Below are 57671 nucleotides of genomic sequence, written 5' to 3'. Positions count from 1 at the left end.
ATCCGTGGTACTCGGTAAAAGTACTTAACGTTGGCCAAAGAGACCAGTTTGTAGAGATTCTTTAAGCCATCACGATTCTGAGCAAAGATCGTCGCATGAAACGGCCGCCCATGACGATAAGCGCCATTATCCGAAATATGCTTGTTCAAATCATCTACGTACTTGGCATCGTAGCGCTTTTCAGCATCTCTTAAAAAGATGTGCAGCAAGTGTCCCGTTGCCTCGGCATCATGGTCGGCCCGGTGGTGGTGATCAAGTCCAACCTTAAACTTACGGCTCAAAGTATCCAGCGTAAACCGGTGCATTTCTGGGTGTAAAAAGCGCGCCAATGGCAAAGTATCGATCACCGGAGCTGTAATCCGTGGCAAGCCATCACGCTCATAGCCGGTATTCAAAAAGCCCATATCAAAGCTGACGTTGTGTCCAGCCAGCAGGCAGCCCGCACAAAAGTCTTGGAACATTTGAAAGACTTCGGTTTCCGACTTGGATCCCTTAACGTCTTCGTCAGTAATCTTGGTCAGTTCCTTGGTTTGTTCAGAAAGCGGGAAGCCCGGATCGATAAACTGGTTAAACGAGTCTAATACCTCACCATCACGCATCTTGACGGCCGATAATTGAATCACCTTATCATAGATCGCTGAAAGCCCCGTTGTTTCCACGTCAAAGATGACATACGTGTTGCCTAAAAGCTCATCGTGGTTTTCGTTGTAGACCAAAGGAATCCCATCGTCAACGACATTGGCTTCCACACCATATAAAATCTTGATCTTGGCATTGCCTTTTTTGTCATGGCTGGCGTTAAACGCCTCGGGGAAGGCCTGCACGCCAGCATGATCGGTTACGGCAATGGCCTTCATCCCCCATTTTTCGGCCTGTTTGATGTAGTCGGAAATTGAGTTGGTGGCATCCATCGTACTCATCGTGGTATGCAGATGCAATTCAACGCGCTTTTCACCTTCCGCGTTGTCTTTTCTGGCAGGATGGCTGACTTGTTGAATCGCATAGGCCATGATCGTCAAATCACGCATGTAAGTGTCTTCTTGAACCGGGCCGCGTGCCTTGATCCATTCGCCTTCCTTGATCGCCGCAAACTTGGCCTCGTCTTCTTTGTTGTTGGAAAATTTCTTGATTGCAAATGATGATGTGTAGTCGGTTACCTCTAAGATCAGCAGCTGGCGACCACTGCGCAGCTCACGGACTTCTTTGGAGAACACGTATCCTTCAACGACCACGTTGCGCTCTTCTTCCGTGATCTCAGCCATCCGCCGAACCGGTTCCTTGGGATTGATCGGCTTGCCAATCACCAACGGACCATCACCCAGGTCAGGCAGCGAATTATCCTGCTGCTTTTTTTCGGCCTTTTGCTGCTGCAGTCGTTCCATAGCCTTTTTTACCAGCTCTTGGTCTTGTTGCTGCTGTTTGGCCTTGAGCTCTTTGATTTTTTGTTCAGAAGCCGACTGATCGACTAAGGGATGAATTCGAAACTGTGGAAAACCGACTTTTTGATAGCCTTCTTCAATCGCACTCAGCAGATTCTTAACGAAAAAGTCCTTGATGGCTTCGTTTTCCAACAGCAGCTGAACGCGATTGCCATCGACTTCGGGGATCGTTTTTGAACAGACCTCGCGTGCCATTGGCGATTCGCCGACTTCGGCATCAACCACGTATGACCAGTAGTCAACAACTGCCTTGCCATCCAATTCATCGGTTGGCGTAACGATCCTGACTTTGGCATTAACGCCGGCCAGCTGGCTAAAGCTCATCTGCAAAGCCGAGATGAACTGCCGGAATAATGCATAAGGCATGACCTTGCGCAATACAATGTCAAATTCCCAGCATTTGGACTTGCGGTGAACGATTACCTGCTTGATCTTGCCATCCTTAAAGGCCGGATCATTTTTATCCATCTTTAGTTGATCCAACAGATGCTCAAACAGCTCGTGTCGTGATAACTCCACTCCAATGCTCCTCTCTCATTCATTAAAAAAAGCGGCTAAAAGCAGAATCTATTCTACCTTCAAACCACTTTTTGTAAAGTCTGTCGCTCAAAATTTATTCAGCGGCGGTTTCAGTATTTGGCATCAATTGCTTGAGCAAAATGCCAACCGTGTTTTCGACTTCTTCTTGCTTGATTTCGATCGTTTCGCCAGTCTTACGGATCTTGACTTCAACGATGCCTTCGCTGGCCTTCTTGCCGACCGTGATCCGCAGCGGCAGACCAATCAGATCGGCATCGGCAAACTTGACGCCGACCCGTTCCTTACGATCGTCGAGCAGCACTTCATAGCCGGCTGCTTCCAAAGTTTTGGTGATGCTTTCGGCCATCTGCATCTGTTCATCGTTTTTGGCATTGACTGGGATCACATGCACGTCAAATGGTGCGATGCTGTCTGGCCAGGCCAAACCGTGTTCATCGGCCGTTTGTTCAGCAACTGCTGACAGCAGCCGGGAAACTCCGATCCCGTAGCAGCCCATTACCATGTCGGTTTGACGACCATTTTGATCCAGCACTTGAGCACCAAGAATCTTGGAGTAGTGCGTCCCCAGCTTGAAGATGTGACCCAATTCGATCCCACGCGTAAACTTGATTGGCTGACCGTCTGGTGCAATTTCGCCTTCTTGAACGTTACGGAAATCGCCAAACTCATCAACACGGAAGTCGCGATCGAGGTTGGCATTGACGTAGTGGAAGCCATCGTCATTGGCACCGCAAGCCATGTTGACCAATACCTTGACGTAGTTGTCGGCTAAGATCTTCACTTCTTCACCAACACCAACTGGCCCCAGTGAACCAGGGTGAGCACCCAAGTATTTTTCAGCATCTTCTTCAGTGGCCAGACTGAGTTCTTCACAGTCCAACGCGTTTTCGACTTTGGTTTCGTTAACTTCGTCATTGCCGCGCATCAATACCAGCACTGGTACCGTTTCTTCTTCATCCATCTTAGCCATGTACAGCATGGACTTGATGATCTGGCTGCTTTCCATCCTCAGGCTTTCAGCCGCCTCGTCAACACTGTGAGCACCTGGCGTTGGCTGCTTGGTAAGTTCAGCCGGCGCATCGGTCTGTTGAACGCCAGCAAACTTGCTCGTCGCCTTTTCCAAGTTGGCTGCGTAGGTACCATCCGTGTAAGCAATCGTGTCTTCACCCACTTCAGCTGGTGCGGAGAATTCTTGTGAGTTCTTGCCGCCCATCGTACCAGAGTCGGCTAAGATTACCTTGTAGTCCAGCCCAATGCGATCAAAGATGTTGCGATAAGCCTGTGCCTGCAGATTGTAGGCTTCATCCAGACCGGCTTGATCAGCTGAGAATGAATAGCCGTCCAGCATCTCAAATTCCTTGCCCCGTAAGATACCATAGCGTGGCCGATCTTCATCACGGAATTTGTCTTGCAATTGGTAAACAACCAATGGCAGCTTCTTGTATGATTGGACACTGTCACGCAGAATGCTGGTAACCGTTTCTTCATGCGTAGGTCCCAGGATAAATTCACGATCGCGGCGGTCCTTGAGCTTAAACAGGTTATCCCCATAGCTTTCGTAACGGCCCGACTTTTTCCACAGGTCGGCTGGCAAAAGTGCTGGCATCATCATTTCAACCGCACCGGCTTTGTCCATTTCTTCGCGAATGATGTTTTCCACCTTGCGAATCACGCGGTAGGCCATTGGCAGATATGCCCAGACCCCGGCCGAGACTTGATAGATGTAGCCGGCGCGCACCATCATCTTATGGCTGAGCGCTTCAGCATCAGCTGGTGCTTCTTTTTTGGTAGGAATCAAAATCTTTGATTGCTTCATAATTTAAAAAAATACTCCTTTGAACGGCTTCATGAAACGGAGCCAGAAATTTTAATGAATAAAGTAGCGTTGAATATCGTTCCAAGTAACCAGAATCATCAACAGCATCAAGAAGGCAAAGCCAATGATCGTAACGATGCCTTCTGCTTTTTCGGGAATCGGCCGTCTGATAATCGCCTCGATGATGTTTAATAACAGCTTACCACCATCTAATGCAGGAATCGGCAGTAAATTGACGATCCCCAGGTTAATCGATAACAAGGCCAAGAAGTTGAGCACCCCGTTGATCCCAAGTGCCGTGGCCTGCGACGTGCCGGCATAAATGGCAACCGGCCCGCCCAAGTCATTAAGGCTAAAGCCATGCGTAAACATGTGCCCCAACACACTGAAAATCAGAGTACCGGCCTGAACGAACCGTTGCCAGCCAAACGTGATCCGCGACTTGGCATCGGTCTTTTGCTCTTCAACAATACCGACTTGACCAACCGTCTCATTGCCCTGCTTGACTTTTTTAGGCGTCATCGTCGTGGTATACGTATGACCATTGCGCTGGTATTCAACGGTCAGCTTTTTGCCTGGATTGCCCGAGATTCTAGTTGCCAAAGCCGTCCAGTTCTTGGTTCGGTGACCATTGATCTCAGTAATCCGATCGCCTGCCTTCAAGCCTGCTTTGGCTGCTACGGAATCAGTCTGCACCTGACCAAGCCGATTGCTGTTGGTTGGAATGCCGCTGAGCGTAAAGCCCAAAATGATAAAGACAACCAATGAAAGCAAAAAGTTGTTAAATGGTCCGGCAAAGTTGGTCAGCATCCGATTGCCCAGGCTGGCCGAACGGAACTGAACATCTTTGGGAGCAATTTGAACGACGGTGCCATCATTTTCGATAATCGTGGCATCATGATCGACACTATAGGTCTTAACCGTACTTTCATCACCATTGACGTAGCCTTTGATCCACAAGCCTTCGTTTAGGTCATGATCGATCAGCTGCAGCGGAATCCCTTGAAACAGTGTGTTTTTGTCACTGGTATTGATGCTGGTAACTTTTTGCTGGTCGTTAAGCTGAATGGAAACCGGCGTTCCGGGACGCAGCGACTCCTCATCTTCTTCATCGGCACCTGCCAGTCGAACGTACCCGCCCAATGGCAGAATTCGGATCGTATAAGTCGTGCCATTTTTGCGATGCCACCAGATCTTGGGACCCATGCCAATCGAAAATTCACGAACCAGAATGCCGGCCCGCTTGGCAAAATAGTAGTGGCCATATTCGTGAACCAAAACCAGCAGCCCAAAGACAATAATAAAGGTAATAATCGTTAATATCACAGAATCGCCTACCTTTCGGCCAGCTTAGATAATCCCCAGCAGGTACAGGGCCGGCATGACCAGCAGCATGCTGTCAAACCGGTCCAAAATACCACCATGGCCAGGCAGGATCTTACCGGAGTCCTTAACGCCGTAGAATCGCTTGAGTGCTGATTCAACCAGATCACCAAACTGACCCAAAATCGAAAGCAGCAGCGTCAAGAAGACCATCAAGCCCCAGTTATGATAGCCAACTGGGAAGAAGTAGAGGTAAACGGCTAAGACCACCGTGGCCAAAAGCGTACCGCAGATCGAGCCTTCCCAGGTTTTATTCGGACTGACGCGCGGTGCCAGCTTGTGTTTGCCCAGCTTGCGGCCAAACAGATAGGCGCCACTGTCAGTCAGCCAGACGATCAGCATGGCGTACAGAAGCGTCGTAAAGCTGACGGCCCGTGCTGCCAAGAAGTTGTTAAAGCCAATGCCGACATACAGCATCCCCAACGCCAAGACCCCGGCATCGTCAAAACTAAAGCGCTGCTTATGCACAACCGTATGCAGCAATAAAAGCAGCACCATTACGTACATGGCAAACAGCCGCGTAATATGACTCGGCAAAAAGTCCAGCCAGCTGTTGGGCAGGACCATGATTGCCACGCCAATATAGCTGATGATCGCTGGAAAAGACGTCAGAAACATCTTTTTCATGCTGAGGATTTCACCGATTGCAATCATCCCTAAGACGACTGCCGCAATCGTTAATGGCCAGCTGCCATAGACAATCAGTGGAATAAAGATTGCCAAGGCAACGACTGCCGTAATAATCCGTGTTTTCACTAATCTTCACCCGTTTCTATTTATTTACCAAACCGCCAAAACGACGGTGCCGCCCTTGAAATTCAATCAGGCAGCGTTTAAGCGTCTCGCCATCAAAGTCTGGCCAGTGTTCTGGTACGAACAGCAGCTCACTGTAGGCAATCTGCCAAAGCATAAAGTTTGAGATCCGCTCTTCGCCGCTGGTCCGAATCAAAAGATCAGGATCGGCAAACTCGCCCAGCTGAGCTGACATCAGATGGCTGCTGATCGTGTCTTCAGTGATGGAAGCAGGATCAAGTTCGCCGGCTGCCGCCTGTTGAGCAATTGTCTGCACGGCCCGCTTGATTTCATCACGCGCCCCATAGTTGAGCGCAAAGTTTAGAATCATGCCGTCACAGTCTTTGGTATCAGCCATGGCATCATTAACGACTTTTTGCGTTTTTTCTGGCAGTCTGGTGATATCACCCATAACCGTTACCCTAACATTATGCTTAACCAGGTCTGGCACGAACGTATTAAAGAAGCGAATCGGCAAGTCCATCAGGTAGCTGACTTCGCTCTCTGGCCGCTTCCAGTTTTCCGTTGAAAAAGCATACAGCGAAAGCACTTTTACGCCAAGATCGCTGGCAGCAATCGTAACTTTTTTTACCGTCTGCATGCCTTGTTTGTGACCCGCCACGCGAGGCAGGTGTCGCGCCTGCGCCCAGCGGCCATTGCCATCCATGATAATGGCAACATGAGCTGGGATGCGGGACATATCCAATTGCGGCTCATCTGCCGCCTGGTGATTCTTGTTAAACAAGAACAACCCTCCATTTCCGCATTGTTTTTTAATTGCAACACTTTTCATTTTACCAGAAATCTAGGCCTGGCTCTACATTTGTCGCCAACTATGCATAATATTAAGCTAGATTTTAGTATGGCTGGCACGGTCCTCAGTAAAAAATAAAAAGAAACCAACGCCACGCACGTTGATTTCTCTTTTGAGTTAGAATATAGAACTTAGCCTTCCAGCAGTTCTTTTTCTTTTTCGTCGGCAATCTTTTCCAGGTTCTTGATTCCTTCATCGGTTTCTTTTTGAACCTTGTCTTCCAGCTTGTGGAATTCATCATCGTTAAAGTCGCCGTTCTTGTTGCCCTTCTTCAGGTCATCCATGGCTTCCCGCCGTACGTTGCGGACCGCAACCTTGGCCTTTTCCAGTTCAGCCTTAACCTGCTTAACCAGTTCCTTACGCCGTTCTTCAGTCAGTTGTGGGATCACCAGCCGAATTGCGGAACCATCGTTTTGAGGCGTCAAGCCCAGGTTAGAAGCGTAGATAGCCTTTTCAATCTCATCCAGCAGACTTTCGTCATATGGTGAGATCAGCAGTTGCCGTGCCTCTGGAATCGTAATCGAGGCTACTTGGTTCAAAGGCGTTGGCACGCCATAGTATTCAACCTTAACCGAGTTTAACAGACTAGCATTGGCACGACCAGCCCGAATGTCAGCCAAAGACCGGCGCAGTGCGTCACCGGACTTATTCATCTTTTCTTTAGCTTCTGCTAGGATTTGTTTACCATCAGCCATTATTTATTCCCCCTCAATCGTCGTCCCAATCTCTTCGCCTTTAACGACACGGACAATGTTGCCAGGCGTGTTCAGATTGAAGACTACCAATGGAATGTGATTGTCCATTGACAGCGAGCTGGCAGTGGAGTCCATCACTTGCAGGTGTTTGTCTAAAATGTCCATATGCGTCAGATGATCGAACTTAATGGCATCCTTGACCTTGTTTGGATCAGCAGAGTAGACGCCATCGACCCCGTTTTTGGCCATCAGAATGGCATCAGCGTCCATTTCAGCAGCCCGCAAAGCAGCCGTCGTGTCGGTAGAGAAGTATGGTGAACCCGTACCGGCAGAGAAGATAACAACGCGGCCCTTTTCGAGGTGGCGAATAGCCTTGCGACGAATGTATGGTTCAGCAATCTGGCGCATTTCGATGGCCGTTTGAACCCGCGTTGGCACACCAACTGATTCCAAGGCATCCTGCAACGACAGACCGTTCATGATCGTACCCAGCATCCCAATGTAGTCAGCCTGGGCACGTTCCATCCCCATCTGTTCGCCGGTAATACCGCGCCACATGTTACCACCACCGCAGACGATGCAGACTTGAACGCCCAAATCGCAGACCTGCTTGATTTCTTCAGCGATCTTCTTGATTACCGGTGGATTGATGCCGAAGCCTTTTTCACCAGCCAAAGCCTCACCACTAAGCTTCAAGACGATCCGGTTGTATTTTACTTTAGACATTTGAAATTCCTTCCTGCTATGCACGATTTTGCAAAAAAAGCGCACCGATGTCATCGACCAGTGCGCATTTCGTCAATTAACGAATTACTTCAGTTGTTCCTTGACTTCAGCAGCCAGGTCGCTTTGCTTCTTTTCGATACCTTCACCGACTTCGTAGCGAATGAAGCTCTTCAGCTTGCCACCCTTGGATTCAACGTATTCAGCAACCGTTACGTCTGGGTCCTTGACAAAGTCTTGGTCTGCCAGGCAGATTTGGGACAGGAACTTGTTAAGACGGCCTTCAACAATCTTGTCAACGATCTTTTCAGGCTTGCCTTCGTTCAGCGTTTCTTCCTTGAAGACTTCGCGTTCGTGAGCCAGGCGATCAGCTGGAACATCTTCACGAGTCATGAATTCTGGGTTAACGGCAGCAACGTGCATAGCAACGTCCTTAGCCGTTTCTTCGTCAGCACCTTCCAGAACGACCAGTGCAGCAATTCGGCCACCTTGGTGCAGGTAAACACCAAAGTTGTCGCCGTCTTCCTTGTTAACGAAGGCAAAGCGGCGCAGAGAAACCTTTTCACCAGTCTTTTGCGTCGTGGAGATCAGGTCATCGTTCAGCGTACCGTTGGCCGTCTTGGAAGCCAGGGCAGCGTCCAGGTCAGCTGGCTTGTTTTCCAGCAGTACCTTGGTAACGTCAGCCAGTGATTCCTTGAATGGGTCAGAAGCAGCCACGAAGTCCGTTTCTGAGTTCAATTCAACGATAACGGCCGTGTTGCCGTCAACGGCGATGTTGGTCAGACCTTCAGCAGCGATCCGGTCGCTCTTCTTGGCAGCCTTGGCAATCCCCTTTTCACGCAGCCAGTCCATTGCCTTGTCCATGTCACCATCGCTGGCAACCAGGGCCTTTTTGGCATCCATGATACCGGCACCGGACTTCTTCCGCAGTTCCATTACTTGCTTAGCTTTGATTTCAGCCATGAGTACGTCTCTCCTTAAAATTAGATGTTTTAATAAAAAAGGCTGTTTTGCGCTTAGGCCAAAATGGTCCAAACTGCAAAACAGCCCAAGCGTTAACTAATTTGGTTAGTTGTTGCCTTCAACGCTGTTCTTCAGATTTTGCAGATCGTCTGAAGAAACTTCCTTTGGTTCGTCAGCAGCTTCAACGGCTACTTCAGCTTGCTTGGCATCGTCTTGGCCTTGCTTGCCTTCGATGACAGCATCTGCCATCTTAGCCGTGATCAGACGAACGGCACGAATAGCATCATCGTTGGATGGGATGATAACATCAACATCATCAGGGTCAGTGTTGGTGTCAACCATGGCAACGATTGGAATGTGCAGCTTTTGAGCTTCCTTAACAGCGATTTGTTCCTTGTGTGGGTCCACAATGTACAAAACGTCTGGGATGCGTGGCATGTCTTCGATACCGCCCGGGAAACGTTCCAGCTTTTCGCGTTGCTTAGTCAGCACGGAAACTTTCTTCTTTGGCAGTACATCGAACGTACCGTCTTCGCTCATCTTCTTCAATTCCTTCAGGCGAGCAATCCGGGATTGGATCGTCTTCCAGTTGGTCAGGGTGCCACCCAGCCAACGGTGGTTGACGTAGTATTGACCTGCACGCACAGCTTCTTCTTCGATTGAGTCTTGTGCTTGCTTCTTCGTACCAACGAACAGAACAACGCCGCCCTTAGCAGCAACGTCCTTCATGTAGTCGTAGGCCGTGTCGATCATCTTGACCGTCTTTTGCAGATCGATAATGTAGATGCCGTTGCGTTCCGTAAAGATGAATGGCTTCATCTTAGGGTTCCAGCGACGAGTTTGGTGACCAAAGTGGACACCGGCTTCAAGCAATTGCTTCATGCTAACAACAGACATGAATCATACCTCCAAATAGTTTTTCCTCCCTGTCGTTCAACTGTCAGGGGCACCGATTGGCACTTCCTCTAACATCCCGCCAGGTGTGAATTGGGCATTTAGCACCGACTGATAGTATACAAAAAAAGGCCTGTTGTCGCAAGCCTTTTTTCTTCAGTATTTTAATTAGTCGAATTTAACCAGCTTGTCGGAGGTGCCGGTTTCGATCAGATCCTTGTTGGCTGACAGACTGTACTTAACCATGTTTTGTACCGCCACGTTGGTGTAAAAGGCCGTATGTGGCGAGATCAGGACGTTTTCACGCGAGTTGAGGTTCCAGAATTCTGGGTAGGTCATGTTCTTGCCCGTCATGTCGTGGTTGAAGACTTTGGTTTCATCTTCCAAAACGTCCAAGGCAGCCCCGGCAACCTTGCCAGAATCAAGCGCATCAATCAGTGCCTGTTCATCGATCAGCGGACCACGTGAAGCATTGACGATAAAGACGCCATCACGCATTTTATCAAAGGCTTCTTGGTTCAGCATGTGCTCAGTTGATGGGAACAACGGAATGTGCAGCGTTACAACCGTTGCCTTGGCATACAATTCATCCAAGGTATCGACGTAGAGGCCTTCTTTTTCCAGTTCAGGATTGTGGTAGACATCATAGGCAATTACCTTGGCGCCAAAGCCCTTGTAAATGTCGATGGCAACGCGGCCAATGTGCCCCGTACCGATCACGCCGACCGTCTGCTGGTTCAGTTCTTGAGAAATCTGTGGTGCCCAGCGGAAGTCATTGCGTTCAAACTTATGGAAGTATTCCTTGGTCCGCCGCAACAGATTCATCAATTGCGTAACGGAAAATTCAGCGATGGCGGCTGGTGAATATACTGGCACGTTGGTAACCTTAAACCCATACTTCTTAACCGTAGCCGGGTTCATGTTGTCAACTCCAACATTACGCAGTGAAACATTATGAATGCCATAAGCGTCCAGCTTTTTAAAAACCGCATCGGTATATGGCTTTTGCTGGTAGACAACTACCCCGTCAAATCCTTTTGCCATTACGACCGTTTCTTCATCCAGCAGCTTGTCGGTAATTTCAACTTCAACTTCTGGGTTTTCTTGTTCCCATTCCTTAACGAAAGGCTTTTCATCTTCACGAATACCATAAGCTAAGATCTTCATTGATTTCATACCTCCGATTGGCTTAGTTATTTTTCATCGTTATTTCCAGTATAACCCAAAAGTTCATAATTTAACAATTTTAGCTATTTTTGTTTATGAAAGCTCTTTAAAAGAAACCAGCATGGCGCGAAAACGCTTCTAAAAATCTAGCTTTGCTGCTCAAAAAAACACGATGTCCGCAAAACATCGTGTCAGAATTACTATCCTAGTTTAACCATTTTGTCGCTGGCGCCCGTCAAGATCAGTTCACGACTGGCATCCAGACTCTGTTCGACCATATTGCGCACGGCTTCATCCGTATAGAATGCCGTATGCGGTGTAATCAAAACGTTCTCGCGTGATTCAAGATTATCAAACGCTGGATAATTGGACGGCTGGTTGGCCATATTCTTGTTAAAGATCTTGGTCTCATCCTCTAAAACATCCAAGGCCGCCCCGCCAACCTGGCCGCTGTCGAGCGCTTCAATCAGATCCTGCTCATCGATTAAAGAACCGCGCGACATATTAATAATCAAAACACCCTTTTGCATTTTGGCAAAAGAATCCCGGTTGAGCATGTGGTAAGTTGATTTGACAGCTGGCACATGCAATGAAATTACCGTAGATTCTTTGTACAGCTCATCCAAAGAATCAGTAAATACGCCAGCCTTAACCAGATCTGGCTTGGGACGGTGATTGTAGACCATGACGCGCGCGCCAAACCCTCGACAGATATGCGCCATCACGCGGCCGATGTGCCCAGCCCCGACAATGCCAACCGTCTGCTGATTGAGTTCCTTGCCAATATTTGGCGCCCAGCGATAATCCCGTTTGGCAAACTTATTCTGAAATTCCTTAGTTCGCCGCAACAAGTTCAGCAGCTGCGTGACGCCAAATTCGGCAATCGCCGCTGGTGAATAGACTGGTACGTTGGTAATCTTAAAACCATATTTAACCGCCGCCTTAGTGTCAACGTTATCAATACCAACGTTGCGCAATGAAAGGTTGTGAATATTCATTTCATGCAGCCGCTTTAAAAGGTCAGCCGAGTAGTTTTTCTGTTGGTAGGCAACTACGCCATCGCAGCCCTTGGCCAATTCAGCTGATTCAACATCTAGCAGCTTGTCGGTCCAGACCAGTTCCACATCTGGATTGGCCCATTGCCAGTTTTTAACATAGGGGCGTTCGTCTTCACGAATTCCGTACGCAATAATCTTCATATCTCAAATTCCTCCACTACATAAACAAATCTTTATCTCCAAAAATCGATTATACAGACAGATTTGCTTGAATGGAAGATTTTTTAATCATATTTTAATATTGTGGGCACGCAGGTAGGCAATCTTCTTAGCGCGCGGCTGATGCTTAAAGTGCCATTCCGCACTCAGCGCGTCATGCTGATTATCAAATTCTTCGTAATACAAAAGCTTGAGCGGGCGGCGTTTCTGCGGTCTGGTATACTTGGCTCCCCTGCCAGATTGATGCATCTTAAAACGACGCCAGACATCCGTGGAGTAGCCGCCATACAGTGTATGGTCTGCGCAATAGAGCACGTAAAAATAATAATGTCGCTCAGACGTTTTGACCATTAAGCATCGCCTGCACTTCCGGTCCATACTCGCCATCTTCACCCGCCACAATCAATGGCGGCATAATGCGCGTTCCATTTGGCTTGCCGTCTTTAATCGCCTCGATCAGCACCATATTGGCTTCCATCCCCGGTTTGGGATAGATAAACTTGATTCTTTTCGGCGCCAAGCGATGGGCCGTCATCGTAGCTAGGATTTCCGGCAGCCGATCTGGCCGATGTACCAGATAGCCGCGCCCATTCATTTTCAAAAGGCCGCTCATGCGATCACAGACCATTGCCAGATCAATCGTTAATTCATGCCGGGCAATTGCCAGATAGCGATTAGGATTTTTCTGACTCGCTGGCGCGTTCTTAAAATACGGCGGGTTGCAGACAACCACATCCGCATGATCTTTAGCCACGTACTGGTAAACATTGGCAACATCGTCATTGACCACGTCATAGCGGGCCGTCAGATCATTTAAGGCCACTGATCGCTGAGCCATATCAGCCAGCCGTTCCTGCAGCTCGATCTCATAAAAATGCCCGCCCAGCTTATGATGCAAAAACAGACCGATTGCACCATTCCCAGCACACAGATCCACGATTTTGGTTTTTTGACGCCGATTTGGCCGCACAAAATCAGCCAGCAGCACGGCATCTAATGAAAAAGCAAAAACTTCACTGGATTGAATAATTTGTACTCCTTGCGCACTGAGCTGATCAATGCGCTCGTTTGGTTTCAGCTGAACGGTTGTCATATTTTCCCTCACTTGGTTGCTAATAATTTGCTGTAGCGTATATGTTTGCTTGCATGTTTGAGTATGGTTCGTCATACTAAATATATAAAATTACTTTAAAAATTGGGAGTTGTTTAAATGCTCTATGATTTCTTGGTTCATCTGGTCAATCCGCTGTTAACGCTGTTCAATGGCCGACCCCAGATTGAACATAAAGATCGCCTTCCTGAGGGCAACTATATTATCGTCGCACCGCACCGTACCTGGATGGATCCGGTTCTATTGGCTCTGGCCGTTTATCCTAAAAAATTTACGTTCATGGCCAAAGAAGAGCTGTTCAAAGGACGCTTTGCCAGCTGGTTTCTGCGCAAGCTGGGTGCCTTTCCCGTCAACCGCAAAAATCCCGGTCCCTCTGCCATCAAAACTCCGGTCAGGCTACTGAAAAACAGTGATCGCTCAACCATCATCTTCCCGACTGGCTCGCGCTATTCCAGCAAGATCAAAGGCGGCGCGCTGATCATTGCCAAAATGGCCAACGTGCCGCTGGTGCCCGCCGTCTACCAAGGGCCATTGAAGCTAAGCAGCATCTTCAAACGGCAAAAGCGCAAGATCAGTTTTGGCGAGCCAATCTATATTGACCGTAAAATGCGGCTGACCGATGAGAATCAACAGGAATTGGAACGCCAGATGCAATTGGCATTCGATCAACTGGACGACGAGCTTGATCCCAATTACCACTACTATATGCCAGAAAAGCCCAAAAACGATGACTTTTAATCAAGCTTAAAGTCCTGACCTTAGCCTGGCAGCTGGCCAACCATAATCGGTCAGACTGGTCAGGATTGGCACCAATACTAATCAAAAAGGATCGATGCAGTGCACCGGTCCTTTTTGATTACTATTTGCCTGCTTTACGCGCTTGGGCCTTCATCGCTTGCATCATTTGGTGCAGTTTGCGATCTGAAGGTTTTTGGCCCATCTGCATCATCATCGTCCGCAGCATATCTTCAGAAATCGGCGGATTGTTACGCAGGTAGTTTTCCATGTATTTCCGAGCACCAAAGAAGCCAACCAAAAGGCCAACCAGCAGTGCCAGGATGATCAACATGATACTAAGCCCAGTACTCATGGATTTTTCCCCCTTATTTTAGATAACGATACTAATGTTACACGATATCGGCGTCAAATAAAAGGCGCATTCGATGAATTAGTCATCACGCAGCCCTTTTTTACGTTGAATCTGCCGAACTTTTTCCGGAGTGACCTCTTTGCCATCCTTATCAAAGATCCGCATCATTTCAATATTTGAGCGAAAAGCTTCCCGGAAATTCTTCAGATATTGATCACGCAGCTGTTTGCGTTCAGCTTTTTCGGCCGCAGTCAGTCCTTCTGTTTTGTTTTTATGCGCCAGCTCATTGATTCGTTTGAGCAGCTTTTCTTGTGCTTTTGAATCAGCCATAATTTTCTTCCCCTCTGCCTTAAACAGCGATTTTTACGTTACTTAGTGTAGCGAACGCCGCATTATTTAGCAAGCAATCCGCGCCGTTAAGTTTCAACGAACGTATGTTTGAAAACATTTGGCAAGTGTGATATAATTACTCCAAATCTGAAAATGAGGTGGCAACATGGTAAAAACAGCAGCCAGCAAGCAAATGGCCGTTCTCAGCTACATTCATCAACAGGTCGCCACTCACGGCTATCCGCCAACCGTTCGCGAAATCTGTAAAGCTGTCGGCCTTTCATCTACATCTACCGTTCACGGGCATATCAATCGGCTTATCAAGAAGGGGTACCTGCAAAAGGATCCTTCCAAGCCGCGTGCCCTAGAGATTACGCCCGCCGGCATGGATGTCTTGGGAATTGCGCCAAAGCAGGAAAAAATTCCATTGTTAGGAATCGTTGCTGCCGGTGAGCCGATTCTCGCGGTCGAAGATGCAACCGATTATTTCCCGATACCGCCTTCGATTCCGGATCATAACGATCTGTTTATGCTGCAGATTCAAGGTAATTCCATGGTCAACATGGGGATCTTAAACGGCGACAAGGTTATCGTTCGTAAACAGGATGCCGCTAAAAACGGCGATATCGTAATTGCCATGAATGATGACAATGAGGCTACCTGCAAGCGTTTCTTCAAGGAAAACGGTCATTATCGCCTGCAGCCGGAAAATGACACAATGGCCCCGATCATCCTGGACCGGGTAACTATTTTAGGCAAAGTCGTCGGGCTTTTCCGCGACAGCATCTACTAAAAAAGAGATGGGGCAATTCCCACCTCTTTTTTTGTTTTGCTAATCTATCGGCTCTTTTGCATCAGCTTTTTGACTGCTGGAACTGACCGCATCGGGAACGTCTACTTGATGCCCAAACTCCTTTAAGATCTGTTGGTCGTTTTCATTAGGATTTTTCACCTTGCAGGCAACCTCATCCAGATCAACGCGCCAGACATGAACCTGCTTTACCATGTCCTCCGTTAGCGGATGCGGCATTCGTGCCACGTAATGGTGCATCATTACAGTCAGTGCGTGTACTTTGTCTTCAGCTGCCGTCAATTCTTTAACCGTTCCCTTGCCAATTACGCTATGGAAACTGGCACTGAAAAGGCAGTCCCGCACTGCCGGAAGCAGTTGATAGTCGCTTTCCATCTCAACACCAATATGCGGATTAGCCTGCATCAAACGAGCGCGCTGACCGGCCGCATTCCCATGAAAGTAAAGATGAAAATGTTGCTGCTCATCCAATTCATAGCCAAAGTGGACCGGAACGACATACACCGATTCGTCATCCTGTACGCCGAGCCGCGCAATATCGCAATGCGCCATCACCCATTCAACCGTCATCGGATCAAAATAGATATCATTTCTCATCAAAAAGCGCCTCTTTTATAATCGTTTTTTAATAAATTACTGAAACTTGAAAGCCTAGAATCACGGCTAATCACCGTGACTCTAGGCTTTCTCGCGTAAAAAATAGAAAACGCAAGAACTCTCACGTTATACTTAAGTCATACCAAACTAAGTAGAAAAGAGTCTTGCGCGATGAAAAGTATAACCCAAATTCAAGCAAAAAACGACACTAAGCGCCTAATTTCCTCCTTTCTCCACCTGATTGGTCTAGGTCAGCTTAGTAAGCAGGTTAATTTTAAACGGCACTCCGCAATTTCTTTGACCATGATTGTCGCTTGGCTATTCGAGGCCCGTTTTAGTCGGCGCTCGCTTTACCGGGCGCAATCCAGTCCTAACTTTAGTCCCCGGACGGCCCGCAATGTCCTCAATGATGGGCGAATCAACTGGCAAAAATTATTGTGCTTAGTGGCGGTGAAGCTGATCGGTACCTTGCGACCGGTGGTCGACCAACGGCGGCGATTAGCGCTAATCGTCGATACCTTAATTTCCCGTCCATATTCAGTCAAAACGGAATTACTAGCGCGGACGTTTGATCATGACCACCACCAGTATTTGACCGGCTATCGGAACCTAACAATTGGCTGGAGTGATGGTAATACCTTTTTGCCCGTTAATTTCGCCTTAATGTCAACGCGAAAGAAGCAGAATCTGGTTGGAGCTTCAGCTCAGGTAGTTGACCAACGAACAATTGCCGGTCAACGGCGGGCGCAAGCCCAACGGAAGATGAATGAAGTGGTCATCGAATTAATTCGCCAGGCTCGCAACCTGGGGGTGGTGGCGAAATACGTGCTCTTTGATAGCTGGTACAGTTCGCCGCAAATGTTTTGGCGCCTTAAACAGCTAGGATTAGATAGTGTCGCCATGCTTAAGCGGAGCTCTAAGGTTTACTACCGCTATCGCGGTCGGGCCTATAGCGTTAAGGCCCTTTATCCGCGTCTCCTTAATTCCCGGCGTCCTCAAATGAAGGCCTATCAATACAGCTGTATTGTGGAAGCCGACTACCAAGGACATCGTTTTCCGGTAAAACTGGTCTTCGTGGCCAAAAAAGGCTTTAAGAACCAGTACCTGGTCCTCGCTTCTACAAGTACCCAACTAACTCCCCAGGAAATTATTCAACTGTATAGCCGCCGGTGGTCCATCGAGACTTACTTTAAGACCGCTAAACAGTACCTGCGCTTAAATACATCCCAAATCCAAAGCTATGACGGGCAAGTCGCCCAGATTACCATCACTGCCTTAACCTACCTGTTTCTAGCTTGGCAAGAACGTCAGGCCAAAGACGACCGCACCTTGGGAGACCTCTTTTACCTAATGAATGCGGCCCTACCCGAAATTAAATTTATCGAGGCATTGGTCTACCTGTTAAAGTCTCTTCAAACCCAAGTAACCGATTTTCTCAACCACACCATCGACCAATTCATTGGCTATTTACCCCAAAACATCCAACGGGTACTTGGAGTGGCCGTCTGAAACTAATTTAGGACCAATAAAACCAGAGCTGGCGGGGGCTCTGGTTCTTTGAGGTGCTTTCAAGTTTCAGATAAATTATAAAAAAGGCAATGACGAATTGCAATCTCAGTCAGCTTGAAAATTTTACAGCTGCTGCTTATCAACGTATTGGCGCTGATGATTCTTTTGACCGGCTAAGACGAAACGAGCCGGATCCGCACTGATGTCGTACTCAACGTCTTCCTTATTCATTCCCAGCTGGTCATTAAACTGCTGCTCATAGGCTGCGATCGAAATCAGCTGGCGTTCACTGAGGTCGCCTGCAACGTTGCTTAGTCGTTCTTGATATCCCGGCTGCAGAATTCCACTGTAAAACTCGCCTTCCGCGCCCGATCCATAGCTGAACAGGCCAATACGCTGACCAGGCTTTAGCTCAGAATCATTTTGCAAAAGCGACATCAGACCTAGATAAAGCGACCCGGTATAGAGATTGCCGACCCGGCGGCTGTAGTTTTGGCTAGCCAATAGTGCCTTGCGCAGACGCCAGGCCGTTTGGTCATCACGTTCGCCCAAAACGGCCTCCAAGGCTTTCTTACCCATTTTGGTAAATGGCAGATGAAAAGCAATTGCCGCGAAATCATCCAGCTTGCGATCCGTTAACTTCTCGTAGCGATTCAGCGTGTGCTTGAAAAAATTAATATAGACGTTGGTCGAATACTTGCCATCGACCATCGCCTCGGTAGCATAAAGCGGCCGCCAAAAATCCATCACGTCTTGCGAATAGGCAACGCTGGTTCGTTCAATCGCCAAGATCCGTGGAGCAGCCGTAATCAGCATGGCAACCGCTCCAGCGCCCTGCGTTACCTCGCCAGCAGTCTTTAAGCCATAACGCGCTACATCAGCTGCAATTACCAAAACCGCTTTTTCTGGTTCCAATGCCACCTGACCTCTGGCAAACTGAATCGCTGCCGTTGCAGAATAACAAGCCTCCTTGACTTCCACAGTCCGGACATAGTCATCCAGATTCAACAGTCGCTTGACATAGATCGCACTGGCCTTGGAGTTGTCGATTCCCGATTCTGTAGCAACGATAACCGTGGTGATTCGTTCACGATCATCTTCATCCAACAGCTTATCAGCCGCGGCAGCTCCCAGCGTCACGATATCCTGGGTGGGGGGCAAAACCGCCTGCTCGCTTTGGCCAATCCCAATCAGATATTTGTTGGGATCAACACCGCGTACCTTCGCCAATTCCGCCAGATCAATATATTCTGACGTTGTCGCAAACGCCATTTTATCAATTCCAATCTTCATCCGTGCTCACCTAGTCGACATCGGCAATTGGATTCTCTTTAGTTAGGTAGTGCGGTTCGCTTGGGGTCTGACCAAAGTAGTGTTCAATCAATTGCTTGAGCTCGTCCATGGCCTCATGTGTCCGCTGAATCTGCTCTTCATTAATGGCTTCCATAACGATGACCACGTTTTTAGAATCGCTGGTCAGCATCGTGCGTTGGGCATCACGCCAGTTCAGACTGCGGCAGACGGCACCGGCATCGTCATAATAGAGGATCTCGCCTTCCCGGGCTGGATCATCCTTGTCAGCACCGACCGGCTGGAAGCTTTCGCCACCCTTGGCCTTGCCTAGATGCATATCGCCGGCAATCTTATCACGGTCTTCAATGCCAACGGGAACGCCATAACGCAGCGAGATGCTGTTGTAGACGTCAACCAGCGGCTCAATTGGTTCAAAGACATGTCCCTGGCTGGCCCGCTTCAGCAGCGCCTCAACTGAAGCCCGAGCACCTTTACGCTTAGGAAACTTGGCATAAGCTTCGCGCCACTGAGCAACGACTGGATTGTCACGGAAGGTTTCTTCTTTGGTGAACTTAGCTGATTCAGCAGTTGCCCGTTTTAATAATTCAGCCCGTTCTGCCTTGTTCTCATCCGTATCATGATTGTCAATTCCATCAACGTACATAATTGCAATCTCTGCCTCTGGAAAAACATCCCAAAAACTTTCATCGACTACGACTCGCTTCATAATAAAACTCCTTTATCCATTTAATATGTCTTTATTATATCTAATATCATCAATAATTTCTTTGACCACCTGCTTTAACAAAATCCCAGTCTTTTTCCAGATTTTGGCGCATCCGCTGCAGATAGTCATGAGCCTGCTTAGCTTCCTGGGGCGAAAAGCCTTGTAAAGCGACCTCATTTGAATGTTCATTTTCACGAATAATAAACGGATATAGTTCCGCTCCTTTTTTCGTTACATACATTCGCTTGATCCGATGATTGGCCGGATCAGAACGCCGCACGATTAAGCCGTTTTTTTCCAATTTGGCAACCGCTCTGGCAATCGTCGTCTTATCCATCAAAATTAATTTGGCCAAATCCCGCGCAATAATGCCAGGATGCTCATAGATTCGAACCAAATATACGAACTGTCCCCGTGCCAGCTCTATTTTTTTAAATTCCGCGTTGGCCATGGCATCCAAGGCTCGCGATGCCATTCCCATCTCGCGTAATACATCAATCACCGTCCCGCCTCCTTTCATGATCAATATTATATCGACTGTCGGTTGTAATTGCAACTTTAAACTGAAACGTGAAAAATATTCACGTTTTTTCTTATAAAATTTCAATTTGGGGTTTTCTTTTTCGATCCAGTATAGTAATATGATTAATCGTAAGGAGTGCCGACATTCACTTCTTTCTTGACTACCAGCTATTTGGTGCGATTCCGTTTCTTTAAACTGCGGGGGATCGTCATCTGATAGCTTTTTTATTTATGACGAATTAAAAAGCTCGTTTGATTCGCAGTCAGCGAAATCAAGCGAGTTTTCTATTTTATTGATACCTAGGCTTTGAAATCATTCATCGTTTTATTCAGTAGCTGGTCGACCGTAACGTTACCATGACTGTCGGCATGTCCCTTGGTCCACTTAAAGCGCAGCTGTTTGAATTTAGGCAGCAGCACGCTCACCTCGGCCCAAAGCTCTTGATTGGCAACCGGCTTGCCGCCAGCAGTCTTCCAGCCGCGCCGTACCCAGCCATACAGCCATCCTTTGTTGATCGCATTTAAAACGTATTGCGAGTCAAGAATGCCTTCAATCGGTTCGTTTTGCAGATTTAATTCAAGCAGGCGCTGCAGACACTTTAAAAGCCCCATAACCTCCATCCGATTGTTGGTCGCACCAAGCTCACCAGCTGTGTCAGTGATTTTTAAGCCATCCTCAAACCGAATCAGATAGGCCCAAGCCGCCCGATCGTCCTGGTGAACGTGATCGCCCCGTCGATTGCCATGATTGCGTGAACCGCCATCCGTATAAAAAACAATTGTCGGAATAAAACGGGGGCTTTGTTCCTCACCGAATAGATCCAGGCTGGTCTGCGTGGCATGCTTAACGGCCCGTGACTTGCTTTTTTCCGGCTGCTGCAGCCATGTCAAAGCCTCTTCTCTGGTCATAAAGCCCTTGAAGCGCGCGTTGGCAAAGCCAGCAACCTGTTTTTGACATTCAGGCCAGCTGGTGTAGATGCCGGGCTTTTTACCACGGCGCACGGCATAAAACTTTTTTGAAGCCAAATCAATTCCCCCTGCTATTGTTCTAATGAAACGCCAGAAATCGCGTCCTGCGTCTTATCCGATGTCTGGCTGTCGGCAAGTTGCTCATCTTTTGCAAACGATTAGCATGAAGTGAGACTGCCGATACGCTATCAATTATTTTACCATCTACGATCACATGTTCAAAATCATGGGTTTCGCCAAGCCCACAGATTCGCTCAACGTCTTCGATAATCTGTAAGACTTTCAAGCATTGAGATTGCACATCCCAAATTACATAATATGGCGAATAATTGAATCCCGCGCAAAATCGTTCCTAATTTATCTTAAAGGTAACCGTTCCAAATCACAAAGAATGCTAAAATAAAATTAAAAATAAAGCAGAAAGGGATGATTGGATGCGCAGACATCATCAACAATCAGCAACCGCTAAAGATGAGCAGATTGAGCACTTCAACGCTGCACCTGATACTGGCCTGAGCAAGGATCAGGTGGCGCATCGCACCCAGGCCGGCTTGACCAACACCGCCATCAATACGACCTTCAAAACCACGCGGCAGATCATCTACAGCAACACGTTTACCTTTTTTAATTTAATTTTCGTTGTTTTGGCAGTCTTGCTGGTGCTGGTTCGTTCATATAAGGATATGACCTTTTTGCCCGTTATTATTGCCAACACCGTAATTGGCATTATCCAAGAATTACGCTCTAAAAGGGTGCTGGAAAAGCTGACGGTACTAAATGCAGCTAAAGCAACGGTAATTCGTGATGGCAAAACGTTTCAGCTGCCAACTGATCAGCTGGTGCTGGATGATATCATCGAGTTGAAAACCGGGCAGCAGATTCCAGCCGATGCGCAGCTTTTAACCGGTTCGCTCAACGTCAATGAGTCGCTGCTGACGGGGGAAGCCGATGAGATCGCCAAACATCCCGGCGACAATCTGATGTCAGGCAGCTTTGTCGTTTCCGGTTCGGCACGGGTTCGCTTGACGCATGTCGGTGCTGATTCATATGCCGCCAAGCTGACGGCTAAAGCACAGAAAATGGATACTACCGAAGAATCGGCCATGATCAAATCGCTCAATCGGCTGATCAAATTCGTCGGCATCATTATTATTCCAATTGGTGCCGCGCTATTTTATGAATCATACGTGCATAATGGCAACCCGCTTAAACAAAGCATCGTTTCCATGGAAGCAGCCTTGATCGGCATGATTCCTGAAGGGCTCTACCTTTTGGCAACCGTCGCGCTGGCTTTGAGTGCCATGCGCTTGGCACAGCAGCGGGTTTTGCTGCACAGTATGAAAAGCATTGAGACACTAGCCCGCGTTACGGTGTTGTGCGTTGATAAAACCGGGACGATCACCGAAAATCAAATGCAGGTTCAGCGTTTCTTTACTGCCCAGCAGGCTCAGATCGACGACCATCAGCTGCGCAGCCTGATCAGTGATTTTTGTGCGGCCATGCCTGGCGACAACTCAACGATGAAAGCCATGAAAGAATACTTTACGCAAGGCAGCGGTCGCCAAGCTGATCAGATCGTGCCGTTCAGTTCAGCCTGGAAGTACTCGGGCGTGGGCTTTGGCAATGAAAGCTACGTCTTAGGTGCCCCAGAAATGGTACTAAGAGACAGTGTCACCATGTTTAGCAATGAATTTGAGCCATATGCCAAGCAAGGCTATCGGGTCCTGGTATTTGGGCAGTATCAAGGTCAGTTGAGCAAAGCTAGTCTTAACGCCCCAGTTATCCCGCTAGGATTCGTTTTGCTGAGAAATCCCGTCCGCAAGACTGCTCCCGCCACCTTCCGCTATTTTGCCGAACAAGGCGTCAAGATCAAGGTTATCTCGGGTGACGATCCATTAACGGTTGCCAGCGTAGCCAAACAGGCACAGATCGAAGGCGCGCAAAACTGCGTCAGTGCAGCTGCTTTAACCGATGATGAATACGAAAGTGCTCTGCAGCGCTACACCGTTTTTGGTCGGGTCACGCCAGATCAAAAGCAAAAATTCGTCACCGCGCTGCAAAAACAAGGTGAAGTCGTTGCCATGACTGGAGATGGCGTCAATGACATTTTAGCCATGAAACGAGCGGATACCAGTATTGCCATGGCTTCAGGCAATGAGGCCACCATGAATGCCGCTCAGATGGTGCTGCTTGATTCTGACTTTGCCAAAATGCCACAGGTCGTAGCCCAGGGACGGCAGGTTGTCAATAACATCGAACGATCAGCCAGTCTGTTTTTGGTCAAGAACATCTTCTCACTGCTCTTGTCCATCTTTACGCTGATCTTTGCCTTCAACTACCCGCTCGATCCTTCCCACATCACGCTGATCAGTCTGTTTACGATTGGGACGCCTTCATTCCTGCTGGCGTTGGAAACCAATCATCAGCGCATTCATGGCAAATTTCTGCCCAACGTTATGCGGCGTGCCTTGCCTGGTGGGATTACCGATATGTTTACCGTTGGCGTCATCGTAGTCTGTGGAGCTCTGTTTGGCCTCAGCCGCCAAGACATCTCAACGGCCTCAACCATGATTCTGGCCGCAGTTGGCTTCATGGTGCTCTACCAGATCTGTCATCCGCTCAATAAGTTCCGCAGTGTCATCTTTTATGGCTGCATCATGGGGCTTTTGGTCTGCGCATCGCTGTTTGGCAGTCTGTTTGGCATCGACCACGTCTCGGCAGTTGCCCTGGGTTTTGCCTTCGTGCTCTCTTTGACGGGCGATTCAAGTCTGACACATCTGACGCGTTGGACGGACTTGATTTACGAACACTTTTTCGCCAATCTTGGTCAAAAGCCTAAACACGCCATGCAAAAACAAGCCTAGCAGCGTTTCCAACAGTTCAGCCAACCATTTTCACGGCTGTTCTTAAACGTCAGCAAACAATTAAAGACGGGTCCCGCATAACGCGTGATCCGTCTTTTTGATAACTTAGAATCCTTGTGTGGAACGGTTGTAATAGATCAGATGCTGCTCAAGCGTGGTGGGTTCAACAATCAGTTTAGTAACGCTGCAGTTTTCTGGTTCCAGAATCGTCAAGCCTGGCGCATGCGTGGCACTGGCCGCAAACGAGCGGACCGTAAAGCCATGCGTAACGACTACGACTCGCTCGTCTGGATACTGAGCCGTAACGTCTTTAATAAAGTCCTGGACCCGTTTTTCAACATGTGTAAACGTCTCGCCATGGGCAACGGCAGCATATTCAGGACGCACATCTTTAACAAACGTCGAAAACAATTCTGGATATTGATTCATCAGCTCATCATTGGGCTGGCCATCCCAGTCGCCATAAGAAATCTCCAGCAACCGCCCGTCTTCGATGACTGGCAGCTGTGCCTCCTCATTTAGAATTGCCGCGGTCTGCTTGGTGCGTTCCAAAGGCGAAACATAAAGCGCGTCAAAATCACGCAAATCAAAATTCTGGGCCAAAAGCTGCGCCTGCGCCCGTCCCTCATCAGTGAGATAGGTCTGCGGCGTATTAATGATTCCCTGCTTAAGCCCGGCCGCATTGGCAAAGGTGCGACCATGGCGAACGATATAAAATTCGGTCATATTCTTTTCCTTTCTACTTTGGTTTTTGGTCATTATACCAGAATCAAATTTATTATTGACGTTTTTTTGTAATCAGATTATAATTTTGTTAACGATAAATAATAATTTGATGAGGAGGGGACTGAACATGCTGTTAAATGATTTTGAATTTGCATTGATGGTTTCCTCATCATGGTCTTCCTTGATTTAGAAGGCCATATTTTGCGTTGGCCTTCGCGATAAGTGAGGTCAATTCAAATCCGGAACTGAATTTGAACGGCACTCACTTAATCAAGTGGGTGCTTTTTTTAGTTTAAGATTTGGAGGAATGACAATGACTGTCTATAATTTTGCTGCTGGTCCCGCTGTGCTGCCCAAAGAAGTCTTGAAAAAAGTCCAGGCTGAATTATTAGATTTCAACAATTCTGGCATGAGCATTATGGAAATCTCGCACCGTTCCAAGCTGTTCGTCGACGTTTATGAGGATGCCAAAGCACGCATCTACAAATTAATGAACCTGGATGATCAGGAATATGACGTTTTGTTCATGCAGGGCGGCGGTACCACGCAGTTTACGGCCGTACCATTGAATCTTGCCTATCAGCATCATCGCGCCGCCTATATCGATACTGGTCACTGGTCGGAACGCGCCGTTGAGGAAGCATGCTTGATCAAAGGCGTTCAGGCTGACGTTTTGGCCTCTTCTAAAGATCAGCACTACACCACGCTGCCAGAAGTACCAGCCATTCCCCAAGATACCTATGACTACGTACACATCACGACCAACAACACCATCATGGGTACGGCTTGGCAAAAACTGCCAGAAACTGACGGTACGCCGTTGGTTGGCGACCTTTCTTCCAACTTCTTAGGCCAAGACTACCCGTTTGAAAAATTCGATCTGATGTATGCCGGGGCGCAAAAGAATCTGGCTCCCGCTGGCGTCACGATCGTAATCTTGAAAAAATCGCTGCTGGGTCATGTCAAGGGACTGCCAAGCATGCTCGACTACACCAAGCAGGCCGCTAAAAAGTCCGCGCTCAACACGCCGCCTGTCTTCCAAATCTATGTTGCCGGGCTGGTTTTGAAATGGATCGATGAACAAGGTGGCGTTAAGGCCATGGACGCTCGCAACCGCAAGAAGGCCCAATTGCTGTACGACTGCCTGGATAACTCCAAGCTGTTCAAAAGCAATGTCGATCCTCGCTATCGTTCGCTCATGAACGTGCCATTCGTAACTGGTGACGCACAGCTGGATGCTAAATTCGTCAAAGAGGCCCAGGAACACGGTCTATTGAATCTAAAAGGTCACCGACTCGTTGGTGGCATGCGGGCAAGTATCTATAACGCCATGCCATATGATGGTGTTGTTGCTTTGTGTGACTTTGTACAGCAATTCGAAAAAGAAAATCGCTAGGAGGAATCTTTCATGTACCAGATCAAAACCTATAACGCTATTGCTCAAGCCGGACTTGATGAATTTACGGCTGACTACCAGATCAACAATCCCGAGGCTCAACCGGATGCCTACATGATTCGCAGCGTGGATCTGCATGATCATGAGTTTCCCAAGAGTCTGAAAGTCATCGCGCGCTGTGGGGCCGGTTTTAACAACATTCCCTTGGACAAGGCGCTGGCAAATGGTACGGTCGTCTTCAACACGCCTGGCGGCAATTCCAACGCCGTCAAGGAACTGGTCGTCGCCTCGATGATCATGGCCAGCCGGAACATCATCGCTGCCGTTCAATGGAGTGCCAATGCCAAGCCTGGTGCCGATATTACGCTGCGAACCGAAAAGCAGAAGACCAGCTTCAACGGGACTGAGCTCTTGGGCAAGCGCATCGCCGTCATTGGCATGGGGCACGTGGGCTCGCTGGTTGCCAATGCCGCCGTTGATCTGGGCATGGACGTCATCGGCTATGACCCTTATCTTTCCGTTGAATCGGCTTGGCAGCTGGAAAGTCAGGTCAAACGCGCGCAGACAATTGCCGATGCTATCAAAGGCGCCGATTTCGTAACAGTTCACGTTCCCAAAAATGAAGAAACCACTGGACTAATCGGCACGGAAGAATTAAAGCATTTCAAGCACGGCGCCGTTTTGCTCAACTACTCGCGACTGGGAATCGTTGACAATGCCGCCGCGGTCAAGGCCCTGGCTGATGGCACGCTAAAAAAGTATTACACTGACTTCAGCGAGGCTCAGATCCTGAATAATCCTGATATCGTCATCATGCCACATATCGGTGGCTCAACGGTCGAAGCTGAGGTCAAGTGTGCGCAGATCGCAGCTCACGAAATCATGACCTATCTGGAAACCGGCAACATTAAAAACTCGGTCAATCTGCCAGATGTGGCTGCCCCCTTTGCCAGTCCTGATCGTTTCACGCTGATTCACAAAAACATCCCGAACATGCTGGGGCAGATTTCGACGTTTATGGCCGATGAAGGCATCAACATTGAAAACCTGGTCAACCGTTCGCGCGGCAATTATGCCTATACGATGCTAGACGTTTCGAACCTCACGCCGGCAACCGCGCAAAAAGTGATTGACCGTTTAAGCCAAGTCGATGCCATCACCCGCGTCCGCTTGATTCATCACGACTAGTCCGCCCAATCAGCAGCCATAAGTTTAACCACTTATCTTAATTTATTTGCTCAATATCAAAAGACCACCCGCAAATTGGCGCTGGTGGTCTTTTTACATAATCTGATCTTTTAAATTGTTTTAATTATTCAAGCAGATGCTGCTCTTTGAGAATTTCTTCAATCCAAGTTCCCTTCAGCTTGCGCAGCGCGGTCTTGGCAGCCAGCTTTGGTACCGGCAGATCCATCTCCGGCAATGTCTTCTTGTCACTCAAGTAGTACAGGGCCCGCAGTTCTTGGCGGATGTCAAAGACGGAATCAAAGACTTCAGGAACGCCGCGATCAACGTTAAAGAGCGTGTAAACGGCTTCCATCGCGGTCCGAACCGAGTATTCCGTGGTAAAGACCGTGTCGCGAGTTGGTGATTCGGCAAAGTTGCCCAAGAAGGCCAGGTTTTGCGATCCCTTTGGCACGACTGCCGGCCGATCGCCTTTTTTGCGCAGCTGGAAGTAGCTGGTAACGTAAGGCATGTAGACAGGTACGGTATTGACGTCATTTTCGGCATAGCCTTCAATGTCATCAACCGGAACGCCCAGGTGGTAGAGCAATTCTTCAGTAATCTCTTTGCCTGAGCAGTCCACGACCCGTTTCTTGATGTAGTTGCCTTCCGTGTCGGAATAAAGCGCGTAGATCCAGACAACCGTTTCATCCGGATTTTGATCCTTAAAGTGCGGTTGTCTGTGAATCGTAAAGCTCAGCATCCAGTTCGAGTCGGTAACCGTGATGATCCCACCGGTGTTGACCTTGCCATCATAAAGACTGCGCTTGGTCAGCCGTTCAAAGTATGGCGCCAGCTTGCGATTCTTGAGCGTTGCCGTAGCTGAGATGAACCAGGCACGGTCAGGCACGTTCTTACAAAAGACATCGGGATGACCAAAATCGGCATCCTGATAGGAAAGATTCTCCCACAGCTTCCAACTTGGCCCTAAGCTGTGCGTGATCGGTGCCGGCGTGTTCTGATCGCCATAAGTTGAACTCTCAGTAATCGAGCCATTGGTAACAAAGACATAATCGTTGTCGGTCAAGACGATTTCTTCATCCTTGCCATCCTTAGTCAGCAGAATCTTTTTGGCAATCTTCTTGTCATTGCTGGTATCAACCAAAACATTGTTGACCACGATGTCGTATTGAATGTCGACATTGTGATCCTGTAGATATGCCAAGACCGGCTTAGTCATTGACTCATATTGGTTGTATTTGTTGAATTTCAAGGCACTCAGCGTTGGCAGCCCATCGATATGGTGAATGTAGCGCATGCAGTAGCGCCGCATTTCAATCAAAGAGTGCCACTTTTCAAAGGCAAACATAGTAGACCAGTACAGCCAGAAATTGGTGTCAAAGAACTCATCTGGGAACCAATCGCCAATCGTCTTGCCCTCTAACTCATCTTCTGAAGTCAAAACCAGCTTAACGATATATTTTGAAAACTTCTCGACGCCATACTTGCCATCGCTAGGTACCCGATCGCCGCGATTGTGAATCAAGCGGCAGTTTGACGAGTTGGGATCATCCTTGTCCAGCCAGTAATATTCATCCAGATAGGAAGCGCCTGGAATCTCAAGTGAAGGAATTGAGCGGTACATATCCCAAAGACATTCAAAGTGGTTTTCCATTTCACGACCGCCCCGAATGACATACCCAACGCCAGGACGTTTTTCGCCATCCAGTGAGCCACCCGCAACCGGCAGCTCTTCTAAGATGTGAATGTTTTCGCCAGGCATCTGAGCATCACGAATCATGAAGACGGCCGCTGCCAAGCCGGCCAGCCCCCCACCAATAATATAGGCGTGTTTTTGTTCGATTCCCTCAGGTTTGCGAGGACGTGCAAATGCTTCATAATTACCGTTGGAATAATACATAAAAACCCCTCCAGTGTAAAATAAACCTTGCGAAAGCGATAACATCAGTTCATACGTTTAGTATAGCGCTTACATAATATAGCGACAAGTTCAGATTACCAATCTGTCTATTGATGAATCAAATTAACTAAAATGTGTAAAAAAGTCGTCTAGAAAAGGATCTCAACCTTGCATTATCGCTGATGGACAACTGCATTTTTCTGTTTTTAGAGCAAGAAAGCACAGAACGAAGGTAAAATCCCACAGTTCTGTGCTTTCAAGTTTCAGCTTTTAAACTTACTAATAAATAATTTCTGCAAGGCCTCTACATAATTTATTGCATATCTTGAAGTTCTTCAGCATGGTCAGCAACTTTTTGATCTAAGTCATTATGCTCATCTATGAAATCATCGTAGCTTCCATGAATGTTAGTAGCATGATCTGAAAAATGTTTCATATCTAGATAAGCATCATGAATAGTTTCTTTATCACTTTCGGACGCATAACTATTTTTTTGAATTTTTTGGTCAGTTTTATGTAAGCTCTCCGTAGTTAGTACAATATTTTTAATATCTTCAGAGTGCTTATCTTCTATGCTCTCTATGGTTGCATCAACATCAAAATCATCATCAGAATTTTCAATGGCATCATTCCACTCATCTCCCTCTCTAGAAGATAAGTCTTCGACAGCTGCACCAAGACTGCTATAAAGGCCGATAAATCTTTCCTTTAAGAAAGTATAATCATTCTTAGGTGATGTTTTGACTATCGTGTAGTCAGAATCAGTATTTCCATTCTTTGATACTTTTACTGTTACCTTACCAGGATCTTCTATTTTAAAACTAAAGTATCCATCTTTATCTGTCTTTTGTGAATCAATTCGATACCCATCTTGATATGCATAAACTTTGGTATTTGGAGTTGCTACCCCCGAAACATAGGCATATTTTTTCCCCAATTTGACCGAATAATTGTCAGTGACAATATGAGCCGTATTATTCATAGCATAGTTACCTACACTAACAGCGATCAAACCCAGAATGGCTACAAAAACACCCAAACTATTTTTAACAGATAGTTTCCATACTTTCTTACTCTTCCAAAATACAGTAGTCAATATCCAAATTATGCCAATAATAATATATTCAATATATGGATATGAATAAGAACTGACTTCACCAACTCCACAAATAATCATAACAATACCAATTGCCCAGTCAGAAATATGCTTTTCTGCAATAACAGTTTTTTTAATTCCAATCAGTGCAATAATTAGCGATACGATTAAGGAAAGAATCCCTACTTCTCCAACATATATTGAGTCATTATCAGTTGCCAAGCCTATAACGAACATAACAACGGAAAGCACAACATTATACCAATTGTTATTAATAGCGTGCTTAAATTTGTCATTCTTCCCCCACTTACTAAGGCTCCAAATTATTAACTGTGTTAACAATAAGGCAGCGGCAAAAGCAACAAGGTTTTCACCTGAATAACGTAAATTAATCATAAGATTTCTTAAATCCTCCCAAATTTATCAATCTATACAAGATTACCATGTTTTTTTATTATTTTCTACAATCCAAGAAACATTAAGTTCACTTATTCCCCTGGTTATTTATAATTAACAATATCCTCTTTTTTAATATACTGACTGCTTTAATGATTCAGTCGAAAAATTAAATAGCAGTCGTGGTGTCTTACATAATTTTGAAAATTTGAGCGGTGTATCAACCAGTTTCGTAGTAAAAAATTCCCCACTTCATTTTTGAAGCAGGGAATTGAACTTCACCAATCCGATTTGACAAAGGCCCAAAATTGTCAAGTGTCTAGGTGTCCCAACTTTCCAATTTATGGTGATTACTAAAAACCCCAAAACCTATTAAATCAAGGCTTTGGGGTTTTAGTCAGTTTTAGATGTCTCTGAAAAAGGAGAGTACAGGATTTGAACCTGCGCGCCCGCTCAACACGGGTTCGCCGGATTTCGAGTCCGGTGCATTACCACTCTGCCAACTCTCCATAAGTCAACGCTAATCAGTATAGCGAATTTTTACAGATTTGACAAGAGTGATAAGTAATTATTTTTGAATTTCAGCCAGCCAATTCATAAAGCGCTCTTTTTGCGAGTTGGCAATCAGCCACCAGCAAAGTGCCAGCAACAAACCAGCCCAGACGTCACTAGCGTAGTGAACGTGTAGATAAACGCGTGAGTACATAATCAAAAAGATCCAGCCAGCTCCAATGATACCAATCAGTATCTTGACCCATCTCGATTTAAGCCGTGGCCATACCAATGCGAGCAGCGTTAAAACAAAAATTGCCGTGGCAAAGGTATGACCGCTAGGAAAACTATAGCCGCCAATCTTTTCTAACTGATGCGCCGGCCGCGACCGCATCACACTGCTCTTAAATGCAATCACCAACAAATAGCCCACAAACTGCATGGCACCATACCACATGCTGTCGCCTAGGCGCTTTTTCCACCATAAAATCAGCATCATTATCAGCGTTACCGGTCCTAGAAACTGTGGCGAGCCGAATGCGGTGATCAAAAGCATGACGCGAGTTTTCATAGCCGTGATTGGCATCGTTAAAGCAAAGCCAGCCTGGTCCATGGTTTTGATCTGGGAGTCATGACGCAAAACGGCAAACATGAAAGCCAGAAAAAACAAACCACAGACAACGCCAAAATCAATCCAACGCGACTTTTTCATAATCAAAATCCTCTCAAAACTATGCATCTAAATTAGTATTTTACTATTTTTCCATTCCTTTACCAATGTTTATTCTCGACCAGTCATTACTTCAGATTGCTTCTTTTGAGCCAAGCTGCTCAGACACGCCGGCAACGCTAATTTAACAGCCAATCATTGATCTTAGAAACATCCTGACTCGTCAAAAGAGCTTTGGCTGTTTTAAGATCAGTCTTTTCTATGCCTTTTCAATCAGACAGGCCACGCCCATGCCGCCACCGATGCACAGGCTGGCAATCCCAGTCTGTGCATCGAGATCATGCATTTCATGAATCAGCGTCACCAGAATTCGAGCTCCGGAACAGCCCACCGGATGCCCCAGCGCCAACGCACCGCCACGAGGGTTGACACGCTGTTCGTCCAGCTTGAGCCGTCGCAGACAGGCAACTGATTGTGAGGCAAAGGCTTCGTTGATTTCATACAGGTCAATATCATCACGGCTGATACCATTGTCCTTAAACAATTTTTCAATTGCGTAGGCTGGCCCTAATCCCATATAGGCCGGGTCAATACCAACCAGGGTCGCGGCTTGCCACTCGGCTAAAGGCTGCAGTCCATATTGTTTTACTGCCGATTCAGAAGCCAGCATCACGACTGCTGCCCCATCGTTAAGTCCCGAGGCATTCCCCGCCGTAACCGTTCCTTGACTGGTAAATGACGGCTTTAGCTTCTGCAGCGCTTCAAGTGAGGTATCCGCGCGCGGGGCCTCATCTTCTTTAACAATCACCGTGCCTTTGCGGGTTGGAACCTCGACTGGGACAATTTCACGATCAAACGCATGACTGGCTTGTGCCGCAACTGCTTTTTGATGACTGCGCAGGGCAAATTCATCTTGCGCTTGACGACTGATTTGATCAAGCTCAGCAACGTTTTCAGCGGTAATTCCCATTGGATAGTTGTTTTCAACGTCAATCAAGGCATCTTTTTGTAAAGCATCGATTAGTTGTCCATCCCCAAATCGATAGCCGCCACGAGCCTGATTTAAGATATAAGGCGCCCGCGACATGCTTTCCATCCCACCGGCGATCACAATCCGCGCTTGATTTGATTGAATCAGACTAGCTGCCAGATTAACGCTTGACAATCCAGAGCCGCAGACGTCATTAATCGTAATTGCGGGCGTGGCATAGTCCAACCCGGCTTTAACTGCGGCTTGACGAGCTGGATTCTGGCCAGCGCCAGCTTGAATTACGTTGCCCATTAAAACTTGATCAATCGCCTCTTTGGTCACGCCGCTGTCTTTGACGACGGCTTCGATTGCAACTGCGCCAAGCTCCACGGCAGAAACGGCCGCTAAAGACTTGCCAAATTTACCAATTGGCGTTCGCCGGGCAGCAACAATATATGTTTTTTCCATTAAGCTTCCCCCACCATATGAAATCTTGCAAACGTAACCTAGTTTATCGATTTTCGTTGTCCAGTGCAATTAATTGCCCCATTAATTAATGACCACCTTTTGCGCTGCGGTTTATCAATCGTAAATCATCAAAAAGGTGATTAATGATTGTCAATACCTGCTGAATATATGGTAAAGTTTTTACGAATATACGTGAGGTGATTAATATGTTTTGGATAATCGCAACCGGCTGTGTGCTGCTGGCCGTTTTAATGCCGATCTACTGGAAACGCCATCCAGAAATCAAGACCACGCCTAAGGGACTGCTGATCTTTAAATTGGCTGCCTGGGGCCTGGCTGCTATCATGATTGTCTGCGCACTTTTATTTGAGCAAAAATAATCAAACTGACATCCCGTTATCGGCAGCTTTCAGTAATATGAAAACAGTGCCATTGCAAGCTTAATCATCAGCCTGCCGTGGCACTGTTTTGGTTTTATCTTAGTTGCGTTTACGCAGTTCGGCCCGAATATTGGCCACGTCACTGGCTTTACCGGTAAAAATCAAGTGATCGCCCGGCTCGATCACCGTTGTCCCCCTTGGAATCAGCCACTGACTGCCACGACGAATCCGGCTGACCGTTATCTTGTCAATAAACGGCAATGCCTGCAACTGCTGGCCGGTATAGCGACGATTGCGAACCACGACTTCATAAAGGCCGGCTTCGGTACTGTTAAGCATCGTCATGATTGATGGCGATTCAATCAGCGCTCTTAAAACGCTCGTTTGGACGTTATAGACGTTAAAGATCTCAACGCCCAGTTTTTGCAGTTTGTTGCGCTGATCCTCATCCAGATTGCGCTGATTCTGACCGGCAATCACGCGGCTGACATGGTGTGCCTTAGCCAGTTTGGCCAGTCGGAAGTTTTTGGCATCGTCCAGATAGTCAATCGCCATGATGTCACAGTTAAAAAGCTTTTCTTTTTCCAGCGCTGCTTCACTTAGTTCCGGCAAATAGGTCAGGTTCTTGACTTCACTGTCGTAGGTCTTGTAGTTATCTTTACTGTCAGTTACCATGCGCACCTCATACCAGTTGCGTGACAGCTGTTGAGCCACTGGAACACTGAAAACGTTGGTCCCCAAAAAGACAACGCGCTGCTTGACTTTGTCTTCTGGAGCCAGTCGATAAACCGAGTTGAAAACGATTGGTGCAATAATGCAGACGATTACAGCCGCCAGCACAAAAGCATCTGACTGGGTACTGGTGATGGCATGCAGATTACGGGCAACTTGCAGCGTTGGTAAAACCAGCGTAATTGTCGTTACCAGCAAAAAACCGCCCGCAAAGGCATTACGACCATTAAAACGTTGTCTGAACACCAACATTGGGGTCAACTTTGCCAAAACAAAGCAGATTACCAGTACCGGAATCAGCGCCAGAGCATGCGGATTGACCAACAGCGTACGCAGATTCAATTTAACACCGGTCATCAAAAAGAAGATCGGAATAAAGAAGCCATAGCCGATTGACGTCAGCTTATCTTGCGTCGTCTCGCTTGGTTCCAGCAGCTTCATAACCATCCCGGCTAAAAAGGCTCCCAGGATATTTTCGGCCCCCACCGTTTCGGCCAGCGTTACCAGCGTAAAGATCAAGAAAAAGGCCAAACGAATATCCAGCTGCGTAGTCGCTTTGGTTACTTTGTTAAACCAGATAAAGGGCTGCTTGAACCGATTCAAGAGTACGATGGCTGCCAAAAACAGCAAAACGATCATCCACAATCGCCCAGCATTGCCACCATTGATCGAGGCATAGACCGTTAGCGAAAGCATCGGAATTACCTCACCCAAAACCGCTGTTAGTAAAATTGTCTGTCCCATGGGGCGGCTGAGAATCTCTTTTTCTTTCAGCGTTGCAATTACTACACCTAGCGCCACTGTTGAAAAGATAATCGTCGCCAGCAAAACGTCGCTGAACATCCCTGTCATCTTAAGGATCATTGCCAGTACAAACGCCGTCAGCATGATACCGGCAAACGATTCAATCGCCAAATTAACCGGTGACTGATGATCTCTTTTAACCCCCGGTTGTTTTTTGAACAGACTGAAATTAATTTCCATCCCGGACAAAAACATCAAGACAATCACACCCAGACTCGATAAAAAAGTCAGGTCACGGGTCTGCACCACTAGATTAAGGCCGCTCTTGCCCAAAATAATCCCAACGATGATTTCGGCGACTGCAGTTGGTACGCTGGCAACCTTAAAACGTGCCATCAATATTGGAATCAGCAAGGCTGAAAACATAATAATAAACATTGAAAGCTGTTCCATTATTTAATTTCCTCCACTTTTTGTTTAATTTTATTGATTACTTGGTTTAAAATAAATACATAAAGTTACAAAATCAAAATAAGGGGACCTGAATATGTCACAAAAACTCTCGGCATGTACCAGTATCTTGATTGGTAAAAAAGCCAGCCGCGATGGTTCGATCATGATCGGCCGCAATGAAGATGCCAAGGCAGCCTGGCCAAAGCGTCTGGTCGTCCATGCTCGTGGCGAGATGCCATCACAATTCATTTCCAAGGACACCAAGCTTGAGCTTACACTGCCCAAAATCAGCGCCCGCTATACGGCTACCCCAGAATGGACCGATAAATATGGCCTGTTTGAAGAAGCCGGCATCAATGAATACGGCGTAGCGATGAGTGCAACTGAAAGTGCCTATTCCAACGACCTGGTTTTAGGATACGATCCACTCGTTAAAGAAGGTTTGAACGAAGAAGCTATGGTTACCGTTGTTTTGCCATACGTCAAGACTGCGCGTGAAGGGGTTCAGCGTTTGGGTCAACTGGTGGCCAAATACGGCACCGGTGAAACCAATGGTATTTTGTTTGCCGATGATGACGAGGCTTGGTATCTGGAAACCGGGGCTGGTCACTACTGGGTTGCTCAGCGCATTCCCGATGACTGCTATGCCGTAGTTGCCAACCAACTGGCAATTCAAGAAATCGACTTTAACGACCCAGACAACTTTATGTACCATCCCGGTATTCAGGAATTCGTTGAAAAGAATCATCTGAATCCACACCCTGGCACCTTCAACTTCCGTCAGATCTTTGGTACGGCTGACCGCTCTGATGCCGTCTACAGCGAACCGCGCGTCTGGTATGGGCACCAAATGTTCAGTCCCAAAGTTGCTCAAAACGAACAGCCAGAAGACACCGAGCTGCCGTTTTTGATGAAGCCCGAACGTCAGCTTTCAATCTTTGATGCTCAGGCCTACCTTGGCTCACATTATGAGGGTACGCCATTTGATCCAATCGGTACTGGTTCTGAAGAAGAAAAGCACCGCTACCGTCCAATCAGTCTGGCCAAGACTCAAGAAGCCCACATTCTGCAGACGTCGCGGGCCTCTAAGAACAGCATTCACTGGATTGCCATGGGGGTTGCCAATGAATCAACGTTTGTGCCGTTCTTTAGCAACATCAATGACACGCCAGCTCCGTATAAGCGTGGCAAGCTGCCAGCTCAGCTCAATTCAGCATACTGGATCTTTAAGCATGCCAGCGTCTTGGTTGACAGTCATCTGCATGATTTTCTACCAATGCTCAGAGACGTGCAAAAAGACTGCAATGCCAAGGCAATTGCGATGATTCAAGCAACTGACGAAAAAGCAGCCAGTCTGGCAGGTGCCAAATTGACCAATTATTTGACGCGGCAGTCTGAAAACTTTGCTACCGACGTTTTGAATGCCTATCGTCAATTAAGTCTTGAATTGATCACCAAGATGACCGATTACTGTCCTTTGAATTTTAACACAGATGAAAATCTATAATCACTAATTCACTTAATCAATTGGTCAACCGCGATCTGCTCGCCGGTTGACCTTTTCTGATGTTTGAATGACGGCCAGATTACCAAGCTGGGACAATTCACCCGGGTATAGCAATTACTTTTTTATCAAGTCTAAATAGGCTAAAATAATTAAGTATGTTTAAAGGTGCTTTGCTGAATCCGTTTGGCTCGGCGCAACAATTTAAAGTGAGGTTTTTAACATGATCGGAATCTGGGCCAATGTTGGTGCAGTAGTCGTTGGGACGGCAATCGGCTGTTTTTTCAAGCAGTTTCTGCAAGAAAAATATATCGAGACCCTCTGGATTGCCCTGGGTTTTGCAGCTTTAGGCGTGGGACTGCAGTCGGTGATCAGCAATATGCCAAAGAGTCATTATCCTGTTTTGTTCATCATCAGTCTGGCAGTAGGCATTCCTTTAGGGACATACTGGCAATTAGATGACCGCTCTAACCACTGGCTCAGCACGCGCTTTACCTCCAAGCTTGGTGAAGGCGTGGCCACGGCAAGTTTTTTGGACTGCATTGGTGCTTTGGGAATCCTGGGGCCTGTCGTTGCCGCAACCAATGGCAATCAGACCATGCTTTATACCAACGCCATGCTGACGCTAGTATGCGGTATTATTTTTGGGACCGGCTTTGGCTGGGGCATGCTTTTGGAAACGCCAATTGTATTGATTTGGTTCGGTGGTATCTATTTGATCGCTAAATTTTTATCTGCCAGTTTCTTTTCGAATGCTTTTGTTGTGGAAGAATCGATCGTCGGCGGCTTTTTGATTGCGGCATCTGGTTTTTCACTCTTAAAGATCAAAGAGTTTAAAACCTTGGATATGTTGCCGTCCTTATTAGGTCCCTTGTTGTTCTTTTTATTTAAAAATATCTTGTAAAACATAAATAACGCTGTATTAAGCTTTCATCGAGCTTGACACAGCGTTATTTGTTACTTTTGATAGTTGTTTAGCAGAATGAGAACCAACCACAATGTGCGTAGTAAACGCGAGCTGTTCGGTGCATTGAAAATACTGGGTAGCAGCTGTAGCGGTAGTTGTAGCAGCTAAAGTAGTGAACTCGAACGACAACAATTACAACCACATTGGTGCAAGTTAGCACGGTTGGTGCAGTTGAGGCAGTAGCCGCTGTGGCAGCCGTAGCGGCGGTTGGCGCAGTAGCGGCAATGGCTGCCGTAGCCGCCGTCGCTGCCCGCGTACCGTCTCCTGGAATGCCAGGAATAATCGTCCAGCCATCGCCTGAAACCGAGTCGCCTTGAGCCTTAGTTGCCATCTTAGCAGTTGATGCGGTCGTCCCTTTTTGTGCGGTCTGGCCAAATGAAGCCGTTGAGCTGACCGCAGCCGGTGTCAGCGTGTCGGCAATCGCCTTACCGATAACGGTTTGCGATAAAATTAAAATGGCGGCTGGAATAACTGCATATTTGCAAAGCTTTGAGATCTTCATTACTTTCTTCCTTTCTTAATTCAGTTCCTGACGCAAAACGTTCACGATTCGCTCGGCAGCATGGCCGTCACCATAAGGATTTTGAGCTTTGGCCATCTGATCATAGCGTGCCGGATCATTCAAAAATGTATTAAGCCATTTTGAAATCTCTTTGGCATCCGTACCGACCAATTTGAGCGTACCGGCTGCAACGCCTTCTGGACGTTCAGTAGTATCACGCAAAACCAAGACCAGCTTCCCCAGAGAAGGTGCTTCTTCTTGAATGCCGCCGGAATCCGTCATGATCAGCCAGCTGCGAGCCGCTAAATTGTGAAAGTCGATAACGTTCAAAGGTGCAATCAGATGAACGCGATTATTATCATCAAACGCTTGATGAGCTGCCTTTTGAACATTGGGACTTAAATGAACCGGAAAAACAACTTCAACTTCAGGGTGGCTTAAAACAAAATCATTGATGGCATCAAAAGCTTCCTGCATCGGGGCTCCTTGATTCTCACGACGATGCATCGTTAAAAGAATCAACTTGGCATCCGGCTGAATCTGATCAAGAATCGGCATTTGCCATTGATCTTTGATGGTGTGAGCCAGCACGTCAATGGCGGTAGTGCCCGTTATGTATATCTGCTGGTCATTATGATGCTCTTTCAGCAGATTTTGCCGGCTCCGTTCGGTTGGTGCAAAATACCACTGTGCGATGGTATCAGTCAGCTGACGATTGATCTCTTCAGGAAAAGGATCATATTTTTCCCAGGTTCGCAGCCCTGCCTCAACGTGACCAACCGGAATCTGTTGATAAAAAGCCGCCAAGCTGGCAGCCAATGTCGTGGTCGTATCACCATGAACCAAAACGGCATCCGGCTTGATCTTTTGGAACAGCTGCTCCATTTGCAACAAGACGCTAACCGTAATTTTGGTTAACGTCTGCTGATCACTCATTAAATCTAAATCAAAAGCCGGCACAACATTAAAGGCCACGAGTACTTGATCCAGCATTTCACGGTACTGGGCAGTCACGACGACGATCGGTTCAAGATCCCTTGCTAGCTCTAGTGCTTTAATTACCGGAACCATTTTGATTGCTTCGGGACGGGTCCCCAAAATCACCATGATTCGTTTCTTACTCATAAAAATCATTCCTAATTCATCTTTCAATTGAAAAGCTTTTTAACCTAAATAAACTTTCATTAATTTAATTTTATTTTAATATATGCGAATAATCTATCTCATTAGATGAATATATACACACAGTTGCCATTAAATAAGTTCAATTTAGCAACACCACAAATCAGAAATTAAATAACTCATTTTGCTTAAATAAGTCCTTAAACCACGAATCTTTAAACATAAAATAAAAAAAGCACCTGGAAAATCCAGATGCTTAATTAAATATTTCGTTTAGTATAATAAGTGTTTCTTAATTCTTAGTGTCACGGCAGAGTACTGATCGTCTGCTTTTTTGCATGCAATGAAGTCAATTGCAATGAGCTGCTGGTTGTCTGCGCAATCGCGGACTGATCCGACTGGACGGTCCATGTTCGATCGGCACTGCGAACATAGCTTTCTCCTGATGGCATGTCTTCTAGATCCATCTGTAAGCGATGGTGGCGAACCACATAATGGGATCCATTTTGCTCAAAGGCTGCTTGATAGGCATTACGATGGTTCAATATCTTGAGCAGCTGTTTTCGATTATCGACTCTGATGTACTCACCACGATAACGACCAGTGCCAAAAACGACGTACCGATAGTCATCCGGTGTGCTGGTCAGTTTTTCTTGATCCGCCGCCGTTTGATATCGATAGACGCGGTTGACCAATGGATGAAACTGCAAAAAGCGATAGTGGCGATACCCCCAAAATGACATTACCAAAACCACCAGCAGCAACGTTACGATTTCGACAAAATGCTTTTGCCTTTGCATTTTTATCCCCCTGTTTAAAAAGTGCCCGACTTAATGCAAGCCGTCTGCACGTATATCTACGATAACCTTTGGCAAAGCAAATTTGCAAATATTATTTTACTGATTTTGTAATGACGAGTCGTGACTGGTCTTTTTAGCTTTCGGATTGATTGCGTTTTGCTGATCACTATCCAAAAGATATTCCTCAATCAGGCGAATGATCTGGCGATTTTGTGGTAAAGACGAGTGCTGAGCCTTACTGCCGGTCACCGTCATTTCAGTATAGTGCTTAACCTGCTTTTGATAAATATAGCGACCAGCCCGCACACTGCCCAGTTTTACGATCCCATCTTCAGTATAGGTATCGGCACCCGAAACCGAGTAGACATCCAGACTTGATGGCAGCTTGTTTTTATGCTTCAAAAAATAAGTATACATCTGCGTTGGATTCTTAGTTGAGCTTTCATTAAGGTTAAATGGCGATCCCACCGTCATCAAGCGTTTGATCTTTACGTAGTCGGAATACTGTGAATAGTATTTTTCCAGCCACAGTGTCCAAATCAGGCCGCCGTTGGAATGGCCAAATGCTTTAAAGTTATTGAACTTATATTGATCAATCAGTTCGCTAAAGGCCGCATCAAACATCTTGGCCTGCTTTTTGATGTTGTCATAGCCATCATGATTGTTTTGAAAACCAACCACGATGATTGGTTCATTGTCACCTTGGCTGATCTTACCCGTATAGGTGATCTTACCATCGTTATAGACCTCCATTTTCAACAGGCTATGCTTATGACTGGTGTCTTTATTGAGCAGCGTGACCATCTGATCAAAACGATTCTTGGTCGCTGAGCTGCCAGGAATCATAATAACGGGCGACATCCGAGCCTTGCTGCGCTGTGCCAGGTAGTGGTTGGTATCTTTCATCCAAAAATAAGCCGGAAACGCCAGCATGATCAGCAGGATTGTGACGACTGCCAATAAGCGTACGCTGCGGCGGCGCTCCTTATCATTGATAATCAGCATGATGCCACCGCCTTTTCTCGCTGAGTTTTTAATTCTACATCCAAGGCCAAACGTACGAACGGAATATATAACCAGACGTCAAAGACTAAGAGAACCAATGAAAACAGCAGAATCTCCCAATCACCATTGGAACCGATAAACGCCGCTAATGGACCTGGTGTCCCCATTGGCAATGGATATGGCGTTACCGGAATTAAATGCAGTAAGATTGCCAAAGCTCCCAGTAACAGGTTGGCAATTGGCAGCAATAGATATGGCAGCAAAAAGATTGGATTCAAGATTACCGGCAGACCAATCATCAAGCCATAGCTGCTGTTAAACAAAACCGGCACTAGATTCCAACGGGCCAGTCGCTGCACCTCGGGCTGATGACCAACGATGATCAAGGCAATTACCAGCGCCAGAATTACGCCATCACCGCCAAAGTTGGCAAATGAACTGTAGAGCGTGGATGCCAGATACTTATAAGGAACGTTCCAACCCGAACCGTGCTGCAATGCATAGTTTAGATTAGCTGCAGCAGCTCCGGTAAGTCCCTGCGCTGCCGTATTAATGCTTGGTCCGCCGATACCAAACCAACTCAGCAAAAGCGAGACGATGATCAATGGAATCGCTACCCACAGTGACTGGTTGCCCTGACCAAAGTTTTCCAGCCAGGTATAGACCAGGTTCAGCCAGGTACTTAGCGTCATCCAATTAAACAAGGCTCCCACGATGGCACCAATCGTCAGACAGAAAAACAATGGCTTCAGCGCATTCAAGACCCGCTGCTGCATTTTTTCAAGCGTTTCAATCGTCTGTTCGCCTGGTTCACCGCTCTTACCCAGCCAGCGATAAACCTGACCCACGCCATAGCCGACAATCAAGGCAAATAAAACACTGCGGACACTCAAGAGATTCCAGTCAAACGAGATTATGCTATCATTAGTGGCACGAACATAGCGAAAAGCCACCAACAGCATGGTTACAAACCCAGTCATCCCGGCCATCGGTGCATCACAATGATAAAGCTTGGCAGTATAACGGGCCGCGGCATAGGCTGCCATAACGCCAAACATTCCAAACGTCACCTTAACCAGTCCATATGTAAAAGCGGTCGCACCATTCCAAAGCCAGTCCGGCATCAGGTCACCTAGATTGGCAATGTTATAAAAAAAACTGTCCGTTGCAAAAAATGCTTTTTTCAGCATAACTGCCAGTGCCCCAACATACGCAATTGGAAACAACAGCATCAACGTCTGCCGCGTAATTTTGATAAATGAGCGCTGATTAAATCGGACCACCCATTTGATTAATCTATTTGGCATTTGCTTCACTTCACTTCTTAAGGATTATCTGAGTTCAGTATACTGCTACCGTTGTTTTAAAACATGTTCTAACCAAAAAAGATCCATGGTCGAGTGATCTCAAACCATGGATCTTTAATTTTGGCTACCAGCTGGCTTTTTTGACACCTGGCAGCTGACCTTTATGAGCCAGTTCACGGAAATTCAGTCGTGACAAGCCAAACTTACGCATGTAGGCATGGGGCCGACCATCCAGACGATCACGATGATGCAGACGAACCGGTGCTGAGTTGCGTGGCAGCTTTGACAAACCGATATAGTCGCCAGCTGCCTTCAGTTCGGCACGCTTGGCTGCATACTTTTCAACCAGCGCTTCTTGATGCTTAAGCTTGGCAATCTTGGATTTCTTTGCCATTTTCTTCCCTCCAATTGATCATAAATTTTGTTTTAGAAAATAAGATTTTTACATTTGCATAGTCATTCGTTTGCTATTATGCCAAGCTGAATTATTAAACGCAAATTTTTCGCCTTACTTTTTGTAATTAAATTCAGATCAATCGTATTTTTGATTCAAGCATTGTTACCCCAAGCTACCGGTATCTATTAGAAGCGCTGCTTGTTAACGCGATCGGCATAGGCTTGATATTCAGCCAGATAGTCCCATTTATGATTGATCTGATCCAGCAATTCCTGGTCATGCGTATTAACACGGCCAGTTTCTAAAGTCCGCTTATAAAGTTCCAGATAAGGAATGTCAGCTTCAACGGCCAACTCATATTCGGATTCGCGATCATAAGCCACATGCCGATAGTCCAGCTCAGCAATCCCATCATCGTCAACTTCCAAAATCAAATAATGAGCACGCGTGTCATGCTGCAGCGGCCACCAGCCATTAAACGGCTCACCAACCGATCCAGGATTTAGGATCAAGCGCTCGTCACTGGCATAGCGCATCAAGCTGTGGTGCACGTGAGCATAAATGGCAACGTCTTGATTGTTAAAGCCGTCAAACAGCTTATCAAAATGTTCAACGGGATTGGTTGGAAACAACGCCTGCCCCATATTGAGAGTTGGCAGATTATGCGAGATGCCAAACGTCAGCTTGCCCGCCTGCTTTTGAACGTGCAGTGGCCAGCCGGCAATTTCGTCAATTACACCAGCAGATACGTGCTCGCCAACGTATTGTGCCAACCGGGCAAAATAGATGCGCGATGGTTTTTCCAGATCCATTTGTCCTCTCACGCCCTTAACCGTCAGATCATCCCAGTTGCCACGCACCATTACGGTTGGCTGCATCTGTTTGATCAAGCGCCAGATCTCCATTACGCCTGGACCAGGCATCAATAGATCACCAATGAACCAATATTCATCAACATTATGACGCAGGCTGTCAGCATACATTGCCTGCAAGGCGTGCAAATTGCCGTGCACGTCGGAAAAGACCGCGATTCGGTTGCTCATGATGTCACCTCGTTATTTATTCATAAAATCAATCATATCAAAACTCACCGGCTGCTGCCCAATAAAAATTGAAAAACCGACTTTCTGGGCTTGTTTTGTAGGGCGCTTACAATGCTAGACTAGATAAGTATGAATTTATATTCTTTGTCTACTTTATAATGCTTTATTTTTAGGAAAGGAAGTCTTTTATGTCCGCAAGCACTGTCGATGCGCGCACTCGTCGCAGCGTTACGATCATTCTTCTGGTCGCCAGCTTCATTAGTCTGGCCAGCCAAACAATGATGGTTACCGCGCTGCCGGTTATCAAAAATGATCTGCACGTTTCATTAAATGCCGTTCAATGGCTCACAACCGGCTATACGCTTTTGATCGGGGTTATTACGCCACTGTCATCCAATATTTATGAACGCTTCACCAACCGAGGCGTCTTCTTGTCAACGGTTGGTACTTTCATTATCGGAACGCTGCTTGGCTGTTTTGCCAATAACTTTTGGTTGCTGCTGTTGGCACGGTTGGTTCAGGCTTGTGCCGGTGGGATCTTGATGACGTTTCAGATGACGACGATGATCACCATCTATCCCCCCGAAAAACGCGGCTCCGTCTTGGGCATGTCAGGCCTGGTTATCGCTTCTGGACCGGCTTTGGGGCCTTCATTGTCCGGGTTGATTTTGGAATACTTCTCATGGCGCTACATTTTCATCTTTGTACTGCCTTTGATGCTTTTGGTCTGGATAGGTGCCTTCTTTAAGATGCCTAATTTTTCCAAGCCACGACCAATCAAGATCGATCTGGTATCGGTTTTGATCTCTTTAATCGGCTCATCACTGATTCTGGGCAGTCTGACGGTCTTTGAGATCAATCTGCTGGCTGGTTTGGCCATGCTGATTGTTGGTTTGATCATTATGTGGTACTTTGTCAAGCGCCAGCTGCACATGGCCGATCCGATGCTAAAGGTTCAAATCGTTCGTTACCCATCATTTCGGATGATGACGGCTGTCGGCTGCTGTGCGTTCATGATTTTGCTGGGAACCGAGCAGCTGTTGCCAATCTTTACACAAAATGTTATGCATGTTGGCAGCTTTAAGTCCGGATTGATTCTGCTGCCAGGCGCGCTTTGCAATGCGCTGGTGGCACCAATTGCCGGTCGGCTGTACGATCAATATGGACCAAAATGGCTGATTACGACCGGTGGTATCCTGACGCTTTTGGCTTCGATTCCGCTGGTCAACGTCAATGCTCACATGCCAATCTGGGTACTGACGGTTGCCTATATGACCCGTTTGATCGGTAACGCCTTTTTGTTTAACCCAGCTCTTTCTGAAGCCTTTTCACAATTGGCTCCTAATGAAAACAGTCACGGAACCGCACTTAACAACACATTGCGGCAAGCTTGCGGGGCTACTTCGGTTACGCTTTTGGTCGTTATCTCAGGACTGCCGGCTTCTTTGACAACCGGAGTACGAGCTGCTATGTGGGTAACCGTTGGCCTGGCTATTTTGATGCTGGTAATCTTTTATCGTTATCTGGGTTGGAAAAAGCGCCAACAAGGATAATCCGTCTTAAATCTAATTGGGGGTGATTTTTTGCAAGACTCAGATATCGGTACTCATCACGAGCTGCCCAGCAAATGGCATCAGACTTTTTATACGCTGTGGTTTGGCTGTTTTATTACCGGAATGGGATATTCGATGACCATGCCGTTTATCTCGCTTTTTATTGATGAACTGGGCCATTTTTCGCGCTTTCAGCTTAATATATATTCTGGCTTGGCTTTTGCGGCAACCTTTATTTCCCAGGCAATTGTCTCACCATACTGGGGCAGTCTGGCTGATCGCAAGGGCCGTAAATTAATGTGCATGCGAGCATCTGGCGTAATGGCCTGTACGATTTTTTTGACGGGGCTTTCGGTCAACGTCTGGATGATTATTGGTCTGCGTTTTTTACAAGGTGCCTTTTCTGGCTACATTAACAATTCGATTGCACTGATGGCTGGTGAGACGCCACACAGCAAATCCGGCTGGGTCATGTCGGCGATGACAACCGCCGGCGTAACCGGTAATCTGATCGGACCGCTGTTGGGTGGTACTCTGTCAGGTGCCTGGGGATATCGCGTCCCATTTTTTATTACTGGCGGATTGATGCTGGGCGTTTTTATCGCCACCTCGCTGCTGGTCAAAGAAAAGTTTACCCCAATCAAAAAGGAAAACATGAAACCGATGCGGGAATTGCTGGGCCAGATCGACAACGTCCAATTAATTGTGGTCATGTTCATAACTACCATGCTGGTACAATCATCAGTCATGTCAATCAACCCTATCGTCTCACTTTACGTTAGGGAAATGATGCATGATTCTGGCAACATTGCATTTGTTGCAGGGATCGTCGCCGCCACGCCTGGTCTGGGCAATCTGGCAGCGGCTTCTAAGGTTGGTCATACCATGGATCGCATTGGACCTAAGATAGTCTTGATGACTGGTCTGATCGCTGCTGCTTTATTGTTTATTCCGATGACTTTGACCAATTCACCATGGATGCTGGCATTTTGGCGCTTTTTGCTTGGTTTTGCCAATGCAGCTCTAATGCCGGCGGCGCAGACAATTCTAACGCTAGAAGTACCAACAGAGGCTTTTGGTCGCGTCTTTAGCTATAATCAATCCTTCCAAGCTGCTGGGTCAGTGCTGGGGGCCTTGCTTGGCTCCACGATCTCTGGGCTTTTCAGTTATTCGGCCGTCTTTGCCATTACCGGCTGCACACTGCTTTTGGATTTCTTATTAGTCTATCTGACACAGCATCGCAAAATTAACTAAAAACTGAAAATCGCATCGGGCTGCTCCTCCGATGCGATTTTTTGATTTTGGTTGACTTTTTCTATTAATTAAAATAAAAGAGTAGCCAGAAAGCCTTTATATCAAGGTCTTCTCTGGCCACTCTCGGAATTAGGAAAATTTGAAGTGTGCCAGCGCTTGCCGACGCTGACAACTGATTAGAAATCCTTCGCTGATAGATTTCTAATCTATACATAACATTATACGGATAAAACCACCGCTTATCATTAGGCACCACAACCAAGATTTTCCATTTTACTTGTTTGATTCGTTTAATTCATCGGCGTCTTCATTGCCGCGCAACAGCCGGTGAACCCCCAATGCTTGATAGAGTTCAAATGATTCTGGCATTACGCCGGGAACAAAGCCAAATCGGTTACTGATCTTGTTGAGACGATACTTGATCGTATTCCGGTGAACATAGAGAAAGTTACCGGCCTGCTCGATATTTTGCGGTGTATCGAGCAAAAAGGTCAGCAAGGTCTCGACCAGGTTATGCTGCATGGCATCCAGCCGCTTTTGCCAACGAATAACCTCGGTGCCTTCTTCCTGCAGTTCTCTTTGACATCCCCTGGCAAACTCAAGGTCAGCTTGATTGAAAAACGACCGGTGCGGCAGGATCGTCTGCGCTGCTGACATGTATTGACTGACCAATTGATACAGTCTTTGAATACCGCCAAAGCCATCCACCATCGTTGCCGAAACAACGACGCATTGAGCAGTCAATTGCTGATCGTCTTTTTTAAATCCACTCTCCCAGCTCTGCCATTCTTGATAGGATGGCGATTTTTCCAGCAAAACGATCAATTGATCATTGTACCAGTCACTAATCATGTGGCCAGCAATCCGTAACGTTAACTGATCGACCCATTTTTTCAGCTTGGACTTGTTGACATTGTTTGGACAGCTGATCACCAGCGCTGCCTGCGTGTCTTTCAGATCGAAGCGGTACTGACGCCCCAATTGGGCTGCTCGTACGACCTGACCTTGAATAATTGCCCGAATCAAATTTTCATCATCTTGGCTTTGATTGCCCCAAAGATTCAAAGCCGTCTGTAAGGTTTCGGCAACGCGCTCACAGGTCAGGTTGGTTACCGTTTGTCGGCTGATGATCAGCACCGTGTATGGACTGTTTGGTAACTGCCAGTGCGTGATCTTCATACCATCAGTCGTCGTCACCGGCAGCTCACCATTAATATTGATCTGTTCGATTACGTTTAAGAGGTTTTCCCAATTAACGGCTGTGCCTTTAGGCCAGGTCTCACGATACAGAATCCCGCCTTGATTATCAATAATTGCTAGTGATGCATCAATTTCTGCGGCCAGCAGCTTTAAAACCTCACCAACGCTGCGCCGATATTCGGGCATTGCCGAAATTCGGCCGATGATTGTTGGCGCAAAACTGGGATGACGCATGCGATCTTGAAAAATCGCAAACATAATCTCCGAGATCACGGCACTGTAAGACAGATTCTTTTGTGTTTCCTGAGCAAAAATTATCAAGAAATTCAGCTGATCAGCTGTTTCCTTGATCTTAGGCGGCAGTGTAGGTACCTTGTCACCGACATAGTAGACAACCACGCCAACACAGCCGTTTTTAGCCAGCTGTTCGATCTGACGACAATCAGTCACTACATCATAGTTATGATCGATCGAGGTCAAAAGCAGCTGCTCATTAGCCGAATTTTCCGGCTGATAGAGTTCTCGTTGGGCAACCGACGTCGCTGTAAAGTCGATTACCGATACTGTTGAAACCACTCGATCCAGCCCTACTTCACCTGCGACGACATGCGATCGCGACATGGTTGGCAGTTTCAATAGGTCGCGAACCCGGACACTCATATTTCCCACTTCCAATTCAAGATTAAAAAAATATTAAAATAATGATAACATATTCTAAATAAAACCGCAATTTCTCATTTAATAATAAAAAAAAGACCGTGGTTTGTCAATTCAAACAGGCAAACACGATCTATATCATTAATTCTTAAAACTATGAACTGGTGCCGGAATTGTACCACCGCGACTGATCATGGCTGCTGAAGAGGCATGGCTGACATCCATAATTGGTGCATAGCCAAGCAAGCCACCAAACTCAACCGTGTCACCAACTTTTTTCCCAGGAACCGGAATCACCCGTACTGCCGTTGTCTTGGCGTTGATCATCCCAATCGCCGCCTCATCGGCAATCATACCACTGATGGTTGAGGTCTCAATGTCGCCAGGTACGGCAATCATGTCCAGCCCAACCGAGCAGACTGCCGTCATGGCTTCCAGCTTGGAAACGTTCAAATAGCCGGCATTAACGGCCTTGATCATCCCAGCATCCTCCGAAACCGGAATAAAGGCACCAGAAAGCCCACCAACGTGACTGCAGGCCATGATACCACCTTTTTTAACCGCATCGTTAAGCATGGCAAGTGCCGCCGTAGTACCATGCGCACCAACACTTGACAGCCCGATTTCTTCAAGAATCTCGGCAATAGAGTCGCCAATTGCCGCTGTTGGAGCCAACGAAAGGTCAACAATTCCAAACTTGGCACCCAAACGCTTGGCTGCCGTGGTACCGACCAGCTGGCCCATCCGCGTAACCTTAAAGGCCGTCTTTTTGATGGTTTCGGCTACAACGTCCATTGACTCGCCCTTGACTTTTTCCAGCGCCGCCTTAACGACACCAGGACCCGAAACGCCACAGTTGATAACCACATCAGACTCGCCGGCGCCATGAAAGCCCCCAGCCATAAATGGATTGTCCTCAACCGCGTTGCAGAAGATTACCATTTTGGCATTGTTCATGTAGTCCAGCTCAGATGCTTTTTTGACGACTTCGCCCATTTCCTTGACGGCATCCATATTGATCCCCGTCCGCGTTGAACCAACGTTGACTGAGGCACATACCAGATCAGTCTGCGTTAAGGCTTCCGGCAGTGATTGAATCAGAGTCTTATCGCCATTTTGGTAGCCTTTTTGCACCAGTGCCGAATAGCCCCCAATAAAGTCAACACCGACCGTCTTGGCTGCTTTATCCAGTGCCAGTGCATACTTAACGTAGTCATGATCATGAGAAGCCGCCGCAATCAATGAAATTGGCGTAACCGTGATCCGCTTATTGGCAACCGGAATCCCAAACTCGGTTTCAATCTCTTCACCAACGCGTACCAGATCCTTAGCCTTGGTTGTAATCTTATCGTAGATTTTTTGGCAGGCCAGATCACTATCGCTATCGATACAGTCAAGCAGAGAAATTCCCATCGTAATCGTTCGCAGGTCCAGCTTTTCTTCTGAGACCATGCGAATCGTTTCCATAATCTTTTCGGTTTCCAAGGCAATCCTCCTATAGCTGGTGCATGGCGTCGTACATTTCTTGATTGCGAATGTTGATATCAACTCCCAGCTTGGTGCCCAATGCATCCAACTCTTGAGTCAGCTTTTCAAAATCGGCAGTGGCATCGTCAACGTCAACCATCATCATCATCGTAAAGTAGCCATCCATAATCGTTTGCGAAACGTCAACAATATTAATGCCACTTTCTGCCAGATAGCTGCTGACACCGGCAATAATCCCGGTTTTGTCCTTACCAATCGTAGTTAAAATTGCGCGCATGGTCTTCCTCCTAAATAAATGCTTAGAAATTGATTATAATCATCTTAACATACTTAACGAACTATTTTAATAAAACAATTAATAACAACTGCTTATTTTAGCTGTTTTTTAAGCAATTGGATCGACATGACCAATAAAGCGGATAAAATACGAACTTCACATTAGATTTGATGATTTTTGATAAACTCACGAAACTCACGACCAAACCGCAGTTTGAAGCGAGCCAAAAGCTGTGAATCCTGTTTCATTGTTGAGATCATCGGACTGTCAGGGTCGTCTGCATCCAAGGGTGCCATGATCCCGGTCGTCAGCGGCCAAAACAAGGCAATCTCGTCGGGCAGCTGTGAATCATCGGGATGTGCTGTAACGTACTGATCCAAAAAATGCGCAATCTGCTGCGTCTGTTCCATAAATTCATACATTGCCGATTCCATGGCCTGCTGGGCAGCGGTTCGCTGATAGATCACCGCATTGCGCTCCCAGTCGTATAAGCCGGTTTGGGTAATCTCACTAAAAAGTGCCGCCAGCCCACTTAAAAAGTCGGCATCCTCATCAATGGCAACCTTCATTCCCAAAATATCAGCATATGACAGCTCGGATACGCCCAGCGTTTTTTCTTCAGTAGTCGGATCATAGATTTCAACTTCCCAGTGCGTGCCAAACTGAGAAGCTTGGTCTTGATAGCTGACCAAAAGAAGCTCATCGCCAGGCTCTAGATTTTGCTCGGTTAGCCCAGCAATTACGCATCTGGCCATAAAAATACCGATCAGTGTCGCACTGGATGGCAATGGCAATCCAGTCAACTCCGCCAGCTCTTTTTGCAGATCCAACAGTTCGGTTTGATGCTGGCGAATCATTGCCGCGTGCTGGTCTGCCGTTAAAAATTCGCTTCCCCATTTTTGTCCCAGCTCATATAAGCAGACATCGCTGTTTAAGGTGCGAATGATGTCTTGCCACGTTATTGTTTTCAATGCGCTCACCATTTTCTTTTCCTAATTCTTCGTGGTATCTTATTTTAACACGTTTGAATTTCGCGAACAAATGTTTGATAAATAAAAAAGTCAGACCGTAATAATCGATCTGACTTAAATTTGAAAAGTCAACCACCATCGGCTAAAGTCGATGGCTTGTGATCAGACACCCCGATATTGAGTGCCTGAACCACAATTTGCATAGATACGGACGATTTACTCAAACAGCCACAGTTGCTTGAGCAGTGATCATCTAATTACCAATGCCTTTTACATTCCCAGGTTGCCATAGGAATGATATATCAATAGTTGTTAGATAGTCAGTCTTATAATGCTGTAATACTCACTTTGGTTCTCAGCGAGGCAGTTACTAAGTCAATTACTATCTACAAGTATTATATCTTGTCAGGCCTATCCATCTCATGACTAAAGTCACGGGATTTCCGGCTAGGCATAATTAAATATTAGTTCTTACGCTGATATACAATCTCACCATCAACCAGCGTCAGGTCCGCCGTGCCATAGACCTTTTGGCCGGTAAATGGGTTGTTGACGCCCTTGGAAAGGTAGTCAGCCTCATTAAGCGTCCGTTGCGTATCCAGGTCAAAGATCGCAATATCAGCTGGCTTACCCGGTTCCAAATGACCGGCTTCTTTAAGACCAAAAATATCAGCCGGCTTGGTACTCATCCAGTTCAGCAATTGTTCCAACGTGCAGAAGCCGCCTTTGACAAACTTGGTGTACATCATTGGAAATGCCGTCTCACTGCCGGTAATACCGTTGGCTGCACCGCGCATGTCATCTTTAGGCTTTTCATCTTTGGAGTGTGGCGCATGGTCAGTGGCGATCATGTCAACCGTACCATCCAACAGCCCCTCAATCAATGCCTGCCGGTCGTCTTCATGACGCAGTGGCGGATTCATCTTGTAATATGAGTTGTTGGCTGGAATATCTTGGTCAGCCAACAGCAAATGATGCGGCGAGGCCTCGCAGGTTACGTTAACGCCTTGAGACTTGGCGAAGCGCACCATTGCGATGCTTTCTTTAGTTGAGATATGGCAGATATGGTAGTGAACCCCGGTTGCGTTGGCCAAAACCAAATCCCGCGCGACCTGAGCTGATTCAGAAACGCTTGGTGCACCAGGCAGGCCTAATTCTTCGGCCCGCTTGCCGGCAGTCATAATCCCGCCAAATAGTAATGAATCGTCTTCCACGTGGGCTGCCAAGATCATATCTTCTTTAGCAATCCCTTCCATAGCTTGATACATCGTACCTGCCGTCTGTACACCGCTGCCATCGTTGCTAAAGGCATAGGCACCGGCTTGCTTGAGAGCATGAAAATCTACCAGTTTCTCACTGGTGCGGCCATGCGTAATTGCACCATATTGGAAAATGTGAACGACGCCTTCTTTTTGATTCAAAGAAGTCTGTGCCTGCATGCGTCCTGGCGTGTCAGGTACCGGATCAACGTTTGGCATGGCACCGACTGTGGTAAAACCGCCATGAGCCGCTGCCTTGCTGCCGGCTTCAATCGTTTCCTTATAGGTTTGACCCGGTTCTCTGAAATGTACGTGAACGTCGACCAGTCCTGGTGCTACTAATTTGTTTGTTGCGTCAATCGTTTCATCAGCTGCCGGCAGATCGTTGCCAATTGCTTGAATCTTGTCATCAGCAATCCGGACATCCGTTTTAACCAATTGGCCGTTTACAAAAACCGTACCGCCTTTAATCAGTTTTGTCGTCATCTTATTCTAAACCACCCAACTTGCGACCGCGCAATACTGCTTCAATCATTGCCATCCGCATGAAGACCCCGTTTTGCATCTGACGGAAGAAGACCGACTTAGGCGCCTCAACCAGTTCACTGGCCAGTTCAACGCCTCGGTTGATTGGACCTGGGTGCATAATGATGGCATTATCTTTCATCTTGTTGTAGCGGTCTTGATTCATACCATACTTTTCGTGGTAGGCTTCCTTGCTGAAGTCTTTTTCGTGAGCATCATCGTTGGAGAGACGTTCATGCTGAACCCGCAGCAGCATGATGGCATCCATTTCGTCAACCAGCTCATCAACCGGCTTGTATTGACCATATTGCGTAAAGTCTTCGTTGAACCAGTATTCTGGACCAGAGAAGTAGACCTCGGCTCCCAGCTTGTTAAGCAGCTGTGCATTGCTGCGGGCAACGCGGGAGTGGCTGATGTCACCAATGATGGCGATCTTCAAGCCCTTGAACGTACCAAACTGTTCATGAATCGTCATAACGTCCAGCAGACATTGTGATGGGTGCTGACCGGAACCATCCCCGGCGTTGACGATGCCGATGTTGGTCTGTTCGCCTTCTTTGGTGTTGATCAAAGGTTCGTAGTAATTATTTTCGCTGTGACGAATTACGGCCAAATCAATGCCAAGTGCCGTCATTGTCAGCATCGTGTCATACAGCGTCTCACCCTTTTTAACTGAAGAGTGTGTAGGATCAAATGGGATCTCCGTCAATCCCAGCTTGCGTTCTGCTACGGCAAAGCTGGTGTGCGTACGCGTGGAGTTTTCAAAGAAGCCGTTAACAACATAGACTGGCTTGTTCAGTTGTGGTACGGCACCACCACGCTTAAAGTACTCGGCACGAGCAATCAAAGCGTTGACTTCATCGGCTGACAGATTCTCAACACTGACAAAGTTTTCTAAGCGGACAAGGTTCATAGGTTCTAACATTTTGACAAAATCCTTCCTTAAATTCACGAGTAACCGTTTGGACGCTCACTGTCGTCCTTTAAATGGCGGATTAAGAATCCTCCTTTGTGAATTTGCCCTTAAAAAAACGCCACCCTCCATTTGAGGGCAGCGTTCAACGAAAACAGCATTCACCATGCCGCAATTTAATTCGTTTCCTTGCTAGCCTCTCTGGACTAAACTTAAAGGACATTTATTCATCGCAATAAAGATACTCGTTGTTTCCTGCTTTGTCAATTGTATTTTTTGGGTAAATCGTTATGAAAAATCATTTTTTAAGCTGTTTTTATGTTTATAAATGCCTTAATAGCAGTGTTTGTACTGTTTTTTAAAAAAATTGCCGATTGCCATTAATTGTCAATCAGCAGCTCATTAATCACTTTATCATCTTTTTTTAATATTTCTCAGCATAAAACTGTACTTTCGCCAATCAAATATGATAAATTTTTTCTAATAAGATTTTTGCAAATGGGGGATTTTTTCGATGAAACCAAAAATTGCGATTCCAGCCGCAACCTTAACAGAAGCTACCAACGTAATCAATGAGCGCAATGCTCCATTTGCGCCAAAGCCAATCATTGAGGCGGTCGTTAAATCAGGCGGCGTTCCAGTAATTTTTCCAAGCGTTCAGCCCGATTTATCACCTGAATATCTGGATATCTTTGATGGCGTCGTATTTGCCGGTGGCGCCGATGTTGATCCAACCTTTTATGGTCAGGAACCACACATGAATCTGGGAATGACTTACCGCAAGCGTGATTTGTTTGAGATCGCCCTGCTCAAAGGTGCGGTTCAATCCGGCAAGGCCATTTTGGGTATCTGCCGTGGTATGCAGCTGATCAACATTGGTTTGGGCGGAACAGTATATCAAGACCTTTCCGAAAACCCGGATGCGCATTTAAAGCACAGCCAAGACGCACCGGGCAACTTACCTTCACACCATATTGACGTTGATATGGACAGCCATCTCTATAAACTGATCGGCAAGCATCCCTACATCAACTCACGGCACCATCAAGCCATTGATCGGATTGCACCTTCGCTTGAAGTAGCCGCCCGTGCCCAGGATCAAGTCATCGAGGCCCTGGAATCAAAGGACAGCGATCAGATTCTGGCCGTACAGTGGCATCCCGAAAACATGTACAAGCACTACCGCGAGTCCCAGGCTATCTTTGGTGACTTTATCCATCGTTCTGCCAAGGTTGCAGCGCAACGTCATCATCTCAACAATCAAAAATAGTCAGCTAATTTAAAAACAGCACTACCAAAATTTAGGCAGTGCTGTTTTATTATTTGCTTATTTATCCAACTGACGCTTCAGTTCATCGGCATCAGGAATATGATCACCGGCAAAGCCCTGGAATGGATGCAAAGACTCCATGGCTGCTTCTTGATAACGACGCGCTCGGCGTAATGCATAGTTTTCCAAAGAGCCATTTTCAACATAATTCATCAGTTTGGCACTTGGCGTGGTCTTTGGATTGATGATGCGATCCTCCAAGTCCTCTAAGATCTCAGAAAACTCCGGTCCCAGCTGAATCTGGTTGGCATAGCGCTCCAAGCTCTTGATCATCGCCAGGGCCTTGTTTTGATAATGACATGGCTCAGTCGGCAGTTCTTTAACCACCACGTCGTTCATCTCATCAGCGTTGTCCAAAACTCGATTGACTTCTTCTGGCTGCAGGGCTGGATGCATGATAAAGTAGCTGGCCAGCAGGCGAATAAAGCGTAGCGTGTCCGTTCTAACGCCTACTGAGCTGCTTGGGTCCAGATCAAGCATCCGCAATTCAATGTACTCAACGCCGGTTTTAGGCAGTTCTTTTAGATTTTGATTGCCCTTAAACCGCACACTGCCATGAAATTCATAATCAGAGGTCAAAATTCCCTGCTTAACCCCATCTTTAATCCGGTCAACATAGCTTTGTACATCGGTATAGTCACCCTTGAACTTGGTACCAAAGCCATATGAACTTTGGCGAATACTGCGAACCGGATGATCCAGTCCCTTGCCCTTGTCAAAATAATTGGCCTCGGCAATTGGGCTGGCCCCAAACAGATAAGTGATAAACCAACGATAGCGAACGAATCCTTGTGCTAAGACCGCATACAGATAGTTGCGAACCGCTTTTTCATCCTTGAATTTATTGGGAAATCCCTCCTTAACCAAGTCAACGATGTGCTGATCGATACTGAGGTTGATGTGAACCCCACATGGCGTCCCTTCCGAATAGCTGTGACGTTTGGTCCATTCTTTTAAATAGGCTTCCTTTTTTGGCCCCATTTTTGCCAATCGCAATTGTGACTTATCAGCTGGCAGCTTAGGTGGCATCGACAGTGGCCATAACAGTTCTCCAGGAGCCAGTGCCGCACGCAAGGCATTATTAATTTTATAAAGGTAGTGCATTGCATCCAAAGAGTGGCTGGCAGCCGGCGTTACCATTTCAGGCATCGTTTCCAAATAATCATTGGTCAGCCAAGGGTTGGTCTTTTCATCGCCAATCGCGGCTGGATACGGTTCCTGACTGATATTACCAACTTCGTCTACTCGCTGCATCTCAACTTCCAATCCCATTGTAAAGTCAGAAGTCTTGGCAACCGCCTTATTTGCAAAAATGAGTTCACCAATTTGACTGAACATAATTAGAATTCCTCTCTCAAATTAGAAATTTCTAATATTATACAATCAATCTTCTTATTTTTACAAGCTATAATTGATCATTTAATTAAGTTTAACAGCCATAATAACTTTAATCAAAAAAACTTGCTTAAATTAATGTTTGCTCCGCCTGTCAATTTATCCTATAATTTTAATGTTACTTTGAAAGCACAGGAGATAATTAAATGAAAAAAACGTTGCAAGAATTTAAAGATTTCATTTCACGCGGTAATGTTATGGATATGGCCGTCGGGGTAATCATTGGTGTTAACACCGGTTCTAAAATGTAAGAAAACACCGATTTGAAATTGTCGGTTTTCCTACAATTTTTTATACTAATTGCATTAAATCTTTTGAGGTGATTTGA

General features: G+C 46.7%; 52 protein-coding genes, 1 tRNA gene and 1 pseudogene (1 of these 54 running past the window's edge). 13 read left to right on the top strand and 41 right to left on the bottom strand.

What is annotated here, in order from left to right; all coding sequences use genetic code 11:
* From QOS03_RS03240 to QOS03_RS03180, 13 genes are all read right to left on the bottom strand, one after another.
* Positions 1–1958, bottom strand: the beginning of a protein-coding gene (locus tag QOS03_RS03240) for a PolC-type DNA polymerase III (RefSeq protein WP_283575319.1). Its footprint begins 2380 nt before the window's first position; the window shows 1958 of its 4338 coding nt (coding positions 1–1958); its start codon is at positions 1956–1958; its stop codon lies beyond the left edge, outside the window.
* A 94-nt stretch (positions 1959–2052) separates the two neighbouring features.
* Positions 2053–3795 (bottom strand): proline--tRNA ligase, encoded by a 1743-nt coding sequence (locus QOS03_RS03235; protein ID WP_283575318.1) that lies wholly within the window; start codon positions 3793–3795, stop codon positions 2053–2055.
* 51 nt (positions 3796–3846) lie between these two features.
* A complete protein-coding gene (gene rseP, locus QOS03_RS03230) occupies positions 3847–5121 on the bottom strand; it encodes an RIP metalloprotease RseP (RefSeq protein ID WP_169461430.1) in 1275 nt (424 codons plus the stop codon).
* A gap of 24 nt (positions 5122–5145) precedes the next feature.
* Complete coding sequence (locus QOS03_RS03225; protein ID WP_283575317.1) at positions 5146–5934, bottom strand: phosphatidate cytidylyltransferase; 789 nt, start codon at positions 5932–5934, stop codon at positions 5146–5148.
* Positions 5935–5950: 16 nt separating this feature from the next.
* The gene (locus QOS03_RS03220) at positions 5951–6763 is read right to left on the bottom strand and encodes an isoprenyl transferase (protein WP_408612063.1); all 813 of its coding nucleotides are present in this window, start codon (positions 6761–6763) and stop codon (positions 5951–5953) included.
* Between the two features lie 152 nt (positions 6764–6915).
* The gene (gene frr / locus QOS03_RS03215) at positions 6916–7479 is read right to left on the bottom strand and encodes a ribosome recycling factor (RefSeq protein ID WP_283575315.1); all 564 of its coding nucleotides are present in this window, start codon (positions 7477–7479) and stop codon (positions 6916–6918) included.
* Between the two features lie 3 nt (positions 7480–7482).
* Entirely contained in the window at positions 7483–8205 is a 723-nt protein-coding gene (pyrH, locus tag QOS03_RS03210; protein ID WP_169461426.1) for a UMP kinase, read from the bottom strand.
* 84 nt (positions 8206–8289) lie between these two features.
* Entirely contained in the window at positions 8290–9165 is an 876-nt protein-coding gene (tsf, locus tag QOS03_RS03205; protein WP_169461425.1) for a translation elongation factor Ts, read from the bottom strand.
* 105 nt (positions 9166–9270) lie between these two features.
* Positions 9271–10062: a 30S ribosomal protein S2 gene (rpsB, locus tag QOS03_RS03200; RefSeq protein ID WP_283575314.1), complete on the bottom strand. Its 792-nt coding sequence runs from the start codon at positions 10060–10062 to the stop codon at positions 9271–9273.
* Positions 10063–10227: 165 nt separating this feature from the next.
* Positions 10228–11226: a D-2-hydroxyacid dehydrogenase gene (locus QOS03_RS03195; protein WP_283575313.1), complete on the bottom strand. Its 999-nt coding sequence runs from the start codon at positions 11224–11226 to the stop codon at positions 10228–10230.
* A 200-nt stretch (positions 11227–11426) separates the two neighbouring features.
* Positions 11427–12425 carry a D-2-hydroxyacid dehydrogenase gene (locus QOS03_RS03190; RefSeq protein WP_272216324.1) on the bottom strand — a complete coding sequence of 333 codons (999 nt, stop codon included), beginning with the start codon at positions 12423–12425 and terminating at the stop codon, positions 11427–11429.
* 87 nt (positions 12426–12512) lie between these two features.
* The gene (locus tag QOS03_RS03185; protein ID WP_272209419.1) at positions 12513–12794 is read right to left on the bottom strand and encodes a GIY-YIG nuclease family protein; all 282 of its coding nucleotides are present in this window, start codon (positions 12792–12794) and stop codon (positions 12513–12515) included.
* Positions 12778–13536, bottom strand: a complete 759-nt coding sequence (locus QOS03_RS03180) for a tRNA1(Val) (adenine(37)-N6)-methyltransferase (RefSeq protein ID WP_272209418.1) — start codon at positions 13534–13536, stop codon at positions 12778–12780. Before QOS03_RS03180 ends, QOS03_RS03185 begins: the two co-directional genes overlap by 17 nt.
* A gap of 117 nt (positions 13537–13653) precedes the next feature.
* Between QOS03_RS03180 and QOS03_RS03175 the strand changes: the two genes are divergently transcribed.
* Positions 13654–14292: a lysophospholipid acyltransferase family protein gene (locus QOS03_RS03175; RefSeq protein ID WP_283575312.1), complete on the top strand. Its 639-nt coding sequence runs from the start codon at positions 13654–13656 to the stop codon at positions 14290–14292.
* Positions 14293–14413: 121 nt separating this feature from the next.
* Here the strand turns inward: QOS03_RS03175 and QOS03_RS03170 are convergent, their stop codons facing one another.
* Positions 14414–14644: a YneF family protein gene (locus QOS03_RS03170; RefSeq protein WP_034540131.1), complete on the bottom strand. Its 231-nt coding sequence runs from the start codon at positions 14642–14644 to the stop codon at positions 14414–14416.
* Positions 14645–14722: 78 nt separating this feature from the next.
* Positions 14723–14974, bottom strand: coding sequence for a DUF896 domain-containing protein (locus QOS03_RS03165; protein ID WP_169461418.1), 252 nt, complete (start codon positions 14972–14974; stop codon positions 14723–14725).
* Positions 14975–15140: 166 nt separating this feature from the next.
* On the opposite strand from QOS03_RS03165, the gene lexA reads away from it, so the two are divergent.
* On the top strand, positions 15141–15767 hold the full coding sequence (lexA, locus tag QOS03_RS03160) for a transcriptional repressor LexA (RefSeq protein ID WP_283575311.1): 627 nt from the start codon (positions 15141–15143) through the stop codon (positions 15765–15767).
* Between the two features lie 39 nt (positions 15768–15806).
* On the opposite strand, the gene QOS03_RS03155 is transcribed toward lexA, so the two are convergent.
* Positions 15807–16382, bottom strand: a complete 576-nt coding sequence (locus tag QOS03_RS03155) for a pyridoxamine 5'-phosphate oxidase family protein (protein WP_283575310.1) — start codon at positions 16380–16382, stop codon at positions 15807–15809.
* Between the two features lie 171 nt (positions 16383–16553).
* Here QOS03_RS03155 and QOS03_RS03150 point away from each other — a divergent pair, with 171 nt between their 5' ends.
* Positions 16554–17891, top strand: a complete 1338-nt coding sequence (locus tag QOS03_RS03150; RefSeq protein ID WP_283575309.1) for an IS4 family transposase — start codon at positions 16554–16556, stop codon at positions 17889–17891.
* A 123-nt stretch (positions 17892–18014) separates the two neighbouring features.
* Here QOS03_RS03150 and QOS03_RS03145 read toward each other — a convergent pair whose 3' ends face one another.
* The 4 genes from QOS03_RS03145 to QOS03_RS03130 form a co-directional block, all read right to left on the bottom strand.
* Complete coding sequence (locus tag QOS03_RS03145; protein ID WP_283575308.1) at positions 18015–19184, bottom strand: hydroxymethylglutaryl-CoA synthase; 1170 nt, start codon at positions 19182–19184, stop codon at positions 18015–18017.
* A 10-nt stretch (positions 19185–19194) separates the two neighbouring features.
* A complete protein-coding gene (locus tag QOS03_RS03140; protein WP_283575307.1) occupies positions 19195–19911 on the bottom strand; it encodes a B3/B4 domain-containing protein in 717 nt (238 codons plus the stop codon).
* 49 nt (positions 19912–19960) lie between these two features.
* On the bottom strand, positions 19961–20413 hold the full coding sequence (locus tag QOS03_RS03135; protein ID WP_169461414.1) for a MarR family winged helix-turn-helix transcriptional regulator: 453 nt from the start codon (positions 20411–20413) through the stop codon (positions 19961–19963).
* Positions 20414–20733: 320 nt separating this feature from the next.
* Positions 20734–21459, bottom strand: coding sequence for a ribonuclease H family protein (locus QOS03_RS03130; protein ID WP_283575306.1), 726 nt, complete (start codon positions 21457–21459; stop codon positions 20734–20736).
* A 377-nt stretch (positions 21460–21836) separates the two neighbouring features.
* Here QOS03_RS03130 and QOS03_RS03125 point away from each other — a divergent pair, with 377 nt between their 5' ends.
* Positions 21837–24266, top strand: coding sequence for a cation-translocating P-type ATPase (locus QOS03_RS03125; RefSeq protein WP_283575305.1), 2430 nt, complete (start codon positions 21837–21839; stop codon positions 24264–24266).
* Between the two features lie 105 nt (positions 24267–24371).
* Here QOS03_RS03125 and QOS03_RS03120 read toward each other — a convergent pair whose 3' ends face one another.
* A complete protein-coding gene (locus QOS03_RS03120; protein ID WP_242075382.1) occupies positions 24372–24992 on the bottom strand; it encodes a histidine phosphatase family protein in 621 nt (206 codons plus the stop codon).
* 313 nt (positions 24993–25305) lie between these two features.
* On the opposite strand from QOS03_RS03120, the gene serC reads away from it, so the two are divergent.
* The gene (serC, locus tag QOS03_RS03115; RefSeq protein WP_283575304.1) at positions 25306–26388 is read left to right on the top strand and encodes a 3-phosphoserine/phosphohydroxythreonine transaminase; all 1083 of its coding nucleotides are present in this window, start codon (positions 25306–25308) and stop codon (positions 26386–26388) included.
* 12 nt (positions 26389–26400) lie between these two features.
* Complete coding sequence (locus tag QOS03_RS03110) at positions 26401–27576, top strand: phosphoglycerate dehydrogenase (protein ID WP_283575303.1); 1176 nt, start codon at positions 26401–26403, stop codon at positions 27574–27576.
* Between the two features lie 124 nt (positions 27577–27700).
* Here the strand turns inward: QOS03_RS03110 and QOS03_RS03105 are convergent, their stop codons facing one another.
* The 5 genes from QOS03_RS03105 to QOS03_RS03085 all read right to left on the bottom strand — a co-directional run bounded on the left by QOS03_RS03105 (position 27701) and on the right by QOS03_RS03085 (position 33565).
* Complete coding sequence (locus QOS03_RS03105; protein WP_283575302.1) at positions 27701–29473, bottom strand: oleate hydratase; 1773 nt, start codon at positions 29471–29473, stop codon at positions 27701–27703.
* Positions 29474–29786: 313 nt separating this feature from the next.
* Positions 29787–30965, bottom strand: a complete 1179-nt coding sequence (locus tag QOS03_RS03100; protein WP_283575301.1) for an APC family permease — start codon at positions 30963–30965, stop codon at positions 29787–29789.
* 420 nt (positions 30966–31385) lie between these two features.
* A tRNA-Ser gene (locus tag QOS03_RS03095) sits at positions 31386–31474 on the bottom strand.
* 59 nt (positions 31475–31533) lie between these two features.
* On the bottom strand, positions 31534–32169 hold the full coding sequence (locus QOS03_RS03090) for a phosphatase PAP2 family protein (RefSeq protein ID WP_283575300.1): 636 nt from the start codon (positions 32167–32169) through the stop codon (positions 31534–31536).
* A gap of 217 nt (positions 32170–32386) precedes the next feature.
* Positions 32387–33565, bottom strand: coding sequence for a thiolase family protein (locus QOS03_RS03085; protein ID WP_283575299.1), 1179 nt, complete (start codon positions 33563–33565; stop codon positions 32387–32389).
* Positions 33566–33771: 206 nt separating this feature from the next.
* On the opposite strand from QOS03_RS03085, the gene QOS03_RS03080 reads away from it, so the two are divergent.
* On the top strand, positions 33772–33945 hold the full coding sequence (locus tag QOS03_RS03080) for a hypothetical protein (RefSeq protein WP_169461406.1): 174 nt from the start codon (positions 33772–33774) through the stop codon (positions 33943–33945).
* 99 nt (positions 33946–34044) lie between these two features.
* On the opposite strand, the gene QOS03_RS03075 is transcribed toward QOS03_RS03080, so the two are convergent.
* Positions 34045–35874, bottom strand: a complete 1830-nt coding sequence (locus QOS03_RS03075; RefSeq protein WP_283575298.1) for a monovalent cation:proton antiporter family protein — start codon at positions 35872–35874, stop codon at positions 34045–34047.
* 94 nt (positions 35875–35968) lie between these two features.
* Here QOS03_RS03075 and QOS03_RS03070 point away from each other — a divergent pair, with 94 nt between their 5' ends.
* Positions 35969–37381, top strand: a complete 1413-nt coding sequence (locus QOS03_RS03070) for a C69 family dipeptidase (RefSeq protein ID WP_283575297.1) — start codon at positions 35969–35971, stop codon at positions 37379–37381.
* Between the two features lie 220 nt (positions 37382–37601).
* Positions 37602–38282, top strand: coding sequence for a DUF554 domain-containing protein (locus QOS03_RS03065; protein WP_006499931.1), 681 nt, complete (start codon positions 37602–37604; stop codon positions 38280–38282).
* A 70-nt stretch (positions 38283–38352) separates the two neighbouring features.
* Here QOS03_RS03065 and QOS03_RS03060 read toward each other — a convergent pair whose 3' ends face one another.
* From QOS03_RS03060 to QOS03_RS03030, 7 genes are all read right to left on the bottom strand, one after another.
* Positions 38353–38847 (bottom strand): hypothetical protein, encoded by a 495-nt coding sequence (locus QOS03_RS03060; RefSeq protein ID WP_283575296.1) that lies wholly within the window; start codon positions 38845–38847, stop codon positions 38353–38355.
* Positions 38848–38862: 15 nt separating this feature from the next.
* Complete coding sequence (gene wecB / locus QOS03_RS03055) at positions 38863–39972, bottom strand: non-hydrolyzing UDP-N-acetylglucosamine 2-epimerase (protein WP_283575295.1); 1110 nt, start codon at positions 39970–39972, stop codon at positions 38863–38865.
* A 302-nt stretch (positions 39973–40274) separates the two neighbouring features.
* Positions 40275–40769, bottom strand: a complete 495-nt coding sequence (locus QOS03_RS03050) for a hypothetical protein (RefSeq protein ID WP_283575294.1) — start codon at positions 40767–40769, stop codon at positions 40275–40277.
* 96 nt (positions 40770–40865) lie between these two features.
* On the bottom strand, positions 40866–41774 hold the full coding sequence (locus tag QOS03_RS03045; RefSeq protein ID WP_272209359.1) for an alpha/beta hydrolase: 909 nt from the start codon (positions 41772–41774) through the stop codon (positions 40866–40868).
* A complete protein-coding gene (locus QOS03_RS03040; protein WP_283575293.1) occupies positions 41768–43081 on the bottom strand; it encodes a PTS transporter subunit EIIC in 1314 nt (437 codons plus the stop codon). Before QOS03_RS03040 ends, QOS03_RS03045 begins: the two co-directional genes overlap by 7 nt.
* Before the next feature lie 124 nt (positions 43082–43205).
* Positions 43206–43475, bottom strand: coding sequence for a 30S ribosomal protein S14 (gene rpsN, locus QOS03_RS03035; protein WP_006499939.1), 270 nt, complete (start codon positions 43473–43475; stop codon positions 43206–43208).
* Between the two features lie 188 nt (positions 43476–43663).
* The gene (locus QOS03_RS03030) at positions 43664–44521 is read right to left on the bottom strand and encodes a metallophosphoesterase family protein (protein ID WP_272209357.1); all 858 of its coding nucleotides are present in this window, start codon (positions 44519–44521) and stop codon (positions 43664–43666) included.
* A 188-nt stretch (positions 44522–44709) separates the two neighbouring features.
* On the opposite strand from QOS03_RS03030, the gene QOS03_RS03025 reads away from it, so the two are divergent.
* Positions 44710–46074, top strand: a complete 1365-nt coding sequence (locus tag QOS03_RS03025) for a DHA2 family efflux MFS transporter permease subunit (RefSeq protein ID WP_283575292.1) — start codon at positions 44710–44712, stop codon at positions 46072–46074.
* Positions 46075–46104: 30 nt separating this feature from the next.
* On the top strand, positions 46105–47328 hold the full coding sequence (locus QOS03_RS03020) for an MFS transporter (RefSeq protein WP_283575291.1): 1224 nt from the start codon (positions 46105–46107) through the stop codon (positions 47326–47328).
* A 273-nt stretch (positions 47329–47601) separates the two neighbouring features.
* Here QOS03_RS03020 and QOS03_RS03015 read toward each other — a convergent pair whose 3' ends face one another.
* From QOS03_RS03015 to QOS03_RS02990, 6 genes are all read right to left on the bottom strand, one after another.
* The gene (locus QOS03_RS03015; protein ID WP_283575290.1) at positions 47602–49188 is read right to left on the bottom strand and encodes a helix-turn-helix domain-containing protein; all 1587 of its coding nucleotides are present in this window, start codon (positions 49186–49188) and stop codon (positions 47602–47604) included.
* Between the two features lie 138 nt (positions 49189–49326).
* Positions 49327–50670: a PFL family protein gene (locus QOS03_RS03010; RefSeq protein WP_283575289.1), complete on the bottom strand. Its 1344-nt coding sequence runs from the start codon at positions 50668–50670 to the stop codon at positions 49327–49329.
* Positions 50671–50680: 10 nt separating this feature from the next.
* Positions 50681–50950, bottom strand: coding sequence for an ACT domain-containing protein (locus QOS03_RS03005; protein ID WP_169461394.1), 270 nt, complete (start codon positions 50948–50950; stop codon positions 50681–50683).
* 161 nt (positions 50951–51111) lie between these two features.
* On the bottom strand, positions 51112–51921 hold the full coding sequence (locus QOS03_RS03000) for a hypothetical protein (protein WP_283575288.1): 810 nt from the start codon (positions 51919–51921) through the stop codon (positions 51112–51114).
* Positions 51922–52385: 464 nt separating this feature from the next.
* Entirely contained in the window at positions 52386–53666 is a 1281-nt protein-coding gene (locus QOS03_RS02995; RefSeq protein WP_283575287.1) for a dihydroorotase, read from the bottom strand.
* 1 nt (position 53667) lies between these two features.
* A complete protein-coding gene (locus QOS03_RS02990; RefSeq protein WP_283575286.1) occupies positions 53668–54630 on the bottom strand; it encodes an aspartate carbamoyltransferase catalytic subunit in 963 nt (320 codons plus the stop codon).
* Positions 54631–55132: 502 nt separating this feature from the next.
* Here QOS03_RS02990 and QOS03_RS02985 point away from each other — a divergent pair.
* Complete coding sequence (locus QOS03_RS02985) at positions 55133–55888, top strand: gamma-glutamyl-gamma-aminobutyrate hydrolase family protein (RefSeq protein ID WP_283575285.1); 756 nt, start codon at positions 55133–55135, stop codon at positions 55886–55888.
* Between the two features lie 57 nt (positions 55889–55945).
* Here the strand turns inward: QOS03_RS02985 and QOS03_RS02980 are convergent, their stop codons facing one another.
* Complete coding sequence (locus QOS03_RS02980) at positions 55946–57286, bottom strand: glutamate--cysteine ligase (RefSeq protein ID WP_283575284.1); 1341 nt, start codon at positions 57284–57286, stop codon at positions 55946–55948.
* Positions 57287–57489: 203 nt separating this feature from the next.
* On the opposite strand from QOS03_RS02980, the pseudogene QOS03_RS02975 reads away from it, so the two are divergent.
* Positions 57490–57570: pseudogene (locus tag QOS03_RS02975) on the top strand (MscL family protein); the annotation flags it as partial.
* Between the last annotated feature and the right edge of the window lie 101 nt (positions 57571–57671).

The organism is Limosilactobacillus pulli, from assembly GCF_947381555.1.
GTDB classification, from domain to species: Bacteria; Bacillota; Bacilli; order Lactobacillales; family Lactobacillaceae; genus Limosilactobacillus; species Limosilactobacillus pulli.
The sequence above is the reverse complement of the archived record's forward strand: the minus strand, read 5'-3'. Positions and strand labels throughout refer to the sequence as shown.

What these genes read in the sequence shown, in the direction of transcription:
- QOS03_RS03235 (WP_283575318.1), bottom strand. Translation starts at nt 3,795, where the DNA reads ATGAAGCAATCAAAGATTTTGATTCCTACCAAAAAAGAAGCACCAGCT.
- QOS03_RS03220 (WP_408612063.1), bottom strand. Translation starts at nt 6,763, where the DNA reads ATGAAAAGTGTTGCAATTAAAAAACAATGCGGAAATGGAGGGTTGTTC.
- frr (WP_283575315.1), bottom strand. Translation starts at nt 7,479, where the DNA reads ATGGCTGATGGTAAACAAATCCTAGCAGAAGCTAAAGAAAAGATGAAT.
- pyrH (WP_169461426.1), bottom strand. Translation starts at nt 8,205, where the DNA reads ATGTCTAAAGTAAAATACAACCGGATCGTCTTGAAGCTTAGTGGTGAG.
- tsf (WP_169461425.1), bottom strand. Translation starts at nt 9,165, where the DNA reads ATGGCTGAAATCAAAGCTAAGCAAGTAATGGAACTGCGGAAGAAGTCC.
- rpsB (WP_283575314.1), bottom strand. Translation starts at nt 10,062, where the DNA reads ATGTCTGTTGTTAGCATGAAGCAATTGCTTGAAGCCGGTGTCCACTTT.
- QOS03_RS03195 (WP_283575313.1), bottom strand. Translation starts at nt 11,226, where the DNA reads ATGAAGATCTTAGCTTATGGTATTCGTGAAGATGAAAAGCCTTTCGTT.
- QOS03_RS03190 (WP_272216324.1), bottom strand. Translation starts at nt 12,425, where the DNA reads ATGAAGATTATTGCGTACGGAATTCGTGAAGACGAACGCCCCTATGTT.
- QOS03_RS03185 (WP_272209419.1), bottom strand. Translation starts at nt 12,794, where the DNA reads ATGGTCAAAACGTCTGAGCGACATTATTATTTTTACGTGCTCTATTGC.
- QOS03_RS03180 (WP_272209418.1), bottom strand. Translation starts at nt 13,536, where the DNA reads ATGACAACCGTTCAGCTGAAACCAAACGAGCGCATTGATCAGCTCAGT.
- QOS03_RS03175 (WP_283575312.1), top strand. Translation starts at nt 13,654, where the DNA reads ATGCTCTATGATTTCTTGGTTCATCTGGTCAATCCGCTGTTAACGCTG.
- QOS03_RS03170 (WP_034540131.1), bottom strand. Translation starts at nt 14,644, where the DNA reads ATGAGTACTGGGCTTAGTATCATGTTGATCATCCTGGCACTGCTGGTT.
- QOS03_RS03165 (WP_169461418.1), bottom strand. Translation starts at nt 14,974, where the DNA reads ATGGCTGATTCAAAAGCACAAGAAAAGCTGCTCAAACGAATCAATGAG.
- lexA (WP_283575311.1), top strand. Translation starts at nt 15,141, where the DNA reads ATGGTAAAAACAGCAGCCAGCAAGCAAATGGCCGTTCTCAGCTACATT.
- QOS03_RS03155 (WP_283575310.1), bottom strand. Translation starts at nt 16,382, where the DNA reads ATGAGAAATGATATCTATTTTGATCCGATGACGGTTGAATGGGTGATG.
- QOS03_RS03150 (WP_283575309.1), top strand. Translation starts at nt 16,554, where the DNA reads ATGAAAAGTATAACCCAAATTCAAGCAAAAAACGACACTAAGCGCCTA.
- QOS03_RS03145 (WP_283575308.1), bottom strand. Translation starts at nt 19,184, where the DNA reads ATGAAGATTGGAATTGATAAAATGGCGTTTGCGACAACGTCAGAATAT.
- QOS03_RS03140 (WP_283575307.1), bottom strand. Translation starts at nt 19,911, where the DNA reads ATGAAGCGAGTCGTAGTCGATGAAAGTTTTTGGGATGTTTTTCCAGAG.
- QOS03_RS03125 (WP_283575305.1), top strand. Translation starts at nt 21,837, where the DNA reads ATGCGCAGACATCATCAACAATCAGCAACCGCTAAAGATGAGCAGATT.
- QOS03_RS03120 (WP_242075382.1), bottom strand. Translation starts at nt 24,992, where the DNA reads ATGACCGAATTTTATATCGTTCGCCATGGTCGCACCTTTGCCAATGCG.
- serC (WP_283575304.1), top strand. Translation starts at nt 25,306, where the DNA reads ATGACTGTCTATAATTTTGCTGCTGGTCCCGCTGTGCTGCCCAAAGAA.
- QOS03_RS03110 (WP_283575303.1), top strand. Translation starts at nt 26,401, where the DNA reads ATGTACCAGATCAAAACCTATAACGCTATTGCTCAAGCCGGACTTGAT.
- QOS03_RS03105 (WP_283575302.1), bottom strand. Translation starts at nt 29,473, where the DNA reads ATGTATTATTCCAACGGTAATTATGAAGCATTTGCACGTCCTCGCAAA.
- QOS03_RS03100 (WP_283575301.1), bottom strand. Translation starts at nt 30,965, where the DNA reads ATGATTAATTTACGTTATTCAGGTGAAAACCTTGTTGCTTTTGCCGCT.
- QOS03_RS03090 (WP_283575300.1), bottom strand. Translation starts at nt 32,169, where the DNA reads ATGAAAAAGTCGCGTTGGATTGATTTTGGCGTTGTCTGTGGTTTGTTT.
- QOS03_RS03085 (WP_283575299.1), bottom strand. Translation starts at nt 33,565, where the DNA reads ATGGAAAAAACATATATTGTTGCTGCCCGGCGAACGCCAATTGGTAAA.
- QOS03_RS03080 (WP_169461406.1), top strand. Translation starts at nt 33,772, where the DNA reads ATGTTTTGGATAATCGCAACCGGCTGTGTGCTGCTGGCCGTTTTAATG.
- QOS03_RS03075 (WP_283575298.1), bottom strand. Translation starts at nt 35,874, where the DNA reads ATGGAACAGCTTTCAATGTTTATTATTATGTTTTCAGCCTTGCTGATT.
- QOS03_RS03070 (WP_283575297.1), top strand. Translation starts at nt 35,969, where the DNA reads ATGTCACAAAAACTCTCGGCATGTACCAGTATCTTGATTGGTAAAAAA.
- QOS03_RS03065 (WP_006499931.1), top strand. Translation starts at nt 37,602, where the DNA reads ATGATCGGAATCTGGGCCAATGTTGGTGCAGTAGTCGTTGGGACGGCA.
- QOS03_RS03060 (WP_283575296.1), bottom strand. Translation starts at nt 38,847, where the DNA reads ATGAAGATCTCAAAGCTTTGCAAATATGCAGTTATTCCAGCCGCCATT.
- wecB (WP_283575295.1), bottom strand. Translation starts at nt 39,972, where the DNA reads ATGAGTAAGAAACGAATCATGGTGATTTTGGGGACCCGTCCCGAAGCA.
- QOS03_RS03050 (WP_283575294.1), bottom strand. Translation starts at nt 40,769, where the DNA reads ATGCAAAGGCAAAAGCATTTTGTCGAAATCGTAACGTTGCTGCTGGTG.
- QOS03_RS03045 (WP_272209359.1), bottom strand. Translation starts at nt 41,774, where the DNA reads ATGCTGATTATCAATGATAAGGAGCGCCGCCGCAGCGTACGCTTATTG.
- QOS03_RS03040 (WP_283575293.1), bottom strand. Translation starts at nt 43,081, where the DNA reads ATGCCAAATAGATTAATCAAATGGGTGGTCCGATTTAATCAGCGCTCA.
- rpsN (WP_006499939.1), bottom strand. Translation starts at nt 43,475, where the DNA reads ATGGCAAAGAAATCCAAGATTGCCAAGCTTAAGCATCAAGAAGCGCTG.
- QOS03_RS03030 (WP_272209357.1), bottom strand. Translation starts at nt 44,521, where the DNA reads ATGAGCAACCGAATCGCGGTCTTTTCCGACGTGCACGGCAATTTGCAC.
- QOS03_RS03025 (WP_283575292.1), top strand. Translation starts at nt 44,710, where the DNA reads ATGTCCGCAAGCACTGTCGATGCGCGCACTCGTCGCAGCGTTACGATC.
- QOS03_RS03015 (WP_283575290.1), bottom strand. Translation starts at nt 49,188, where the DNA reads ATGAGTGTCCGGGTTCGCGACCTATTGAAACTGCCAACCATGTCGCGA.
- QOS03_RS03005 (WP_169461394.1), bottom strand. Translation starts at nt 50,950, where the DNA reads ATGCGCGCAATTTTAACTACGATTGGTAAGGACAAAACCGGGATTATT.
- QOS03_RS02995 (WP_283575287.1), bottom strand. Translation starts at nt 53,666, where the DNA reads ATGACGACAAAACTGATTAAAGGCGGTACGGTTTTTGTAAACGGCCAA.
- QOS03_RS02990 (WP_283575286.1), bottom strand. Translation starts at nt 54,630, where the DNA reads ATGTTAGAACCTATGAACCTTGTCCGCTTAGAAAACTTTGTCAGTGTT.
- QOS03_RS02985 (WP_283575285.1), top strand. Translation starts at nt 55,133, where the DNA reads ATGAAACCAAAAATTGCGATTCCAGCCGCAACCTTAACAGAAGCTACC.
- QOS03_RS02980 (WP_283575284.1), bottom strand. Translation starts at nt 57,286, where the DNA reads ATGTTCAGTCAAATTGGTGAACTCATTTTTGCAAATAAGGCGGTTGCC.